At 64.8% G+C, this 55,644-nt stretch carries 56 protein-coding genes (2 of these 56 cut by a window edge); 29 read left to right on the top strand and 27 right to left on the bottom strand.

The annotated features are described in order from the left end of the window. Positions 1–187, bottom strand: the 5' portion of a protein-coding gene (locus NK214_RS04535; protein WP_107798232.1) for a biopolymer transporter ExbD. Its footprint begins 227 nt before the window's first position; only the first 187 of its 414 coding nucleotides appear in the window; it begins with the start codon at positions 185–187; the stop codon falls past the left edge of the window. Positions 188–189: 2 nt separating this feature from the next. After that, positions 190–804, bottom strand: coding sequence for a MotA/TolQ/ExbB proton channel family protein (locus tag NK214_RS04530; RefSeq protein WP_107798231.1), 615 nt, complete (start codon positions 802–804; stop codon positions 190–192). Between the two features lie 22 nt (positions 805–826). Between NK214_RS04530 and NK214_RS04525 the strand changes: the two genes are divergently transcribed. Beyond that, the gene (locus tag NK214_RS04525) at positions 827–1,102 is read left to right on the top strand and encodes a hypothetical protein (RefSeq protein ID WP_227107052.1); all 276 of its coding nucleotides are present in this window, start codon (positions 827–829) and stop codon (positions 1,100–1,102) included. An 89-nt stretch (positions 1,103–1,191) separates the two neighbouring features. Here NK214_RS04525 and NK214_RS04520 read toward each other — a convergent pair whose 3' ends face one another. From NK214_RS04520 to NK214_RS04510, 3 genes are read right to left on the bottom strand one after another with little or no spacing between them, the layout of a single operon-like run. Then, positions 1,192–1,881, bottom strand: coding sequence for an HAD family phosphatase (locus tag NK214_RS04520; RefSeq protein WP_253313846.1), 690 nt, complete (start codon positions 1,879–1,881; stop codon positions 1,192–1,194). Then, positions 1,878–2,552 (bottom strand): DnaA regulatory inactivator Hda, encoded by a 675-nt coding sequence (hda, locus tag NK214_RS04515; RefSeq protein ID WP_043591991.1) that lies wholly within the window; start codon positions 2,550–2,552, stop codon positions 1,878–1,880. The genes NK214_RS04520 and hda overlap by 4 nt, the downstream gene beginning before the upstream one ends. Before the next feature lie 10 nt (positions 2,553–2,562). Further along, a complete protein-coding gene (locus NK214_RS04510; protein ID WP_253313845.1) occupies positions 2,563–3,657 on the bottom strand; it encodes an AI-2E family transporter in 1,095 nt (364 codons plus the stop codon). Between the two features lie 86 nt (positions 3,658–3,743). Here NK214_RS04510 and purM point away from each other — a divergent pair, with 86 nt between their 5' ends. From purM to NK214_RS04455, 11 genes are all read left to right on the top strand, one after another. After that, positions 3,744–4,781, top strand: coding sequence for a phosphoribosylformylglycinamidine cyclo-ligase (gene purM / locus NK214_RS04505; RefSeq protein ID WP_253313844.1), 1,038 nt, complete (start codon positions 3,744–3,746; stop codon positions 4,779–4,781). Next, the gene (locus NK214_RS04500) at positions 4,750–4,977 is read left to right on the top strand and encodes a hypothetical protein (RefSeq protein ID WP_146176566.1); all 228 of its coding nucleotides are present in this window, start codon (positions 4,750–4,752) and stop codon (positions 4,975–4,977) included. The genes purM and NK214_RS04500 overlap by 32 nt, the downstream gene beginning before the upstream one ends. Further along, positions 4,974–5,603 (top strand): phosphoribosylglycinamide formyltransferase, encoded by a 630-nt coding sequence (gene purN, locus NK214_RS04495; protein ID WP_253313843.1) that lies wholly within the window; start codon positions 4,974–4,976, stop codon positions 5,601–5,603. Before NK214_RS04500 ends, purN begins: the two co-directional genes overlap by 4 nt. 4 nt (positions 5,604–5,607) lie before the next feature. Next, entirely contained in the window at positions 5,608–6,780 is a 1,173-nt protein-coding gene (locus NK214_RS04490) for a DUF3108 domain-containing protein (RefSeq protein WP_253313842.1), read from the top strand. Beyond that, positions 6,776–8,026, top strand: coding sequence for an RsmB/NOP family class I SAM-dependent RNA methyltransferase (locus NK214_RS04485; protein WP_371926186.1), 1,251 nt, complete (start codon positions 6,776–6,778; stop codon positions 8,024–8,026). The genes NK214_RS04490 and NK214_RS04485 overlap by 5 nt, the downstream gene beginning before the upstream one ends. Positions 8,027–8,137: 111 nt before the next feature. Then, a complete protein-coding gene (locus NK214_RS04480; RefSeq protein WP_253313840.1) occupies positions 8,138–9,520 on the top strand; it encodes a chloride channel protein in 1,383 nt (460 codons plus the stop codon). Between the two features lie 79 nt (positions 9,521–9,599). Next, complete coding sequence (gene grxD, locus NK214_RS04475; protein ID WP_107798222.1) at positions 9,600–9,911, top strand: Grx4 family monothiol glutaredoxin; 312 nt, start codon at positions 9,600–9,602, stop codon at positions 9,909–9,911. 124 nt (positions 9,912–10,035) lie between these two features. Next, on the top strand, positions 10,036–10,848 hold the full coding sequence (locus tag NK214_RS04470; RefSeq protein WP_253313839.1) for an EAL domain-containing protein: 813 nt from the start codon (positions 10,036–10,038) through the stop codon (positions 10,846–10,848). Positions 10,849–10,985: 137 nt separating this feature from the next. Continuing rightward, positions 10,986–11,618: a uracil phosphoribosyltransferase gene (upp, locus tag NK214_RS04465; protein ID WP_227107045.1), complete on the top strand. Its 633-nt coding sequence runs from the start codon at positions 10,986–10,988 to the stop codon at positions 11,616–11,618. 74 nt (positions 11,619–11,692) lie between these two features. Beyond that, the gene (locus NK214_RS04460; RefSeq protein ID WP_158274227.1) at positions 11,693–12,205 is read left to right on the top strand and encodes a GNAT family N-acetyltransferase; all 513 of its coding nucleotides are present in this window, start codon (positions 11,693–11,695) and stop codon (positions 12,203–12,205) included. Between the two features lie 4 nt (positions 12,206–12,209). Then, a complete protein-coding gene (locus NK214_RS04455) occupies positions 12,210–13,454 on the top strand; it encodes a uracil-xanthine permease family protein (RefSeq protein WP_253313838.1) in 1,245 nt (414 codons plus the stop codon). 201 nt (positions 13,455–13,655) lie between these two features. On the opposite strand, the gene NK214_RS04450 is transcribed toward NK214_RS04455, so the two are convergent. Then, positions 13,656–14,555, bottom strand: a complete 900-nt coding sequence (locus NK214_RS04450; protein WP_227107041.1) for a LysR family transcriptional regulator — start codon at positions 14,553–14,555, stop codon at positions 13,656–13,658. Positions 14,556–14,749: 194 nt separating this feature from the next. Between NK214_RS04450 and NK214_RS04445 the strand changes: the two genes are divergently transcribed. The 4 genes from NK214_RS04445 to NK214_RS04430 all read left to right on the top strand — a co-directional run bounded on the left by NK214_RS04445 (position 14,750) and on the right by NK214_RS04430 (position 15,866). Continuing rightward, positions 14,750–14,917, top strand: coding sequence for a hypothetical protein (locus NK214_RS04445; protein ID WP_253313837.1), 168 nt, complete (start codon positions 14,750–14,752; stop codon positions 14,915–14,917). A 32-nt stretch (positions 14,918–14,949) separates the two neighbouring features. After that, a complete protein-coding gene (locus NK214_RS04440; RefSeq protein ID WP_199225798.1) occupies positions 14,950–15,120 on the top strand; it encodes a hypothetical protein in 171 nt (56 codons plus the stop codon). Positions 15,121–15,272: 152 nt separating this feature from the next. Then, positions 15,273–15,458, top strand: coding sequence for a hypothetical protein (locus NK214_RS04435; protein WP_253313836.1), 186 nt, complete (start codon positions 15,273–15,275; stop codon positions 15,456–15,458). Between the two features lie 243 nt (positions 15,459–15,701). Continuing rightward, positions 15,702–15,866 carry a hypothetical protein gene (locus NK214_RS04430; RefSeq protein WP_227107035.1) on the top strand — a complete coding sequence of 55 codons (165 nt, stop codon included), beginning with the start codon at positions 15,702–15,704 and terminating at the stop codon, positions 15,864–15,866. A 40-nt stretch (positions 15,867–15,906) separates the two neighbouring features. On the opposite strand, the gene NK214_RS04425 is transcribed toward NK214_RS04430, so the two are convergent. Continuing rightward, entirely contained in the window at positions 15,907–16,410 is a 504-nt protein-coding gene (locus NK214_RS04425) for a GNAT family N-acetyltransferase (RefSeq protein ID WP_253313835.1), read from the bottom strand. Positions 16,411–16,580: 170 nt separating this feature from the next. On the opposite strand from NK214_RS04425, the gene NK214_RS04420 reads away from it, so the two are divergent. Continuing rightward, positions 16,581–17,132: a hydrolase gene (locus NK214_RS04420; RefSeq protein ID WP_253313834.1), complete on the top strand. Its 552-nt coding sequence runs from the start codon at positions 16,581–16,583 to the stop codon at positions 17,130–17,132. A 465-nt stretch (positions 17,133–17,597) separates the two neighbouring features. After that, entirely contained in the window at positions 17,598–17,933 is a 336-nt protein-coding gene (locus NK214_RS04415) for a DUF2322 family protein (protein WP_227107032.1), read from the top strand. A gap of 78 nt (positions 17,934–18,011) precedes the next feature. Here the strand turns inward: NK214_RS04415 and rplI are convergent, their stop codons facing one another. The 9 genes from rplI to NK214_RS04370 form a co-directional block, all read right to left on the bottom strand. Next, positions 18,012–18,461 carry a 50S ribosomal protein L9 gene (gene rplI, locus NK214_RS04410; RefSeq protein WP_048410928.1) on the bottom strand — a complete coding sequence of 150 codons (450 nt, stop codon included), beginning with the start codon at positions 18,459–18,461 and terminating at the stop codon, positions 18,012–18,014. Between the two features lie 22 nt (positions 18,462–18,483). Further along, on the bottom strand, positions 18,484–18,711 hold the full coding sequence (gene rpsR, locus NK214_RS04405) for a 30S ribosomal protein S18 (RefSeq protein WP_011137185.1): 228 nt from the start codon (positions 18,709–18,711) through the stop codon (positions 18,484–18,486). 5 nt (positions 18,712–18,716) lie between these two features. Further along, a complete protein-coding gene (priB, locus tag NK214_RS04400) occupies positions 18,717–19,016 on the bottom strand; it encodes a primosomal replication protein N (protein WP_048415985.1) in 300 nt (99 codons plus the stop codon). Positions 19,017–19,033: 17 nt separating this feature from the next. Then, complete coding sequence (rpsF, locus tag NK214_RS04395) at positions 19,034–19,411, bottom strand: 30S ribosomal protein S6 (RefSeq protein WP_048410930.1); 378 nt, start codon at positions 19,409–19,411, stop codon at positions 19,034–19,036. Positions 19,412–19,724: 313 nt separating this feature from the next. After that, the gene (locus NK214_RS04390) at positions 19,725–20,027 is read right to left on the bottom strand and encodes a hypothetical protein (RefSeq protein WP_048415984.1); all 303 of its coding nucleotides are present in this window, start codon (positions 20,025–20,027) and stop codon (positions 19,725–19,727) included. A gap of 25 nt (positions 20,028–20,052) precedes the next feature. Beyond that, positions 20,053–20,379 (bottom strand): metal-sensitive transcriptional regulator, encoded by a 327-nt coding sequence (locus tag NK214_RS24995; protein ID WP_043632821.1) that lies wholly within the window; start codon positions 20,377–20,379, stop codon positions 20,053–20,055. Positions 20,380–20,470: 91 nt separating this feature from the next. Next, the gene (locus NK214_RS04380) at positions 20,471–21,973 is read right to left on the bottom strand and encodes a multicopper oxidase family protein (RefSeq protein ID WP_253313833.1); all 1,503 of its coding nucleotides are present in this window, start codon (positions 21,971–21,973) and stop codon (positions 20,471–20,473) included. Between the two features lie 178 nt (positions 21,974–22,151). Continuing rightward, the gene (gene rlmB / locus NK214_RS04375) at positions 22,152–22,907 is read right to left on the bottom strand and encodes a 23S rRNA (guanosine(2251)-2'-O)-methyltransferase RlmB (RefSeq protein WP_107798213.1); all 756 of its coding nucleotides are present in this window, start codon (positions 22,905–22,907) and stop codon (positions 22,152–22,154) included. Positions 22,908–22,975: 68 nt separating this feature from the next. Beyond that, complete coding sequence (locus NK214_RS04370; protein WP_227107029.1) at positions 22,976–26,188, bottom strand: EAL domain-containing protein; 3,213 nt, start codon at positions 26,186–26,188, stop codon at positions 22,976–22,978. Between the two features lie 363 nt (positions 26,189–26,551). On the opposite strand from NK214_RS04370, the gene mfd reads away from it, so the two are divergent. The 4 genes from mfd to NK214_RS04350 all read left to right on the top strand — a co-directional run bounded on the left by mfd (position 26,552) and on the right by NK214_RS04350 (position 33,357). Next, complete coding sequence (gene mfd, locus NK214_RS04365) at positions 26,552–29,956, top strand: transcription-repair coupling factor (RefSeq protein WP_253313832.1); 3,405 nt, start codon at positions 26,552–26,554, stop codon at positions 29,954–29,956. 550 nt (positions 29,957–30,506) lie between these two features. Next, a complete protein-coding gene (gene xseA, locus NK214_RS04360; protein ID WP_253313831.1) occupies positions 30,507–31,859 on the top strand; it encodes an exodeoxyribonuclease VII large subunit in 1,353 nt (450 codons plus the stop codon). 346 nt (positions 31,860–32,205) lie between these two features. Beyond that, positions 32,206–32,973 carry a hypothetical protein gene (locus NK214_RS04355; RefSeq protein WP_227107023.1) on the top strand — a complete coding sequence of 256 codons (768 nt, stop codon included), beginning with the start codon at positions 32,206–32,208 and terminating at the stop codon, positions 32,971–32,973. A 99-nt stretch (positions 32,974–33,072) separates the two neighbouring features. Further along, complete coding sequence (locus tag NK214_RS04350) at positions 33,073–33,357, top strand: hypothetical protein (protein ID WP_253313830.1); 285 nt, start codon at positions 33,073–33,075, stop codon at positions 33,355–33,357. A gap of 88 nt (positions 33,358–33,445) precedes the next feature. Here the strand turns inward: NK214_RS04350 and NK214_RS04345 are convergent, their stop codons facing one another. Then, positions 33,446–33,787, bottom strand: coding sequence for a DUF6616 family protein (locus tag NK214_RS04345; RefSeq protein ID WP_227107020.1), 342 nt, complete (start codon positions 33,785–33,787; stop codon positions 33,446–33,448). A gap of 420 nt (positions 33,788–34,207) precedes the next feature. Between NK214_RS04345 and NK214_RS04340 the strand changes: the two genes are divergently transcribed. Beyond that, a complete protein-coding gene (locus tag NK214_RS04340) occupies positions 34,208–34,651 on the top strand; it encodes a hypothetical protein (RefSeq protein WP_227107018.1) in 444 nt (147 codons plus the stop codon). A 53-nt stretch (positions 34,652–34,704) separates the two neighbouring features. Here NK214_RS04340 and NK214_RS04335 read toward each other — a convergent pair whose 3' ends face one another. Further along, positions 34,705–36,102 (bottom strand): amino acid permease, encoded by a 1,398-nt coding sequence (locus tag NK214_RS04335; RefSeq protein WP_227107016.1) that lies wholly within the window; start codon positions 36,100–36,102, stop codon positions 34,705–34,707. Between the two features lie 484 nt (positions 36,103–36,586). Here NK214_RS04335 and NK214_RS04330 point away from each other — a divergent pair, with 484 nt between their 5' ends. Continuing rightward, the gene (locus NK214_RS04330) at positions 36,587–37,984 is read left to right on the top strand and encodes a methyl-accepting chemotaxis protein (protein ID WP_235084316.1); all 1,398 of its coding nucleotides are present in this window, start codon (positions 36,587–36,589) and stop codon (positions 37,982–37,984) included. Positions 37,985–38,044: 60 nt separating this feature from the next. Here NK214_RS04330 and adhE read toward each other — a convergent pair whose 3' ends face one another. The 3 genes from adhE to NK214_RS04315 form a co-directional block, all read right to left on the bottom strand. Next, on the bottom strand, positions 38,045–40,714 hold the full coding sequence (adhE, locus tag NK214_RS04325) for a bifunctional acetaldehyde-CoA/alcohol dehydrogenase (protein WP_253313829.1): 2,670 nt from the start codon (positions 40,712–40,714) through the stop codon (positions 38,045–38,047). Between the two features lie 428 nt (positions 40,715–41,142). Continuing rightward, complete coding sequence (locus tag NK214_RS04320) at positions 41,143–42,270, bottom strand: carbonic anhydrase (protein ID WP_233246641.1); 1,128 nt, start codon at positions 42,268–42,270, stop codon at positions 41,143–41,145. 158 nt (positions 42,271–42,428) lie between these two features. Further along, a complete protein-coding gene (locus tag NK214_RS04315) occupies positions 42,429–42,812 on the bottom strand; it encodes an ester cyclase (RefSeq protein WP_107798202.1) in 384 nt (127 codons plus the stop codon). 328 nt (positions 42,813–43,140) lie between these two features. Between NK214_RS04315 and NK214_RS04310 the strand changes: the two genes are divergently transcribed. The 3 genes from NK214_RS04310 (at position 43,141) to NK214_RS04300 (ending at position 45,866) form a co-directional block, all read left to right on the top strand. Next, positions 43,141–44,073 (top strand): LysR family transcriptional regulator, encoded by a 933-nt coding sequence (locus tag NK214_RS04310; RefSeq protein ID WP_253313828.1) that lies wholly within the window; start codon positions 43,141–43,143, stop codon positions 44,071–44,073. A 94-nt stretch (positions 44,074–44,167) separates the two neighbouring features. Then, on the top strand, positions 44,168–45,352 hold the full coding sequence (locus NK214_RS04305; protein ID WP_253313827.1) for an FAD-dependent monooxygenase: 1,185 nt from the start codon (positions 44,168–44,170) through the stop codon (positions 45,350–45,352). 121 nt (positions 45,353–45,473) lie between these two features. Further along, positions 45,474–45,866 carry a hypothetical protein gene (locus NK214_RS04300; protein ID WP_253313826.1) on the top strand — a complete coding sequence of 131 codons (393 nt, stop codon included), beginning with the start codon at positions 45,474–45,476 and terminating at the stop codon, positions 45,864–45,866. An 87-nt stretch (positions 45,867–45,953) separates the two neighbouring features. Here the strand turns inward: NK214_RS04300 and NK214_RS04295 are convergent, their stop codons facing one another. From NK214_RS04295 to NK214_RS04275, 5 genes are all read right to left on the bottom strand, one after another. Beyond that, positions 45,954–47,390 carry an EAL and HDOD domain-containing protein gene (locus tag NK214_RS04295; protein WP_107798199.1) on the bottom strand — a complete coding sequence of 479 codons (1,437 nt, stop codon included), beginning with the start codon at positions 47,388–47,390 and terminating at the stop codon, positions 45,954–45,956. A gap of 50 nt (positions 47,391–47,440) precedes the next feature. After that, a complete protein-coding gene (gene aroC, locus NK214_RS04290) occupies positions 47,441–48,541 on the bottom strand; it encodes a chorismate synthase (RefSeq protein ID WP_253313825.1) in 1,101 nt (366 codons plus the stop codon). Between the two features lie 57 nt (positions 48,542–48,598). Next, positions 48,599–49,243: a 2OG-Fe(II) oxygenase gene (locus NK214_RS04285; protein ID WP_253313824.1), complete on the bottom strand. Its 645-nt coding sequence runs from the start codon at positions 49,241–49,243 to the stop codon at positions 48,599–48,601. Between the two features lie 59 nt (positions 49,244–49,302). Continuing rightward, positions 49,303–50,220, bottom strand: coding sequence for an alpha/beta fold hydrolase (locus tag NK214_RS04280; RefSeq protein WP_253313823.1), 918 nt, complete (start codon positions 50,218–50,220; stop codon positions 49,303–49,305). Between the two features lie 388 nt (positions 50,221–50,608). Beyond that, positions 50,609–51,820 carry an MFS transporter gene (locus NK214_RS04275; protein WP_107798195.1) on the bottom strand — a complete coding sequence of 404 codons (1,212 nt, stop codon included), beginning with the start codon at positions 51,818–51,820 and terminating at the stop codon, positions 50,609–50,611. A gap of 119 nt (positions 51,821–51,939) precedes the next feature. Here NK214_RS04275 and NK214_RS04270 point away from each other — a divergent pair, with 119 nt between their 5' ends. Then, complete coding sequence (locus NK214_RS04270) at positions 51,940–53,610, top strand: SgrR family transcriptional regulator (RefSeq protein WP_253313822.1); 1,671 nt, start codon at positions 51,940–51,942, stop codon at positions 53,608–53,610. Positions 53,611–53,727: 117 nt separating this feature from the next. After that, a complete protein-coding gene (locus NK214_RS04265) occupies positions 53,728–54,159 on the top strand; it encodes an Hsp20/alpha crystallin family protein (RefSeq protein ID WP_235084336.1) in 432 nt (143 codons plus the stop codon). An 80-nt stretch (positions 54,160–54,239) separates the two neighbouring features. Here NK214_RS04265 and pepN read toward each other — a convergent pair whose 3' ends face one another. Next, positions 54,240–55,644, bottom strand: partial view of an aminopeptidase N gene (pepN, locus tag NK214_RS04260; protein WP_253313821.1) — the 3' portion only. The gene runs 1,220 nt beyond the window's last position; only the last 1,405 of its 2,625 coding nucleotides appear in the window; its start codon lies beyond the right edge, outside the window — the gene reads right to left on this strand; its stop codon occupies positions 54,240–54,242.

Raw genomic sequence — 55,644 nt, 5'->3', positions numbered from 1 at the left:
CGGTGATTTCCGACGACTTGGTCTTGGCCTGCTCGCCCTGGGCGGCCGGCAGATTGATCTTGAGTTCGGCGAACTTGGAATAAGTGGTGGTGACCATCAGGAAGATCAGGATCACCAGCAGCACGTCGATCAGGGGAATGAAGTTGATCTCGGGCTCTTCGCGGCTGCGGCCTCGGCGGAAATTCATGCTCAACCCCCGTTTTTACGCTCGCCGTGCAGCACTTCCACCAGCTTGACCGCTTGGGACTCCATCTCCACCAGCAGACCGTCCACCTTGGAGCGGAAATGGCGATAGAACATCATGCTGGGAATGGCGACGATCAGGCCGAAGGCGGTGTTGTACAGCGCGATGGAAATGCCGTGCGCCAATGCTTGCGGGTTGTTGCCCGCCGGCGACTGCGAACCGAAGATCTCGATCATGCCGATCACCGTGCCCAGCAGGCCCAGCAAGGGCGCCATCGCGGCGATGGTGCCCAGCGTGGTCAGCAAGCGCTCCAGTTGATGCGCCACCACGCGGCCCTCGTCCTCGATCGCTTCCTTCATCACTTCGCGATTGCCGCCGACATTGCGCAGGCCGGCGCAGAACAGGCGGCCCAGCGGCGAATGCTCCTGCAGCTTGCGCAACAGCTCCTCGCTGGCGCCGGCGCGGCGGTACTCCTGCAAAGCCTGCCCCAGCAGGCCCTCCGGCGCCACGCTGCTCTTCCTCAGGCTGAACAGGCGTTCAAAGATAATCGCCAGCGACACGACCGAGGCGGCGATGATGGTCCAGATCGGCCAGCCGGCCGCTTCAATGATTGACCACACGAGGAGGTTCTCCGAAAAACGATTGCAAACGCTGAACTTTAGCGGCATCCATGCCGGTTCAGCAACCGGCTCCGCTGCGCGCCGCCGCCGCCGCGCCCTCAAACAGGCGCTTAGCGGCGAAAACTACGCAGAGTTGTCAACAAAGCCGTCTAAACCCATCTTTTATAAAGGCTTTCGAATGCCGGCTCCATTTCATCGGCGCCGCTCGAAACTCAAGCCGGCGAAAGCCGCGCCAGGCAAGGCTTTCAACCCAGACTATCAAGATCCGCGCCATGATTGGAGGCTGCCGCTTTTTTAACCTTTGCCAGCAAAAGCCAAGCCCCGGCAAGCGATCCACACAGTTATCCACAAGGTTATTCAGCCGCCGCTGTGGATAATTGCCGCGCCTCAATCGCGCAGCGAAATCACCCGCCAGCCCTCTTGCTCGGCGTGGGCGCGCAGGGTGTCGTCCGGGTCCACCGCCACCGGATGGTCCACCAGCTTCAGCAAGGGCAGGTCATTGTGCGAATCGCTGTAGAAAAAGCTCTGGCCGTAGCTGTCCATGCTCAGGCCGCGCTCGTCCAGCCACTGCTGCAAACGGGTGATCTTGCCCTGCTGAAAGCTGGGCACGCCGCTGACGCGGCCGGTGAAGCGGCCCTGCTCGTCTTCCTCCAGCTCGATGGCGATCAGATGCTCCACGCCCAGCTCGCGGGCGATAGGCCCGGTAATGAAGCGGTTGGTGGCGGTGATGATGATGATCTCGTCGCCCTGGGCCGCGTGCGCGGCCAGCAAATCGCGCGCCTTGCGGGTGATGATGGGCTTGATGTGCTGTTCCAGGTAGTCGGCGTGCAAGGCGTCCAGTTCGGCGCGGCAGAAACGCTTCAAGGGCTCCAGCGCGAACACCAGGTATTCGTGGATGTCCAGCGTGCCCTGCTGATACTGCCGGTAGAAATAATTGTTGCGCTCGTCGTAATGCGCCTGCTCCAGAATGCCGCGCTGGATTAGGAAGCGCGGCCATTCGAAATCGGAATCGCCGGCGATCAGGGTGTGGTCTAGGTCGAACAGCGCCAGATTGCGCAATGCAGAAGTGTCGGTCATGGTTCCGGGCTTGCGGTTTGCAAAACGTTTTTCACCAGCGGCACGGTGATCGGCCGCCTCATGGCCAGAGAATAGCGGTCCAATATGTCAATCATGCCGATCAGGCTGGACAAGTCGCGCCGCCAATGGGTCAGCAGGTAGCGGTAGACATCGTCCGGAATCGACAGCTGGCGGCTGGCGGCGTGGCTGCGCAAGGCGGCCAGCTTGTCCTCGTCCGACAGCGCCTTGACTTCGAACACCAGGCCCCAGCCCAGGCGGGTGCGCAGATCGTCGCGCACCGCCAAGGCCATCGGCGGCTGGCGGCCGGCCATCAACAGCCGCGACTCCCCGCTCTCTTTCAGCGAGTTGTAGAAGGAAAACAGAGTGATCTGGTCGTCCGGCGCCAGGTCGTCGACATGGTCGACGGCGATGAAGCTGGCTTCGCGCGCGAAGTCCGGCAGATGCTCGGTCTTGCCGTCCAGATAGATGGAGGCGCGCCCCAGCCGCTCGGCGTGGGCGATCCAGGCCTGCAACAGATGCGTCTTGCCGCAGCCGGGCTCGCCCCACAGATAGATGAAGCGCTCGCCGGCCTCGGCCGTCAGCGCGGTAATCACCTCGCGGTTGCGTTCGGCCAGGAAATTGTCGAAGGCCGGCAAGGGGGTGGGCGTCAAATCAAGTATTAACTGGTCCAAGTGAAGGCGATCAAACTAGGTTTTGATGTCTATTCCTGATTTTACGCTGATAAAAGCGTGTGTTGAAATAAGCGCGCGCCAGAAAGCGGCAGATCACCAAGGTGGCGGCCGCCATCGGCAAGGCCAGCAGCAGGCCGGCGAAGCCCAATAACTGCCCGAAGGCGAGCAGGGAAAAGATCACCGCCACCGGCGACAGGCCGATGCGCTCACCCACCAGCCAAGGCGTGATCAGCAGGCTTTCCAGCAATTGTCCGGCGCCGAACACGCCCAGCACCAGCAGCACCTCGCCGGCGGAATCGAACTGCAGCGCGGCGGCCAGGCCCGCCAGCGCGAAACCGAGAAAAGTGCCCAGATAGGGAATGAACACCAGCAGGCCGGCCACCACACCGATGGCGATGCCGGACTCCAGGCCCAGCAAGGCCAGGCTGGACGCGAAGATCAAGGCCATGATCAGCATCACCGACAGCTGGCCGCGCAGGAATTCGCCCAGCACCCTATCCAGCTCCCGCGCCAGGGCCGCCACCTCGTCCGCCCAGCGCCGCGGCACCAGCGTGGCCAGCGTCGCCGCCATCCGCGGCCCGTCCTGCAGGAAATAAAACAGCAGCACCGGCAGCAACAAGAGATTGAACAACAGGCCGGCCAGCATGACGCCGCTCTGGGTGGCGCGCAGGGCCACCGCCGACAGCGCGCTCTTCAAAGCGCCGGCGTTGGCGGCCAGCACCCGCTTCCAGCCGGCGGCGTCCAGCTCCAGCTGGATGGCGAACTCGGCGCGCAGCCAGGGCAGCACCCGGCCCTGGGCGAAGTCCACCAAGACCGGCAGGCGGTCTATCAGGCCCTGGGTCTGTTTGAACAGCATGGGCGCCACCACCAGCAGCAAGGCGAAGGTGGCGGCCATGCCGGCCAGCGTCACCAAGCCGGCGGCCAGCGGCCGCGGCAGGCCTTTGCCGGCCAGATAGCGCATCGCGGGATTAAGCACATAGGCCAGCACCGCGGCCACCGCGAACGGCGTCAGCGCGGCCGCCAACTGCTGCAACAGCCAGCCGGCGAACAGCAAGGCTGTTGCGCCGATGACCCAGGGAATCAGACGGTTTTGGGAGCGTTTCATCGCGACTTCAGTTAAAATGTGCTGCTTTCGCGTCGGCGAAAGCTTGATGTAAAAATACTTCAAGATTTGCAGAAAGCGAGTTTACCTTGAACACCACTTCCCTCAGTTACCGTGATGCCGGCGTCGACATTGATGCCGGCGACGCGCTGGTCGAGAACATCAAGCCTTATGCCAAGCGCACCATGCGCCCGGAGGTGATCGGCGGCATCGGCGGTTTCGGCGCACTGGTGGAGATTTCCAAGAAATACAAGGAGCCGGTGCTGGTTTCCGGCACCGACGGCGTCGGCACCAAGCTGAAACTGGCCTTCGACTGGAATCGTCACGATACCGTGGGCATCGACCTGGTGGCAATGAGCGTCAACGACATCCTGGTGCAAGGAGCGGAACCGCTGTTCTTCCTCGACTATTTCGCCTGCGGCAAACTGGACGTGCCCCAAGCCACCGACGTGATCAAGGGCATCGCCGCCGGTTGCGAACAGGCCGGCTGCGCGCTGATCGGCGGCGAGACCGCGGAAATGCCCGGCATGTACCCGACCGGCGAATACGATCTGGCGGGCTTCGCCGTCGGCGTGGTGGAGAAGAGCGCCGTGATCAGCGGCCGCGACATCGCCCCGGGCGACGTGGTGCTGGGCCTGAAATCCAACGGCGTGCACTCCAACGGCTACTCGCTGGTGCGCAAGATCATCGACCGCGCCCAGCCGGACCTGGACGCGCCGTTCGAGGACGGCCGCAGCCTGCGCGACGCCATCATCGCCCCCACCCGCATCTATGTGAAGCCTCTGCTCAAGCTGATGCAGGCGCTGCCGGTCAAAGGCATGGCCCACATCACCGGCGGCGGCATCACCGAGAACACGCCGCGCGTGCTGCCGGAACATGTCGTCGCCCAGATCGACGCCGCGGCCTGGCCGCAGCCCAAGCTGTTCCAGTGGCTGCAACAGGAAGGCAAGGTCGATAGCCAGGAAATGTACCGGACCTTCAACTGCGGCATCGGCATGGTGGTGATCGTGGCGGCGGAACAGGCGGAACAGGCCGTCGCCCTGCTGCAGGCCGAAGGCGAGACCGCATACCGGATCGGCACGGTGCGCGCCCGCAATGGAGACGAACATCAAACTCAGATCGCCTAAAGCGCTGCGTTGGATGCTACTGGCGCCGCTGGCCCTGCTGGCGGCGTTTGTCATTTATCGCGAGGCCGCCATCCTGGCCGACCTCGATCGCTGCCTGGACCTGGGCGGCGGCTGGCACGAACAAGAGTTGCGCTGCATCACCGATGCCGCCGACTGGGAACACTATCTGGCAAAGTCTCCGTCGATTCCATCATGAAGAATATCGTCATCCTGATTTCAGGCCGCGGCTCCAATATGCAGGCCATCGTCGACGCCAAGATCGCCGGCGCGCGCATCGCCACGGTGATCTCCAACCGACCCGACGCCGCCGGCCTCGCCTGGGCGGCCGAGCGCGGCATCGCCACCGCGGCGCTGGACCATAAAGCCTTCGCCAGCCGCGAAGACTTCGACGCCGCGCTGGCGCAGCTGATAGACGGCCACCAGCCGGACCTGGTGGTGCTGGCCGGCTTCATGCGCATCCTCAGCGCCGGCTTCACCCGCCGCTACGAAGGCCGCATGCTGAACGTGCACCCCTCGCTGCTGCCGGCCTTCACCGGCCTCAACACTCACCAGCGCGCGCTGGAAATGGGCTGCAAGGTGGCCGGCTGCACCGTGCACTTCGTCACCGCCGAGCTGGACCACGGCCCCATCGTCGCCCAGGGCGTGGTGGAAGTGCTGGACGGCGACAGCGCCGACACGCTGGCCGAACGCGTGCTGCAACTGGAACACCAGCTCTACCCGGCCGCGGTGCGCCGCTTCGTCGCCGGCGAGCTGAACATCGTCGCCGGCAAGATCGCCAGCCGCGCCGCGCTTGCCGGCAGCCTGATGGCGCCCGCGCCCTGAACCCATGAAAAGCCGTCGCCTGATCCTGCTGGCCCTGGCCCTGTCGCTCGCCCTGCATCTGGGCGTGCTGGGCTCCGGCCTGCTGCCGGAAGCGGCTTTGGAACTGCCCCCGGATCAGGACTTGCGCAGCATCAGCGTCAAGATGCAGGCGCTGGACGCCGATGAGCCGGCGGCCAAGCCGGCGCCGCAAGGCGCGGTCGCCCAATTGCGGCCGGCCGCGCCCAAACCGGCGCCGGCCAAGCCCAAGCCCTCCGCCAAGAAGACGGAGGCGTCGGCGCCGCAGGCGGCGTCGGAGCCGATGGCCGCCCAGGCGCAGCCAAACAAGAACGCCGGCAGCGCGCCGCTGGCGGAGGCCAAGCCCGACGCCTCCATGCCCGACGCGGAGAACAAACTCGCTTCGTCGGCGCCGGTCGCGGACAATATGGCGGCGAACGACAAGGACGAAGCCAGCGCGCCGGCGGCCGAAACCGCCGCAGCCGACGACGGCTACCTCCACCCCAAGAGCAAGTTGCGCGGCTTTCCGCGCCAGGCCACACTGGGCTACCAAGTGTTCTGGGGTTCGGTCATGGCCGGCACCGGCACGCTGGAATGGAGCCGCGGCAACGGCGGCTATCGCCTAGACATCAGCGCCAATCCCTTTATCGGCCCGAAGCTGCGCTATCTTTCCGAGGGCGGCTTCCAGCTAAAAAACGGGTTGCGGCCGGACAGCCTGCAGGCCTGGCGCGGCGAGCAAGCCAAAGAGTCCGCGCATTTCGACTACAATGCGGGTCAGCTGCGCTACGGCGACCAGGGCGACAAGCTGCTGGACCTGAAGCCCGGCGCGCAGGACGTATTCAGCCTGGCTTTCCAGCTGGGGCTGAAAGGCGGCGAACTGGGACCGGAAGCGATCCAGATCACCACCGGCAAAAAAGTGTACGAGTACCCGATGCGCCCCAGCGGCGAAGCCGTTTACGACACCGGCGCCGGCAAGATCCGGGTCATCGTGTTCCGCGCCCAGGGCGACGGCGATATTAATGAATTCTGGCTGGCGCCGGAATTCTCCAATCTGCCGGTGCGCATCAAGCGCATCGACAAGGACAAGCGGATCGACCTCAGAGCCGTCCGCATCGACGTGAACGGCGCGCCGCAATGGAAGCTGCCGCCGCAACCCACGAGAAAACACAAGAATGACTATTAATCACCATCAACTGAAACATATCGAAACCGTCATCGGCCAGATGATACGCTTCGACCGCCCGGCCGACGCGGTGCTGTCGGCCTATTTCCGCGAACACAGCAAACTGGGCGCCAACGACCGCCACATCATCGCCGAAACCGCCTTCGGCGCGCTGCGTCGCCTCTTGCAACTGCGCGCGCTGATCACGCCGGACAAGGCCACCCCGCGCCGGCTGGCCCTGGTGGCCCTGCTGAAAATCCACAGACTCAACGTCAAGGAGCTGGGCGACGCCGCCAGCGCCGGCGAAAAGGAATGGCTGGGCCAGATCAAGGGCAAGGCGCTGCCGGCCAGCCTGGAAGTGGACGCCGAGCTGCCGCAATGGGTGATCGAGCGCCTGGGCGAACAGACGCCGGAACAGGTGATCGCGCTGGGCAAGGGCCTGGCCGAAGGCGCGCCGCTGGATCTGCGCGTCAACACCATGAAGATGAAGCGCGACGAATTGCTGGGCCGGCTGCAGGCCGACGGCCTCGAGTGCGAAGCCACGCCCTACTCTCCGCTGGGCATCCGTCTCAAAACCAAGCCCTCGCTGGCCAAGCACGAGCTGTTCAAGGCCGGCGTGTTCGAAGTGCAGGACGAAGGCAGCCAGCTGCTGGGCCTGATCACCGGCGCGCGCCGCGGCGAAATGGTCGTCGACTTCTGCGCCGGCGCCGGCGGCAAGACTTTGCTGCTGGGCGCGCAGATGGCTTCCAGCGGCCGCTTGTACGCCTTCGACGTTTCGGAAAAGCGCTTGGCCAAGCTGAAACCGCGCCAGGCGCGTTCCGGCCTGTCCAACGTCCACCCGCAGCTGCTGGCCTCGGAAAACGACACCAAGGTCAAGCGCCTGGCCGGCAAGGCCGACCGCGTGCTGGTGGACGCGCCCTGCTCCGGCCTGGGCACGCTGCGCCGCAATCCGGACCTGAAATTCCGCCAGAGCCCGGAGAGCGTGGCCGAGCTGAACGCCAAACAGGCGTCCATCCTGGCCTCCGCCGCCCGCCTGGTGCGCGCCGGCGGCCGCCTGGTCTACGCCACCTGCAGCCTGTTGCCGCAGGAGAATCAGGACATCGTCGCCGCCTTCCTGGCCGATCACCCCGAGTTCAAGCTGGTGAAAATGGACGAGGTGCTGGCGGAGCAGAAGATCTCGCTGCAAATGGGCGATTATCTGGAACTGAAACCGCAGTTGCACAATACCGACGGCTTCTTCGCCGCGGTGCTGGAAAAAAACGCCTGAGCATGCTCAAACCCCGGCCCTTGATGCGGCCGGGGTTTGTCATTCCGGGCAATACGCCTTACCATTGAATATTAGAAAAATCTCACATATTCATTCGCAAAGGCCGGCTCCATGCCAGACACCCCCACTGCCAGACAAGTCCGCAGCCGCGTCCAGCGCCGCCTGCGTTACCTCTACTTGTCCGCAGTCCTGTGGCGCCGCCACATCCCGATCTGGACCGCCGCCATTCTGATTGGCCTGATGGCCAGCGTCTTCGCCAACGGCAGCCATCTGTCGCACGCCATCTTCACCCGTATCTACGACAACTCGCCGTACTGGAGCCTGCTGATCACTCCGGCCGGCCTCGCCCTGGCCATCTGGCTGATGCGCCATTACTTTCCCGGCTCCGCCGGCGGCGGCATCCCGCAGTCCATCGCCGCGCTGGAAGGCGGCATGCAGGCGCTGCGCGAGCGCATCCTGACCATACGCGCCGCCATCGGCAAAATGCTGCTGACCCTGATCGGCATCAGCTCCGGCGCCACCTTCGGCTACGAAGGCCCCATCGTGCAGGTGGGCGCGGCCATCAAATACTCGCTGAACCGCCACGCGGCGCTGCGCCACGAGGGTGCGGCGCGCAGCTTCATCCTGGCCGGCGGCGCCGCCGGCGTGGCCGCCGCCTTCAACGCGCCGCTGGCCGGCATCGTGTTCGCCATCGAGGAAATGGGCCGCACCTTCGATTTGCGCGCCAGCTCCACCATCCTGCTGTCCGTGATCGTCTCCGGCCTGACCGCCACCGCCATCCTCGGCAATTACAGCTATTTCGGCATGGTGTCGGTGAATATGGAACTGGAGCAGTCCTGGCTGGCCATCCCGGTCTGCGGCATCATCGGCGGCCTGCTCGGCGGCGTCTGCTGCCGCATCATGCTGGCGCTGACCCAGCGCCTGCCCGGCCCGCTGCACGGCTGGCGGCTGCAAAAACCGGTGCTGTTCGCCGCCGGCTGCGGCCTGGCGCTGGCGGTGATCGGCATCGCCAGCGACGGCGTCACCTTCGGCACCGGCTATTTCCGCGCCCGCGAAATCATCGAGGGCAGCGGCGCCGGCATGCAGGGCTACGGCCTGCTCAAACTGCTCAGCATGTTCATCAGCTTCATCAGCGCGGTGCCCGGCGGCATGTTCGCGCCGTCGCTGGCGGTGGGCGCCGGCTTCGGCCTGAACATGGCCAATCTGCTGCCCTTTCTGCCGCAGACCCTGATCGTGCTCTTGGGCATGGTGGGCTTCTTCGCCGGCATGACCCGCGCGCCGATGACCGGCTTCATCATCGTGATGGAGATGACCGACTCCTCGGCGATGATCATCCCCTTGATGGCCACCGCGCTGCTGGCGTCCAATGTGTCGCGGCTGATTACCCGCCGCGCGCTCTACGACGGCCAGGTGCACATCTTCCTGCGGCAATGGCACGCCGTGCAGGCGGCGCCCGCTGCGAAGCAAATTGACCCGCGGGCGGCCGAAAAGTAAAATAACCCATTGAAACGCTCGGGTATTTCGCCGCAGGCGGCCCCGCAGCCACATTGACGATCCAAGCAAGGACCACTGAATGAGCGCGCAACAAACCATCCAGCAAACCGTGACCGACAACCCGGTAGTGCTGTTCATGAAGGGCTCGGCCCAATTCCCGCAATGCGGCTTCTCCTCCCGCGCGGTGCAAATCCTCAAGGCCTGTGGCCTTGAACAGTTCGCGACCGTGGACGTGCTGCAAGACGCCGACATCCGCCAGGGCATCAAGGACTTCTCCAACTGGCCGACCATTCCGCAGCTCTACGTCAAAGGCGAGTTCGTCGGCGGCTCCGACATCATGTATGAAATGTTCCAAAACGGTGAATTGCAAGAGCTGCTGAAAGACCTGTAAGCGCCTCTCCCAGGTCCCGGCCAAGGCCGGGACCTTTGTTTTTGAAGCGGAATTTAGCGTTTCGAAAACACCCGCCATGTCATACAATCAGGGTGACATCCGCTTGCCCGACCCAAATCGCCCCATGCCGACACATCAGGAAACCAAAGCCGCCCTCAGCCCCGCCAGCGCCATGCCCATCGAAGAGATCTGGCGCGCCTTGGTCAACGATCAGCTCATTCCCTGGTTTCAGCCGATAGTCGAAATCTCCAGCCGCAAGGTGATCGCCGCCGAGGCGCTGGCGCGCTGGCAGCACCCGGCGCTTGGCGTGCTGTCCCCGGTCAGCTTCGTGCCGGCGATGGAAGAGCGCGGCATGATTCGCGAACTCACCGAACTGATCCTGGAAAAATCGCTGTACGCCTGCAGCGACTGGCAGGAGCGCGGCCACGACATTCCGGTCACCATCAACCTGACCTCGATGTCGCTGGACGATGAAAGCCTGTGCGAGCAATTGCTGCAGAAAGTACGCATCCTGGGCCTGGAGCCGGCCAAGCTGACGCTGGAATTCTCCGAATCCACGCTGCGCCAGCACTGGCAGAAGGCCGACGCGCAGCTGCCCCAGTTGCGCGCCGCCGGCTTCGGCATCGGCATAGACGAGTTCGGCATCGGCGTCACCCTGACCGACAAGCTGTTGATCAGCCATTTCAGCCTGCTTAAAGTGGACCGCGCCTTCGTGCAGGGCGTCAGCTCCAATCAGCATCTGCAAGCCATCCTGCGCGAAGACATCGGCCTGGCCAAGGCCTCCGGCCTCACCACCGTGGCCATCGGCGTGGAGGACAGCGCCGACTTGGCCACGCTGGCCGAGCTGGGCTGCGACGCGGTGCAAGGCTATATCTGCAGCCCGCCGCGAGCCGCCGCCGAATTCTTGCAGTGGATTTCGGAATGGGAAAAGGGGTAAAATACCGCCCCATACCAAATACCCCGCACCGGCAGCCCGGGATCATCGAAGGCTGCCGGCTTCATAATTAATACCAAGAGCTGCTTTTGGCGCGCCCGCGCCGAAAGCAGCTCTTTGCCAAGGTATGGGAACGTCTCATGAACATCACCGTCGTCCAGCATCCGCTGGTGCAACACAAACTCGGCCTGCTGCGCGAAGCCGATACCAGCACCATGAAATTCCGTCAGCTGACTCAAGAGCTGGCGCGCCTGCTCGCCTATGAAGCCACCCGCGACTTCGAACTGGAAAGCGTCACCATAGACGGCTGGTGCGGCAAGATCGACGTCCAGCAAATCAAGGGCAAGAAGGTCACCGTGGTGCCCATCCTGCGCGCCGGCATCGGCATGCTGGACGGCGTGCTGGACCTGGTGCCCTCGGCCAAGATCAGCGTGGTCGGCCTGGCCCGCAACGAAGAAACGCTGGAACCGGTGTCCTATTTCGAGAAGTTCGTCGGCAATCTGGACGAGCGCATCGCCATCATCATCGACCCGATGCTGGCCACCGGCGGCTCCCTGGTCGCCACCATAGACCTGCTCAAGCGCAACGGCTGCAGGCAGATCAAAGCCGTGGTGATGGTGGCCGCGCCCGAAGGCGTGAAGATCGTCAACGACGCCCACCCGGACGTGCAGATCTACGCCGCCTCGCTCGACAGCCACCTGAACGAGCACGGCTACATCATCCCCGGCCTGGGCGACGCCGGCGACAAGATCTTCGGCACCAAGCAAGCCTGATCATGAGCCCGTCCAGCGCCGCTGCTCCCACTCCGGAAGCGGCGCTTTTTTGCGCGCCCAGCCCGGCCCCAAGCATGAAAATACGTCCCGCTGCCGCAAGCGACCTCGCGGCGATCTGCCGCCTGGCCGACGAGATCAACCTACAGCACCATCGCGCGCTGCCGCACATCTTCGCCGCCAACGGCGCCGCCGACCGCGACCGCGCGTTCTGGGCCGGCCTGCTGGACGCGCCCGGCGGCGCGCTGCTGCTGGCGGAATCCGGCGGAGAGGTCAGCGCTTTCATCGCCCTGTCCCTGCTGGAACTCACCCTGCCCTTCCTGCGGCCGCGCCGCATCTGCCGCGTCACCACCCTGGTGGTGACGGCGGCTGAGCGCGGGCAAGGCCAAGGCAGCGCGCTGCTGGCGGCGGCCGAAGACTGGGCGCGGCGGCATTCAGCCGACGAGATCCGCCTGGAGGTGAAGGACTTCAACCAGGCCGCGCTGAATTTCTACCTGCGTCGCGGCCTGGAACCGCAGTCGCGCATTCTGGGCAAGCGGCTGGACCAGGCCCCCGCCCCCCATTCAGACCAAGACGAGCCAAAAGGTTAAAACCATGTTCCAACAACTCAAGCTGGCCGTGTCCGGCGCCCAGATCCTGTTCGTCGCCTTCGGCGCGCTGGTGCTGGTGCCGCTGCTGACCGGCCTCAATCCGGCGATGGCGCTGCTGGGCGCCGGCGTCGGCACCCTGCTGTTCCAGCTGTACACCGGGCGCCAGGTGCCGATCTTCCTCGGCTCCTCCTTCGCCTTCATCGGCCCCATCATTTATTCCATGCACACCTGGGGCCAGGGCGCGACGCAGTTCGGCCTGTTCTGCGCCGGCTTCATGTACTTCCTGTTTTCCGCCGTGGTCCGCTGGCGCGGCATGGCCTTCGTCAACCGGCTGCTGCCCCCGGTGGTGATCGGCCCGGTGATCATGATCATCGGCCTGTCGGTGGCCTCCGCGGCCTCCGGCATGGCGATGGGCATCGCCGGCGGCAAGCAGGTAACGCCTTACGCGGTGTCCATGCTGCTGGCGGCGATCTCGCTGGCCACCACCGTCATCGTGTCCATCTACGCGCGCGGCCTGTTCAAGCTGGTGCCCATTCTGGCCGGCGTCATCGTCGGCTACATCGCCGCCGCCCTGCTCGGCGTGGTGGATTTCGCCAAGCTGGCCGCCGCGCCGTGGTTCGCGATGCCCGCCTTCCACAGCCCGGAAGTCAATTGGGCCGCCGCGCTGTTCATGCTGCCGGTGGCGATTGCGCCGGCCATCGAGCACATCGGCGGCGTGATGGCGATAGGCGGCGTCACCGGCAAGGACTACACCAAGTCGCCCGGTCTGCACCGCACCCTGTCCGGCGACGGCCTGGGCGTCTGCGTGGCCGGCCTGATCGGCGGTCCGCCGGTCACCACCTACGCCGAAGTCACCGGCGCGGTGATGATCACCCGCAACTTCAACCCGGTCACCATGACCTGGGCCGCGCTGTTCGCCATCGCCATGGCCTTCTTCGGCAAGTTCAACGCGCTGCTGCAGTCCATCCCGCTGCCGGTGATGGGCGGCATCATGGTGCTCTTGTTCGGCACCATCGCCTCCATCGGCCTGAAGACCCTGATCGAGGCCAAGGTGGACCTGATGGAACCGCGCAATCTGGTGATCATCTCGGTGGTGCTGACCTCCGGCATCGGCGGCCTCAGTCTGAAGCTGGGGGATTTCGAGCTGGCCGGCGTCGGCCTGTGTTCGCTGCTGGCCATCGTGCTGAACCTCTTGCTGCCCAAGCGCGCCGCCAGCCATGACGGCATCGTCGAGGGCCAGGACGTGTAAGAAGCTGTTTACGATCTGCTGCGCTTCGTGAGACGTGGCACGGCGAGTACGCCTTCGAAATGCTCATATACCACGTGTACATTCCGCTTTCTCAGCCGTTTTCGCCTTGTCTCGCCTTAGCTCGCGAGATCGTAAACACGCTCTAAGCACCCCCACGCAATTGAGCCTATCCGGCCGGCCTCCTCGCGGACGCCGGCTTTTTCACGGCCGCAGCTCGCCCGCCTCCACCGCCTGCTCCAGCCGCTGGATGAACCACTGCAAAGCCTTGCCCGGCTGCGCCTGCTTCCAGGCGAAACACATCTGGTGGTCCGGGCTGTCTTCGGCCACCTCCTTGGCCACCAAGTCCCCGCTGGCCAGATAAGGCCCCACCATGGAGCGCGGCAGATAACCGCTGCCCAGGCCGGCCAGGATCACGTCCAGCTTGGCGCGGCTGCTGTGCACGGTCAGCACGTCCTGGCCGTCCAGCAAACCGCCGGTGCGCGGCTGCAAGCGCCGCGAGGTGTCGCCTATCGCCACCGCGCGGTGCTGGCGCAACACATGCGGCGGCAGCGGCTTGTCCTCCGCCGCCAGCGGATGGCCGGCGGCCACCACCAAGACGAAATCGTAACTGCCTATGGTGCGGGTGAAATAATCCCCGGGCGGCGGCATATTGGGCGCGCCTATCACCAGATCGGCGCGGTCGTCGTACAGCGCGTCCCAGGTGCCGCCGAAAATCTCGCTGCGGAAAATCAGCCGCGTGGCCGAGGCCAGTTGATCGAATTCCGCGATCAAGGGAATCACCTGGGCGAAATCCACCAGGTCTCCGATCACGATGCGCAACTGGTGTTCCCAGCCCTGAGCCTGCTTGCTGACGCGCAGCTCCAGCTGACGCGCCGCGTCCAGCAGATGCCGGCCGTCCTTGAGCAGGCGCTCGCCGGCCGGCGTCAGCCGGGCGCGGTGGCCGCTGCGATCGTAGATCTGCACGCCCAGACTCTGCTCCAGTTTCTGCACGGTATAGGTGACCGCGGACGGCACCCGGAACAGGGCGTCCGCGGCGGCGGCGAAGCTGCCGTGATTATCGATGGCGTCCAGCACCAGCAAAGCGTCGAGAGATAGTTTCATATTCAAATTTACTGATGGTTCAGTGCAAATCATTCCGCTATCTGCGGCGAAAAAACATCCTTAATATTCAGTCACTAAGTCGCACAGCCCGCCAGAGCAGGCCAAGCGACTCCTTAGCGGGGCGCCGGATCGATTCTAGCATTTTGAACATCCTCGCCGCCGCCAAGCCACTCAATCACACAAGGATTTTGACCATGTTGAAGCAAACTCTTATCGCCGCCCTGTCTCTGATCGTTCTGTCCGGCGCCGCCGCCGCCGGCGGCGAAGGCGCCGGCAACGCTCGTGAAATGCGCGAACGCATGCAAACCCAGATCGACGCCAAGCAGGCCCAAACCCCGGCCCAGGCTCCGCAAGCCAAATAAGCGCCCGTCCCACACTTTACAAGGAATTCACCATGTTGAAACACAGCCTTATCGCAGCCCTGTCCCTGATCGTTCTGTCCGGCGCCGCCACGGCCGGCGGCGAAGGCGCCGGCAACGCCCGTGAAATGCGCGAACGCATGAACGCCCAGATCGCCGCCAAGCAAGCGCCGACAGCGCCTCAAACCAGCCAGGCCGGCCGGTAATCCGGCTTTGTAAACGCCGTCAAAACTCATTAGCACACGCTCACAATCGTTTACCGCACTGCGTCAAAGCCCGCCATAGAATGTCGACTCAAGCCCTGCCGCCGGACGCAGCAAGTCCGGCCCCGGCAAGATCGCAATGAAAGGAAACCATCATGAAAAAGACCGTACTCACCGCGCTGTCCCTGATCATTCTGTCCGGCGCCGCCATGGCCGGCGGCGAAGGCGCCAGCAACGCCCGTGAAATGCGCGAGCGCATGGACGCCCAGATCGCCACCAAGCAAACCGTCGCGCAGCCAAGCGCGGCAGCCGGCGCTCAGACCAGCCAATCCGCCAGCTAAGATGGCGAACCGCCCCCTCCCGCCCGCGCTCCGCGGCGGGAGGCCAGGCCCCGCGAAACGCGATTCACACTCGTTTGCAAATTGATCACCGCCATGGCCGGACAAAGTCCCTGCCTTCACTAGAATTCAATGGCGATGCAGGCCGCCCAAACAGCGACAGGCTTCGCCAGGCCCGCAGCCGACCTCCGTCGACGCCCTGCGCCGAGCCGGTCGACCGGTCGATTTGCCATGAAAGGAAACATCATGCTGAAGAAAACCGTACTGACCACCCTGTCCCTGATCCTGCTGTCCGGCGCCGCGATGGCCGGCGAAGGATTGTCCAATATGTGGGAAATGCGCGCGCGCATGGACGCTCAGCTGCAAACGCAGCAACCGGCGCCGCAGGCGCAGGACGCCGCAGGCAAATAAGCGCGCAGCCGCGCCAGCGCCCGCCCACGCGGGCGCTTCGTCATTCCGGCCGGCGCAAACGCGCCATGATCAAGGTGTCTTCATAACGGCCGGCGCGCAGTTGCTCCATCCGCCGCCTCCCTTCCAGTTCGAAACCGAATTTGCGATACAGGGCGATCGCCGGCTCGTTGTCGTGCACCACCGCCAGCTCCACCCGCAACAATCCCAACCAGTTGTCGGCCAGCTCCAGCAACGCCCGCAACAAGGCGGAGCCCACGCCGCGGCCGTGCCAATCCGGATGCACGACAATGAACAGGCTGGCCGCGTGCCGGATGCGCGGACGCTCGTCGCCTATCAGGCCGGCATTGCCTACCACCCGCCCTTCGGCGTTGCAGGCCACCAGGGAATGCACGTGCGGCGGCGTTTGCGCCAGCTTCCGCCGCCAGTCCTCAACCGATTGGTAGGGCAGTTGCAAAGTATTGGCCACCACCTCCTCCAACACCATCATCGCCGCCAAGACGGGCGCGTCTTCCGGCTCCACCTTGCGGATATGCAGTCCATCCACGATTCACCTCCTGTCGATTATTGCGATTCGGCCTTTGAGTCATCATCAACGGAACGGGATGAGGCCGGCAAGCGAAAATGACAAAAGGATTTCAGCGCGGCGCAAGCCCACGTCAAAACAGGTATCCTGAATGCTGCGACAAACCCCTCACACGCCCCAAGGAGCGCATTATGCTGATGCACAAGGAGTTGGCCAGCCTGCTGGTGGTGGACGTCCAGGAAAAACTCGCGCCGGCGGTCGTCGACGCGGCCGGCATGGCGGCGCGCTGCCGCTGGCTGATCAGCGTGGCCGGCGACCACGGCCTGCCGGTGGTGTTCTCGGAGCAATATCCGCGCGGCCTGGGCCACACCCTGCCCGAGCTGCTCGCCCAGGCGCCGGAACCCAAGGTGGTCGAGAAGACCCATTTTTCCTGCGTCGCCGCCCACTGTCTGCCGGACGCCGTGCTGGCCCGGCCGCAAGTCATCGTCTGCGGCATGGAAACGCATGTTTGCGTGCTGCAAACCGTGCTGGAACTGCTGGAGCTGGATAAGCGGGTCTTCGTGGTGGCGGACGCGGTGTCCAGCCGCAAGGCGTCCGACATTGAACTGGGCTTGCAAAGGATGCGCGACGCCGGGGCCGCCATCGTCAGCAAGGAGATGGTACTGTTCGAATGCTTGCGCCAGGCCGGCAGCGAGCACTTCAAGCGGATGAGCCAGCGCTATCTGGTGGGCGAGCAGCCCTGATGCGCTGAAAATGAAACGGGGTCGCCGGCTTCGCCGATCGACCCCGATCCAAGGCGGCTTTGCCGCTCTCTTATCCCCTTTGGAGACTGGCGCGAGACGCCGGGCCATACCCTGGCGTCACCAGATCGCTTTATAGTTAGCAATTGCCGTGCCAAGTTAACAATCACAGGCCAAGCCTTTGATTCATTAACAAATCCGCAACACAAAATCATCCAAAGCATGGTGTAATGAAGAGCTGTCGGCATACATTGCACCAAATCAAGGCAAGACGGCCGAGCGGCTGCACCAAAAATGTGCAATGCGCGGCAGCCGGCTGAACTTTCTCAGCCGGTCCGCCGCCTAATACCCGGCTACACTGGAACGGTCTTGCATCCGGCCCGGCCCGACGCCGCGGCCCATGCGCAACGCCCCCCTCAACGGGCCGCCCCGGCGGCCCGCCACGATAACGACAATAGGAAACACATCATGCAAGCAAGCGCTTTCAAGGACATCCTCAACACCCTGCCCGCCGTCGACGACATTCGCGCCATCGTGCTGCTGGACGCCAGCGGCGAGCCGGTCGGCCGGCTGGACAATCAGCCCGGCACCGCCGGCTCGGTGCGCGTCTACCACGCCCTGATCAAGACCCACGGCCATATCGACCGCAAGGCCGCGCGCGAGGGACTGGCGCTTTACGCCGAACACACGCCGGACGCGCGCGCCAATCCGGGCAAACACCCCAATATCGACCGCCTGCTGTCCATCGCCGAGGCCGACGCGCCCGGCTTGCGCGCGCGCCTGGTGCTGAGCCAGGACGATTGATCCGCGCCCCGGCGCGCCCAAACAAAAAGCCCGCTCGAATGAGCGGGCTTTTTGATAAAGCGTTCCTGAAAACAGGAATTAAGCTTCGGCAACCACCACGATCTTGATCGGGGTCACGACGTCGTGATGCAGAGCGATCTCGATGTCGTACTCGCCGATGGCCTTGAACGGGCCGTTCGGCAGGCGAACTTCGGTGCGCTTAACCGCAACGCCGAAGGCGGTCACGGCTTCAGCCACGTCGGCGTTGGTCACGGAACCGAACAGACGGCCGTCAACGCCGGCTTTCTGAGCGATGGTGACAACGGCTTCGTTCAGCTTCTCGGCGCGGACCTTGGCGTCGGCCAGGATCTCGGCTTGCTTGGCTTCCAGTTCGGCGCGACGAGCTTCGAACTGTTTCAGGTTGGCTTCGGTAGCGCGCTTGGCTTTGCCTTGCGGGATCAGGAAGTTACGACCGTAACCATCCTTGACTTTAACCACATCACCCAGTTGACCCAGGTTGGCAACTTTTTCGAGCAGAATGATTTGCATCTTTTAAGTTCCTTTTCCCGGCTTAGTGCTGGTCGGTGTACGGCAGGAAGGCCAGGAAGCGAGCACGCTTGATAGCGGTGGTCAGCTGACGCTGGTAGCGGGCCTTGGTGCCGGTGATGCGAGCCGGAATGATTTTGCCGTTTTCGGCGATGAAGTCTTTCAGGAGATCAACGGATTTGTAGTCGATTTCCTTGATGCCTTCTGCCGTGAAGCGGCAGAACTTCTTGCGCTTGAAGAGTTGACGAGCCATTTTGACTAACCTTTTACAAATTCAACATATTCGATATTGAGCACTAACCGCGGATTCCTGAGGCTGCGCTGGGACAGAAAGCCGGTGAGATTCACCGTGTTTCCCGCCAGTTTCCCGGAAAACTTCCGGGCGTCTTCGCCTATCAGCACGGCCTGTATTTCGCAGGCCACATCCCGATCAAAACCGTGAGCTGTCTGTCTGGACTGATGCTTGAGCCACATTTCCAACACCGGCAAGCCGGCGGGCGTGTATCTCAGCGCATCCTCTCGGTCGACCGTGGCGGTCAGCGCCAGACGGTTCTGCAAGACTTTGCTCCGGCCAATTAGGCGGAAGCTTCAGCCTCGGCTGCCGGCTGCTGGGCGTCCAGCAGGTTCTTGGCCTTTTCGTCCTTCATCATCGGGGACGCTTCGGTAACCGCGCGCTCCAGCTTGATGGTCAGGTGACGCAGAACAGCGTCGTTGAACTTGAAGGCGTGTTCGATTTCGGCCAGGGTCTCGGACTGGCACTCTACGTTCATCAGAACGTAGTGAGCCTTGTGCAGCTTCTGGATCGGGTAAGCCAGTTGACGGCGGCCCCAGTCTTCCAGACGGTGGATCTTGCCCTCAGCGGCCAGAACCATGCCCTTGTAGCGCTCGATCATGGCCGGAACCTGTTCGCTCTGGTCCGGGTGGACGATGAACACGATTTCGTAATGACGCATGTTAACTCCTTGTGGCTATTGAAGCCTTTTGCCATGCAGTTGCAAAAGGCAAGGGGTTGAAACCGCAGCATTCTACGCGCTAAGCCGGCGGCAGGCAAATAAATCAGGGGCTTCCGCGCGGAACGGCGGCAAGGCTGTGGCGAAGACGGGATTCGGAATCCGCCCCAAGTCGCGGTTCAAAGCCTCGCAAGCGAGGGCGAGACAAGACGAAAACGAGCGAAAAAGCGGAATGCACGAGGGAGGTACATGAGCATTCTGAGCTCGTACTCGCCGTACAACGCTTCACGACGCGCAGCAGACTTTGAACAGGTTCTCAGAGCTTTTTGTCGCGGGAGATATCCACCACCACCCCATTGCTCAGCGTCACCGTGGTGGTATAGGGCACGGCGTCGTTGGCGAGCCAGGACAGCGAGCGGGTGCTGGTTTCCACCACCGCGTTGGCGTCCTTGGTTTTGACCGTGGGGCCGTTGCTGCTGTAATCGGGCGCGCCGGCCTGGGACACCAGTTCGGCCTCGGACATGCCCTTGTGCAGCTTGATGTAGACCTCGAACGGAATCGGCCCCGCCGCGGCCAGCGCGGAAGCGAGGGACAACAGGACGGCGAGCGGGGTTTTCATGTGCATTCCTTTGCGGCGACGCGGCTCAGCGCACTTTTTTGACCACGTCTATCAGTTCGGTGACCATGCCGGTGGCGTCGCCCTGATGCAGCGCGCGCGCCACGCAGCCTTTCATGTGATTTTCCAGCAATTGCATCGACACCGCGTCCAGCGCCGACTTGACCGCGGCCACCTGGGTCAGGATGTCCACGCAATAACGGTCCGCCTCCACCATGCCGCTGATGCCGCGCACCTGACCCTCGATGCGCGCCAAACGCTTGATCAGCGCGCTCTTGCCCGGCTGCACCACGGTTTTGTCGGAAAGCGGGGCCGCTGCGTCGCAACAGCCGTCCTGCGGTTTTTCTTGCGTCATGTCCATCCTAATCCAAGCGGGTTCAAAGCGAGCCCGGCCGCCGTCCGGCGGGCCGGGCTGCGGCCATTGTGACGCAGTTGCGCGCGGCCGCCTAGGCCTCCACCCGCAGCATGCCCATCATCCCCGCGTCTTCGTGCTCGAGGATGTGGCAATGGAACATGCGCAGGCCCGGCATGTCCTGGCGGAAACGCAGCCGCAGCGTCTCGCCGGCAGAGACGTTGGCCACGTCGCGCCAGGCCAGGAACGGTTCTTCGCGCCAGACGCCGTCCTTGCGGCGCGCCAGCGCCTGGAACTGGGTGCCGTGAATGTGGAAGGGGTGGTCCATATCGGCCTCGTTCACGATCTCCCACTCCTCCACCGCCCCCACCTTGCCCAGGAAGTCCGCCCGCTCCATGTCGAAGGTCTTGCCGTTGATCAGGAACATCGCGGCGGGATTGGCCATGTCTTCGGACAGCACCACCCTGCGCCGCACCGCCGGCGCGCCCAGGGGCTGGATTTCGCGCAGCCGCGCCGGCAGCGGCGCCGTGGCTTTGGCGACGGCGCCCCGGCGCAGCTCCAGCAGCGTCAGGCTCGCGTCCTGTTCGGCCGACATCATCTTGCCGCGCCGATACGGCAGGGCCAGCAGGCCGGCGCCGTGGCCGGGCTCGAAGCGTCCGGTCACCACCAGCTCGGCGCGGGCGCCGGGCGGCAGCGTCAGGCTGTCGATACGTCGCGGCCGTTGCAGCAGGCCGCCGTCGCTGCCCACCAGTTCCAGTTCGTGGCCGGGCAGGGCCAGCTTGAGCACGCGCGCGCTGCTGGCGTTCCAGACCCGCCAGCGCTGGCGCTCGCCGACGCCCAGCGTCAGATGCGGCCGCCAGGCGCCGTTGACCAGCAGGAACTGGCCTTCGCGGCCGTCCATGCGATCGGCTTCGCTATTGGCCGCGATCTTGCCGTCGGCGTCCAGCTTCAGGTCCGACAACACCAGTCTTTGCTCCGGCAGATGCGCCAGCGGATCGCTGCGGCTCTTGACCACGAACACGCCGGCCAGCCCCCTATACACCTGCTCGGCGGTATGTCCGTGCGGGTGCGGGTGATACCAGTAACTGCCGGCGCAGCCCTGCGGCAAGGTAAAGCGGTATTCGCGGCTCCCTCCCGGCGGCACCGGGTCTTGCGGATTGCCATCCTGGTCAGCCGGAATCGGCAGGCCGTGCCAATGAATGGTGGTGGGCTGGGACAGGCGGTTTTCGAAATGCAGCCGCAATTCGTCGCCTTCGAACACTTCTATCGTCGGCCCCGGCACCTGGCCGTTATAGCTCCAGAACACGGTGGCGGGCTTGCCGGGCAACAGCGGCAGCGCCTGCGCGCCGGCGCTGAGCGCCGCGCTGAACACGCCGGGCAAGGCGCTCTGGTTTCGCAACAGCGGCAGGGCCGGCAAAGCCAGGCCCGCCGGCAGGCCCAAAGCGGCCGCGGCCGGCATTGTCTCCGCCGCCGCGCCCATGCCGCCATGTCCCATCGCCGCGTGATCGACGGCGGGCGGCTGCGCCGCCCAGGCCTGCCGCAACAACGGAACCAGAGCCAACGCCGCGCCGGCGCAGATGAATCCACGTCTATCCATCACTGCACTCCCCTCTCGCAAATAGGATACCCAGGTAAGGTATCAACAAGACTGCGGCGGCGCCAGATCGGTTCCTTATTCTGTCTACTTTTTTAGGCTCGCATCTGATCACAGTCAAACCCCGCACCCAAGAAAAAGCCCCCGAGGACGGGGGCTTTGCGGTGCGGGTGGCCAGGGCTCAATCGGCCTTGGCCTGCGCCAGCGTGCGCTGGCGGCGGCTTTCCGACAGCACCATGCCGGCGGACACCGACACGTTCAGGCTTTCCACCGTGCCGAACATCGGGATGGACACCAGCACGTCGCAGTGCTCGCGGGTCAAGCGGCGCATGCCCTCGCCTTCCGAGCCCATCACCCAGGCCAGCGGGCCGGCGGCGTCGCAGTGGTAGAGGTCGGTATCCGCCTCCATGGTGGTGCCGGCGATCCAGATCCCGGCGTCTTTCAAGTCGCGCAGCGTGCGCGCCAGATTGGTGACCGTGAGATAGGGAATCACCTCGGCGGCGCCGCACGCCACCTTGGACACGGTGGCGTTGAGGCCGGCGGAACGGTCCTTGGGCGCGATCACCGCGTGCGCGCCCATCGCGTCCGCCACCCGCAGGCAGGCGCCCAGATTGTGCGGATCGGTGACGCCGTCCAGGATCAGCAACAAGGGCGGTTCGCTCAGATTGTCCAGCACGTCGTCCAGGTGCACGAAGTTGCGGCTGGCGTCTATCATCGCCGCCACGCCCTGGTGGCGGGCGTTGCCGCTCATGCTGTCCAGGCGTTCCTTGTCGACGATGTGCAGCTTGATGCCCTCCTCGGCGGCCTTGTCCAGCACCGCCTTGGCGCGGGCGTCGTGGCGGCCGCCGGCCAGCCAGACTTCCAGCAGGCTCTTGGGGTTCTGCCACAGACGGGCATTGATGGCGTGAAAGCCGTGGATCAGGCGTTTGTTGCTCATGGCGATTCTCTAATGACAATCCCGCCATTTTAGAGCGCGCGGCGGTTCAGGGCAAAACCGGCTTGCGTTCAGCTGCCCAGCACCTCCACGCCGGACATCAGCCCGAGCTGCCGCTGCTCGCCCACGGCGACGATGCCGGCCAGCAAGGCGGGCAACTCCGCCGCCGGCACCGGGCGGCCGAAGTGATAGCCCTGCAGCAAGGCGCAGCCCTTGCTGGTGAGGAATTGCGCCTGGCGCTCGCTCTCCACGCCCTCCGCCACCACCTGGAACTGCAGCTTGCGCGCCATCGCCAGAATGGCTTCGGCGATGGCGGCGTTGTCGCCGTCGTCCGGCAGGCCTTCGACGAAGGATTGATCGATCTTCAAGGTATCCAGCGGAAAACGCTTCAGATGGGACAGCGAGGAGTAACCGGTGCCGAAATCGTCGATGGACAGGCCCACGCCCAGCGCCTTCAATTCGCCCAGCTGGCGCACCGCCTCGCCGGGGTTGAGCATGATCATGCTTTCGGTGATTTCCAGCTCCAGCCGCGCCGCGGACAGGCCCGCCGCCCGCAACGCCTCCGCCACCTTGAGCGGCAGCAGCTGCTGTTCGAACTGGCGCGCGGACAAATTCACCGCCAGCCGCGGCACCGCCACGCCCTGACGGTCCCAGACCGCCAATTGGCGGCAGGCTTCCTGCAGCACCCAGTCGCCTATGGGCTTGATCAGGCCGGTTTCCTCCGCCAGCGGGATGAAGCGGCCCGGCGGCACCAGGCCCAGTTGCGGATGGCGCCAGCGGATCAGCGCTTCCGCGCCCAGCACCCGGCGGCTGACCGCGTCCACCTGCGGCTGGTAATGCAGTTCCAGCTCGCCGCGCTCCAGCGCCAGCCTCAGGCCGTTCTCCAGCAATAGGCGTTCGAAGGTCTGGGTGTTCATTTCCGCGGCGAAGAACTGGTAAGTGTTCTTGCCTGCTTCTTTGGCGCGGTACATCGCCACGTCGGCATTCTTGAGCAGGGTCTGGGCGTCGGTGCCGTCATTGGGGTAGACGCTGATGCCTATGCTGCCGGTGACATAGACTTCGTGGTTTTCCAGCCGCAGCGGCTGGCCCAGCGCCGCCAGCGTGTCCTCGGCGGCGGTCACCAGCGCGGCGGCGTCCTTGAAGCCGGTCATCACCAGGGTGAACTCGTCGCCGCCCAGCCGCGCCAGCAGGCCGCGCGCCCCCACCGCCCGTTGCAGGCGCAACGCCGTCTCGCGCAACAACTCGTCGCCGGCCTGATGGCCGAAGGAGTCGTTGATCAGTTTGAAACGGTCCAGGTCGATGAACATCACCGCCAGCGAGCCGCTGGCGCAATCCAGGCTGATGATGGCCTCGTCCAGACGCGTGGTCAGGCTGCTGCGGTTGGGCAGCTGCGTCAGCGGATCGTGATTGGCAAGAAACTGCAGACGTTCCTCGGACTGCTTGCGCAGGGTGATGTCGGAGAACACCGCCACGTAATTGCTGAGCGCGCCGCCGGCGTCGCGCACCGCCGAGATCGCCAGCTCGGCCGGATACCACTCGCCGCTCTTGCGGCGGTCCAGCATCTCGCCCTGCCAATGGCCGCCGCCCGCCAGCGCCTCCAGCATCGCCTGCCGGCTCAGCTGTTTCTGATCGCCAAAAATGCGCGACACCTTGCCCAGCGCCTCGGCCTCGGCGTAACCGGTAATGCCGCTGAAGGCGTGGTTGACCGCGATGATGCGCGCCTCGGCGTCCATCAGCAGAATGCCTTCCGCCGAGTTTTCGAACACCTTGGCCGCCAGCCGCAGATTGGCGTCCGCCGCCAGCCGTTCGGAAACATCCATCACCACGCCGATGATGGCCTTCTTGCCCTCGTAGTCGAACAGCCGGCTGTGGATTTCCACGTCCACCACCACGCCGTCCTGGCGCACCGCGCGGGTGCCGTATTGCAGCACCGCGATGTTCTCGCGGTAACGCTTGACGATTTGTTGGCGGATGCGCGCGGCCTCGCCCGGCACCAGCAGTTGCTCCAGCCCCATGCCCTCCATTTCCTTGGGCTGATAACCGATGATGGCGGCCAGCTTGGGGTTGGCGTAGATCAGCTTCTCGTCCTGCAGGATGTAGATGCCCACCAGCGATTGCTCCACCAGCGCGCGGTAACGCTCCTCCGTTTCGCGCTTGGCTTTCTGCTCCTGACGGGTTTGGGTGATGTCGGTGTCCACGCTGCCCACCCCGGCCGGGCGGCCATGGGCGTCGAACAAGGGAAACTTGGTGACCAGCAAATGGCTGAGCACGCCGTTGAACAGAAAGCTCTCCTCGAACTGGCGCGGCTCCAGGCAGGACAGCACCACCGCGTCCTGCTCGCGGATCTGGGCGGCGTCCTGCTCGTCGAACAGCTCCTCCACCGTTAGACCCTGCATGCCCTGAGGGGCGCGCCCCACCCGGCGCGCATAGGCGGCGTTGGCCAGCAGAAACCGGCCGTCCAGCCCCTTAAGCGACATCATATTGGGACTGTTGTTGACCAGGGACTCCACCCGCGCGCGAAACTCGCGCAGCGCGCTCTCGTTCTGACGATGGCCGTCGGCCAAGACCGATACCAGCAGGGTGGCGCAACTCAAGGCCAGGGTCAGCGCCACCTCGCTGGCGCCGTTGAGCACGCTGGCGTGCATGGTCAGCTCCGGCGCCAGCACGTATAGCGACAGCAAGCCGAGCACCCAGGCCCCCACCAACGCCGCGCCGCGGAAACCGACGCGGAAGGCCGCCCACAGCATCAGCGGGAAAAACAGCAATTGGCAGGGCAGCGAATAGGCGACGCTGCTGCCCAGCAGGCTGAACCACATCACGCTGGCCAGGGCCAGGATCAGGGCGGTTTCCAAGACCTGGCGCCGCGTCGGCGGCGCGCCGGACGCGTACAAGGCCGGCGGCGCGCACAAGGACAGGGCAAGGCCGGACACGCCCCAGGCCTGCGCCGCCCACGACCACAAGCCCTCCATGCCGAACCAGCGCCAGCCGGCGCCGGCGGCCAGGCCGGCCAAAAGCACCGAGGGATAGCAGGCGAGCCGCAGCAGCAGCCGCAGCAAGTCCGCCGGCTGACGCACCGCCAGCCCCCCACGCAGGCCGGCCGCGTACAGGCCGGGCGCCAGCGCGTACAGGCTGATCAGCAGCAGGGCCGCCCATTGCGGCGGCGACCATTGCGCCGCCAGCGCGGCGGCGGCCAGCGGCCACCACCAGGACTGGCGCCAGCCGCGACGCAAAAAACGATAGCTCCATACACCGTGGGCGAGGAAGGCCGCCAGCGAAAATCCCAATACCGGCTCGCGCGGCCAAAAAGCCGTGCACGCCAAAAACCCCAGAAACACCGCCGCGTCCCGGCAAGCCGATCCGACTGTCACGCCACCCCGCCCCCATTCGCGCCGGCGCCCCGCCGCGCGCCGAAATTAATTTTGCATTAACAAATCAAGCGCATATATGCCAAACGAAAAACAAAATCACCCGGCTGACATACAATATATGCAATTGCCGGATGCAGCCAGACAATGACGATGAAAATATTCACCCCGCTGGACACAAGCGACGCCCGCCCAGCGCAAGCCGGGTAAACGGCGCGCGCCGGACGGCTGCTATAATCCCGAAACCGCCAAGCCCGAAACCGCCAAAACTAGTGAAGCAGCATGCTGGATAACCTCCCGCGGATCCCTCCCGCCAGTCAGAAAACTCGTCACGGACGCCTGCCCGCCGGGCTGGACGCCAACATCGTCGCCCGCCTCGCCGCAGAGCGGCGTCCGCTGCTCATCCTCGCCGCCGACGCGCAATCGGCACAGCGCCTGCAAGCCGAAGCTCCGTTCTTCGCGCCCTCGCTGCGCGTGGCGCTGCTGCCGGACTGGGAGACCCTGCCCTACGACCATTTCTCCCCTCACGGCGAACTGGTCAGCGAGCGGCTGGCCACCTTGTGGCAGATCCATCAGCGCGAATGCGATGTGATCATCGCCCCGGTCAGCACCGCGATGACGCGGCTGGCGCCGATCGGCTATCTGCTGGGACGCACCTTCTTCCTGCAGGCCAAACAGCGGCTGGATGTGGAGCAGCTGCGCGCCAATATGGTCACCGCCGGCTACCACCACGTCACCCAGGTAATGGCCCCGGGCGAATTCTCCATCCGCGGCGGTCTGATCGACCTCTTCCCGATGGGATCGGCGCTGCCCTACCGCATCGATCTGTTCGACGACGAAATCGACAGCCTGCGCACCTTCGACCCGGACAATCAGCGCACCCTTTACCCGGTGCCGGAAATCCGCCTGCTGCCGGCGCGGGAGTATCCGGCGGATGAAAGCGGCGTCACCGCCTTCCGCCAGCGCTACCGCGAACGCATCGAAGGCGACCCCAGCAAGAGCCGCATTTACAAAGACGTCTCCCAGGGCCTGTGGCCGGCCGGCATCGAATACTTCCTGCCGCTGTTCTTCGACGACACCGCGACTCTGTTCGACTACCTGGGCGAAGACGCGCTGATCGTGTTGCACCACGATGTGCAACAGGCCGCCCAGGTCTTCTGGCAAGACGCGGAAAGCCGCTACGACATGGCGCGCGGCGACACCGAGCGCCCGGTGCTGCCGCCGGCCGACATCTTCCTGCGCCCGGACGAACTGATGGCGCGGCTCAAGCCTTACGCCCGCGTGGAACTGGCCGGCGACGGCGAACTGGCGGAAGGCTGCGCCCCGCTGCCGGAACTGGCGGTGGAGCGCCGCGCCGAACAACCGCTGCACAAGCTGGACGCCTTCATCCGCAGCGGCGGGCAACGCATCCTGATCACCGTGGAAAGCCTGGGCCGCCGCGAAACCGTCCACCAGTTCCTGCAAGAGCACGGCATCAAGCCGCGCCCGGTGGACGGCTGGGCCGAGTTCATCGCCGGCGACATGCCGCTGGCGCTGAGCGTGGCCCCGCTCTACACCGGCTTCGCCCTGCCCGGCGCCGGCATCGCCGTGGTCACCGAATCCGAGCTCTACCAGCATGTGGCCCGCAGCCACACCCGCCGCAAGAGCGCGCGCGCCGGCTCCGACTCCATGCTGCGCGACCTGGCCGAGGTCAAGGCCGGCGACCCGGTGGTGCACGAACAGCACGGCATCGGCCGCTACGTCGGCCTGGTGTCCATGGACCTGGGCGAAGGCGAAACCGAGCTGATGCAGCTGGAGTACGCCGACAGCGCCACCCTCTACGTGCCGGTCAGCCAGCTGCATCTGATTTCCCGTTACGCCGGCGGCGCGGCGGACCAGATCCACCTGCACAAGCTGGGCAATCCGGCCTGGGAGAAAGCCAAGAAGCGCGCCGCGGAAAAAGCCCGCGACACCGCCGCCGAGCTGCTCAACCTCTACGCCCAACGCGCCGCGCGCGAAGGCCACAGCTTCAGCCTGTCCCACCACGACTACGAAGCCTTCGCCGCCGGCTTCGGCTTCGAGGAAACCCCGGACCAGGCCAGCGCCATCGAAGCCGTGGTGCAGGACATGTGCTCCGGCAAGCCGATGGACCGCCTGGTCTGCGGCGACGTCGGCTTCGGCAAGACCGAAGTCGCGCTGCGCGCCGCCTTCGTCGCCGTCCTCGGCGGCAAACAGGTGGCGGTGCTGGTGCCCACCACCTTGCTGGCGGAACAGCACTTCCAGAACTTCTCCGACCGCTTCGCCGACTGGCCGGTGAAAATCGCCGAACTGTCCCGCTTCCGCAGCGCCAAGGAAAGCAAGGCCGCGCTGGCCGGCCTGGCCGACGGCGGCGTGGACATCGTCATCGGCACCCACAAGCTGGTGCAGCCGGACATCCAGTTCAAGAACCTGGGCCTGGTCATCATCGACGAGGAACACCGTTTCGGCGTGCGCCAGAAAGAGCAACTGAAACGGCTGCGCGCCAATGTGGACGTGCTGACGCTGACCGCGACGCCGATTCCGCGCACGCTGTCGATGGCGCTGGAAGGCCTGCGCGACTTCTCCGTCATCGCCACCGCCCCCAGCCGCCGGCTGGCGGTGAAAACCTTCGTCAGCCCGATGGCCAACGGCGTGATCCGCGAAGCGGTGCTGCGCGAACTCAAACGCGGCGGCCAGGTGTTCTTTCTGCACAACGAGGTGGACACCATAGAAAACATGCGGGAAAAGCTGGCGGAGCTGGTGCCGGAAGCCCGCATCGGCGTGGCCCACGGCCAGCTGCGCGAACGCGAGCTGGAACAAGTGATGCGCGACTTCCTGCAGCAGCGCTTCAATGTGCTGCTGTGCTCCACCATTATTGAAACCGGCATCGACATCCCCAACGCCAACACCATCCTGATCAACCGCGCCGATAAGTTCGGCCTGGCCCAGCTGCACCAGCTGCGCGGCCGCGTAGGCCGCAGCCACCATCAGGCCTACGCCTATCTGCTGACGCCGGACGGCATCACCAAGGACGCGATGAAACGGCTGGAAGCCATCCAGATGTCCGAGGAACTGGGCGCAGGCTTCTACCTGGCGATGCACGATCTGGAAATCCGCGGCGCCGGCGAAGTGCTGGGCGAAGGCCAGTCCGGCGAGATGCAGGAAGTGGGCTTCTCCCTGTTCACCGAAATGCTCAAGCAGGCGGTGCGCGATCTCAAGAAAGGCCGCACCCCGGACCTGGACGCGCCGCTGGGCGTCACCACCGAAATCAATATGCACAGCCCGGCCCTGCTGCCGGACGGCTATTGCCCCGACGTGCACGAGCGGCTGGTGCTCTACAAGCGGCTGGCCACTTGCGAGAGCGAACAGGAAATCGACGATATCCACGAAGAGCTGATAGACCGCTTCGGCCTGCCGCCGCAAACCGTCAAGACCCTGATAGACAGCCACCGCCTGCGTCTGCTGGCCAAGCCCTTGGGCGTGCAAAAGCTGGACGCCAGCGAAGTGGCCATCCAGGTCCACTTCGCCAAGAACCCGCCGATAGATCCGATGAAAATCATCCAGCTGCTGCAAACCAAGCGCAACTACAGGCTGGCGGGACAGGACAAGCTGCGCGTGGAGGCCGATATTCAGGATGTGGCGCTGCGCGTGGTCAGGGTCAAGGAACTGTTGAAGGAGTTGAGCTCCTAAAGTCTGTCGCGCGGCCTCGCGCAACGGCGAGGGCCGGGCAATGCCCATGCGCCAAACACGCATGCCGCTTTCCCGGTCCCGGCGCCTTTATCGCTCAGGCTCGCAAGAGACTACACCCGCTTTGGGATGGCAAACGCCCGGCTCAGCCAGGCGGCCGGCAAGCCAATCCAAAGGCATAATGAAGCGACAACGCCAAGCCTTCGGCATGGCCTGCGGACGAAAGAAGAAAGCGCTTACTTGAGCAACATCAAGATAAACGAGGACAGCGACTCTGAGGCAAAAAGCCTTGCCCCTTGTTTTTACAGGAAAAAATAGCGTCACAGGATTGAAACCGAAAACCCTGTGGATAACTTTGTTGATAAAACTGTGCAAATATGCTCTCAAGCCAAGCGCCAAGCCGTTTTGAGCTGAAAGCCGCCCTGGATAAGAAAACAATCAAGTTGTTGATTTTATTGATTTTTTTAGAGATATCAAACGCTACGCAAGCCAAGTTGCAACTCGCTTTAGCTGAAAATATTTTCCACCCCCCGCTGTGGATCACTTGACAATCATGTTTTTTACCGCACCTCAGAACGACGTCATCAGCGTCTCCTCCCTCAACCGCATGGCGCGCGATCTGCTGGAAAGCGGACTGCCGCCGATGTGGATAGGCGGCGAAATTTCCAACCTCACCCTGGCCGCGTCCGGGCACGCCTATTTCTCCCTGAAAGACGGCGGCGCCCAAGTGCGCTGCGTGATGTTCCGCGGCAAAGTGTCGCAACTGCCCTTCCGTCCGGCGGAAGGCATGCAGGTGGAGCTCAAGGGCACCGTCACCCTGTACGAGGCCCGCGGCGACTTCCAGATCAACGTCGATCAGATGCGCTCCGCCGGACTGGGCCGTTTGTACGAGGCCTTTGAAAAACTCAAGGCCAAGCTGCAGGCGGAAGGCTTGTTCAACCCGGCAAGCAAACGTCCGCTGCCGGCCCACCCCGCCGCCATCGGCATCGTCACCTCGCCCGCCGCCGCCGCGCTGCGCGACGTGGTCAGCACGCTGCGCCGGCGCATGCCCTCCATCCCGCTGATTCTCTACCCGGCTCAGGTGCAGGGCGAAGGCTCGGCCCAGCAAGTGGCCGACGCCATCCGCCGCGCCGGCGAACGGCGCGAGGTGGACGTGCTCATCGTCTGCCGCGGCGGCGGCAGCATCGAGGACTTGTGGTCGTTCAACGAGGAAATCGTCGCCCGCGCGGTGGCCGCCAGCCCCATTCCCACCGTCAGCGGCGTCGGCCACGAAACCGACTTCACCATCTGCGACTTCGTCGCCGACAAACGCGCGCCCACGCCCACCGCCGCCGCGGAACTGGTGTCCCCCAGCCGCGAGCACCTGAACGCTCAGCTCGAAACCGCCAAGCGCGGCCTGGAGCGCGCGCTCGGCCGCCTGCTGACCGACAAATCCCAGCAGCTGGACTATCTGGCGCGCCGGCTGGCCCACCCCGGCGAAAAGCTGCAACGCCAGCGCGAAGCGCTGCAGCGCCAGCAAGAGCGGCTGCAACGCCGGCTGGGCAGCCTGTTCGAACAACGGCGCTGGGCGCTGCAACTGGCGGACAGCAAGCTGCAGCGCCGTCGGCCGGACCTGGCCCAAACCGCGCAAACGCTGGACCGGCTGCAAACCCGGCTGCAGCGCGCGCGTCGGGATCTGCTCAACCGGCAGGCCCAGAAACTGGACACCCTGGCCGCCACCCTGCTGGCGCTCAATCCGGAAGCGGTGCTGGCCCGCGGCTACGCCATCGTGCAAAAACAGGACGGCACCGCGGTCAAATCCCCGGCGGAACTGCGCGACCGCGAACGCGTCAGCCTACGCCTGGCCGAAGGCAGCACCGAGGCCGTGATCGACCATCCGCAAGGCGCGCAACCCAGCTTGTTCTGACGCCGCCGGCGCCCGCGCAGGCCGGCGCCGGCGGAAAACCGCACGCCCCCATTGCCGCTTCCGATCAGAAATATCCAAGAGGACGCTCAGCCAGCGCCAGCATGGCGTCCTCCCACTGCCCGGTGTGCGCATAGCAGACCATTGCCATGCCGGGCCGGCAACGCCGGCGCCGGGCTTAAAGCTTCAAGCGCCATCCTCTCCCCCAATCAATGCTGCGCCGGACATGACCAAAGTCTCGCAGGCCCAAGCAATTTATGCGCTTGGACTCAAGCTATGCTAGCATCCGGCCCCTAGCGCGGCCCGCGCCCGCAACCATCCCCCCTCCAGCCACCGCCAGGGAGGCCCCATGTCGCCAGTACACAAATGGGAAATCACCGTCGCCGCCGGCGGCTACTATCCCGATCTCGCTCATCATTTCTTCGGCAACGACATCGATCTGGGCTACGAGAACGACCACATCGGCATGCAGTTCTACGCCTATTCGCGCCACATCGACGAACTGGACGACCCCGATCACGTATCCGAACGCCTCTACAGCCTGCAACTGCTGCTCAACGGCGCCTTGCGCGCCGCCGCCGGCTGCGTGAGCAGCATGCCCATCCAGTTTCTGGGCTTCAGCGCTTATGAGAACGGCTGCAGCTATCCCGTCAGCGCGCACCGGATCGAAGAAGACCCGTTCAGCCGCAACCCCAGGATCGACCAGATCCACACCCGTTACGAAGATCCGCGCCAGCGCTACCCGTCCTACCTGCTCTACCTGGCCAAGCGCGACCCCTGTCTGCGCGATCTGCTCTTCCTGCTGGGCCTGATTTCCACCAACACCACGCTGGAAAAAGTGCTGGCCTGGAGCACGCTGTACAAGATACTGGACAGCGTCAAACACTACGCCAAGGAGATCGACGCCGGCATCGACGCCTTCGCGGATCCGGAACAGCTCAGCCTGTTCACCGCCGCCTGCAACAACACCAGCATCCTGGGCATCTACGCCCGCCACGGCGCGTCGGAAAACCCGCCGCCCAAGCGCGCGCTCACCAATATCGACGACGCCAGCGCGCTGATCGCGGGCATGACCGCCCGCTTCTGCCGCTGCTATATCGCCGCCAAATATCCCTGAGCCGCGCAAGCCGCGCGCCATGCCCACCGCCCGCGGCCGCAGCTGCGCGACGCCGCCGATCTCCATGAGGATATCGCTTACCAGATCCACCTGAACAACGTGTCGGTCAGCGCTGACATCCCGCCCAATGAACCACGGTCTATTCCGCGGATTGAAAACGGCAAGGGCATCGCCACCTTCGCCGGCCTGCTGCCCGGCGGCACATGGTCGGTGGCCGTAGCTGGCGGCGAGCGGCCTAAACCGCTGCAAGAAGGCATGACCGTCACCATCGCCGGCACCAATGTCGCCACCGGCAAGCCCTTCCACATTCCGGCGGTCTTCGAGACCAAGGAAACCGGCGATCCCGCCGAGTTCGTGGAGTGGCGCGTGCTGCGGGAACGGTAAGCGGAACGGCCGGCTGTCCGCCGGCCGCCCTTGACGTCTCTTTGCGAACGACAGCCCAAGCTGCCGTCCGCAACGGTTTCCAAAGCGCTTACTTGACTTGCAGCAGGTCCGCCAGATGCACGTCCACGCCGCCGGCCGCGCCCACCGCGTTGACGTGATCGAAATAATCGTACCAGCCGCTGGCGCGGATGCCGGCCAGCATCCCCTCACAGGCCTCTTGGTCAGGCAGGCTCCACACGCCCAGGAAGCGATAGGGCGCCGCCTGATCGGCGTCGGCCGCGATCTGGCTCAAGGTCAGCAGTTGAATGCCCAGGCCGGGCAGCGCCTCGATATTGCTTTTGACCTGATCCAGGAAGTCGGTGCGGTGCAAAAAACTCAAGGCCAGCCAAGCCGGCTTCGGGCTGTACAATTCCACCAGATAATGCGCCATAGAAAATCTCCGTGAGTGTGAACGGCCTAAGAACCGGTTTACGATCTGCTGCGCGTCGTGGAGCCTTACACGGCGAGCACACCTTCGAAATGCTCATGTACCACGTGTACATTCCGCTTTCTCAGCCGTTTTCGCCTTGCCTCGCCTTAGCTCGCGAGATCGTAAACAGGTTCTAAGCCGCGGCCTGCTGATTAAGCCGCGCGCCGCTTCGCCTGTCATTGCATCTTATTGCCAGCTGAAAAACTTTAATGTTATAAAAAGCATCCGCCCGCTCCCATTGAAATTTACAGGAGCGGCGTTCAGCCACCGCGGCCACGGCCGCGCCAGCCAATTCCCCCAACAAGAGCATTCCGCGCGCCCCTCCCTGCCTGGCAGCAGCCGGGCGCCAGCGGCATTGCCACCGCAGGACAAAGATCCATCATGCAGTGTAGACACGCCCTATTGCTGTCGCTGGCCGCCTTGAGCGCGAGCCTGGCGGCGGCGCCTCTGCCTTCTTACGACTTCGCCGTCAAAGACCCTTGGGAGACGCGCGCCAAGCCGTCGATGAAGGCGAAGGACAAAACCGATAAAGCGCTCAAGTACAAGGGCGCGGTGCAATTGAAGAACCTGGACGCCGGTCCGGATTTCTCGGTCAAGGCCGAAATACGCAGCCCCAGCCTGCTGGAGCGGCGGCAAAGAGAGCAAATGCAGCATTGCGTCGGCGTCAACCCGCCGCCGGGCTGCCCCGGCTTCAACCCGCTGCCGCGCTGCTTCGGCCAGAGCGACTGCGGGCAGCACGCGCCGCCGCCGGCCCATCCGCTCAGCGGCCCCACGCGGCAGCAAGCCGGCGATTACTCGTTGAGCGGCAGCTGGCTGCCGCGTTAAGACGCAAAAAAGCCCGCTCCAAAAGAGCGGGCTGACAAGACGGCGGCGCGCGCTCAGCGAGCGTTCTGCGCCAGCCGCGCCACTTCCTCGGCGCTGCGCTTGTTGTAGCCCAACAGATAATAGGCCACCACCAGGAAGGCCAGCCAACCCGGGCCGATGATCAAGGCGATGCGGGTATCCGGGAAATAGGCCATCAAGCCCACCACCAGGATCAGGAAGCCCATGGCGATGTAGGAGCCATACGGCCATAACGGCATCTTGTAGGCCAGCGCCGCCAGCTGCTCGCGGCTCAAGGTGCGGCGGAAGCGCAGCTGGGCCAGCAGGATGATCACCCAGGTCCAGATCGCGCCGAAGGTGGAGATCGCGGTCAGCCAGGTGAACACTTCCTTGGGCGCCAGATAGTTGAGCAGCACGCCCACCAACAGCGCGAACACCGACATCAGCAAGGCGAACACCGGCACGCCCTGACGCGACACTTTGGCGAAGATGGGCAGCGCCTGCTGTTGCTGGGCCAGGTTGTACAACATGCGGCCGGTGCTGAAAATGCCGCTATTGCACGAGGACAGCGCGGCGGTGAGCACCACGAAGTTGATGATGCCGGCGGCGGCGGGGATGCCCAGCTGCTCGAAAGTGAGCACGAAGGGGCTGCCGCGGGTGCCCAGCTCGTTCCACGGATAAATCGCCAGGATCACGAACAGCGCGCCGATGTAGAAAATCAGGATGCGCCAGAACACCGAATCCACGGCGCGGGCCAGCGCTTTCTTCGGGTTCTTGGCTTCGCCAGCGGTCAGGCCCAGCATTTCCACGCCCAGGTAGGCGAACATCACCATTTGCAGCGACATCAGCACGCCGCCAAAGCCGTTGGGCATGAAGCCGCCGTGGCTCCACAGATTGGAGATGCCGGTGGCCACGCCGCCGTGTCCCAGGCCGAACACGATCATGCCCAGGCCGCCGATGATCATCAGCACGATGGTGACGATCTTGATCAGCGCGAACCAGAACTCGAATTCGCCATAAGCCTTGACCGCGATGAAGTTGACGCCGCCCATGGCCACCAGCGCGGCCAGCGCCCAGTACCAGGCCGGAATGTCCGGGAACCAGATGCCCATATAGACGCCGACGGCGGTGATTTCCGCCATGCAGGTCACCAGCCACAGAAACCAGTAATTCCAGCCGGTCAGGTAGCCGGCCAAGGGGCCGAGGTAATCCAGCGCGTAGCGGCTGAATGAGCCGGCCACCGGATTGTGGATGGCCATTTCGCCCAGCGCGCGCATGATGAGGAAGATGGCGAAACCGCCCAGGGCGTAAGCCAGCATGATGGCGGGGCCGGCCATCTTGATGGCGGTGGCCGATCCCAGAAACAGGCCGACGCCGATGGTGGCGCCCAAGGCCATGAGGTTGATATGCCGCTCTTCCAAACCCCGGTGCAGGGTATCTTGAGCAGGTTGCATAGTTGCTCCTTTAACTGTCTTTGTATTGCGTAAGGGTTGTGGCCTTGGCGCTTAAGGCCTGTTCAAAGCGTCGCGTGCAAGAGCGAGACAAGGCGAAAACGGCTGAGAAAGCGGACGGCGCACAAGGCACATCGGCGTTTCGCAGCGGTACTCGCCGCGCCGGCTTTCACGAAGCGCAGCAAACTTTGAACAGGTAAACGGCAGCGCCGCCGCCGGTGCTATGGCTTTGGATTGTCGTTATGGCCCATAACACATGGGGGTCGAGATTACCTCAAGACCCTTGTCATGTCATGTTTCAGAATATACATGCGCGCAAAAGGCATAAACGCGACGCTTTGTGATCAAGCGTCCCCGCTTAATGCCATAAGGATTTAACGCAAGCCCCGCCGCCGTTTCCGCCGCCGGCATCCGGCGGCCCGGCCCAAGCCGACAGGTGCTATCAATAAAGCGTTGAATCGGTTTATCGAGCCGGGAGCATGCACCCATGCGGCACCACAGCATCAGCCTGAAGCTCAACCTGGCCTTCATGCTCATCATGTCCGCCCTGCTGGCGGCCTTCGGCGCGCTGGACTATTGGCGCACCCAACAGGAACTGCGTCAGGAACTGGACGGAGAAATCGCCGCGATCAGCGCGCGGCTGGCGGCGAATCTGGCCGGACCCATGTGGAATTTCGACAGCGCCCAAGGCTTGCGGGTGCTGGAGGCTGAGATGGGCAAACACGCGCTCCGCGGCGTGTTCGTCCGCGACGCCAACGGCGTTCCCTTCGCCGGCTACCGCCGCGAGGCCGACGGCTCGCTGCTGCGCGGCGCCGCTCCGGCGCCGGACGCGGACCTGACGCGCGAACGCGCCGTGGTCTTTCACGACGGCGCGACCGCGCGCGTCGTCGGCAAGCTGAGCCTGCAAGTGTCCACGGAAGAAATCCGCGAGAAACTGCGCGCGGTGCTGTGGCGGGTGACGGCGGAAATCCTGCTGCTGGACCTGGTCACCGTCCTGGTGCTGTCCCTGCTGGTGCGCCGCCTGCTGCACCGGCCCATCCGCGAGGTGAGCCAGGCGCTGCACGCCATCGCCGACGGCGATCTGACCGCGCCGCCGCGCTACGCCAGCCAGGACGAACTGGGCGATCTGGCCGAATCCACTCGCCGGCTGGTCGCCAAGCTGGCCGGCATTCTGGCGCATATCGACGCTTTTTCCTCGGACCTGGCCAACGCCGCGCGCCAGATCAGCCAGGCGGTGGACACCCTGAGCCAGCAAGCGTCGGAGCAGGCCAACAACATCGACAAGAACAGCGCCAGCCTGGAACAGATTTCCGCCTTCGTGTGGAAGAACCGGGACGACGCCCGCACCACGGATCAGATGGCCAGCGACAGCAGCAGGCACGCGGCGGCCGGCGGCCAGGCGGTGGACGAGACCATCGCCGCGATGTGGGACATCGCCAACAAGGTGCTGATCATCGACGACATCGCCTACCAGACCAATCTGCTGGCGCTGAACGCGGCGATCGAGGCGGCGCGCGCCGGCGAACACGGCCGCGGCTTCGCAGTGGTGGCCGGCGAAGTGCGCAAGCTGGCGGCGCGCAGCCAGCAGGCGGCCAAGGAAATCAGCCAGCTGACGCAAAGCAGCGTGCGCCGCGCCGAACACGCGGGCGAACTGTTCAATCAGATGTTGCCGACGATACAGAGCACCGCCAGCTTCGTGCAGGAAATCAATCAGTCCTCCAACCAGCAGGCGCAGCGGGTGGAGCAGATCAATCAGGGCGTCAGCGAAATCAGCCGTTCCATGCAGGCCAACGCCGCGGCGTCGGAACAGCTGACCGCCACCGCGCGCGGCATGAGCGAGCAGGCGGTGGAGCTGGCGCAGACCATAGGTTATTTCAAATACTGAGCCGCGCCGTGAAAAAGCCGCCGGGCTGAGGCGCGGCGGCTTGGCGGACGGCGGCGGGACTCACACCGCCTTGAGCTTGCCCTTGGCCGGGCGCGCTTCCGGCTTGGCTTCGGCGCCGGCTTCGCGCTCCCAGCTTTCCTTGTAGGCGCGGCCGTAATAGCTGTCCAACAGCAGCTGCTTCAATTCGCTGATCAGCGGATAGCGCGGGTTGGCGCCGGTGCACTGGTCGTCAAAGGCGGCTTCCGCCAGCAAGTCCACCTTGGCCAGGAAGTCCGCCTCGGCCACGCCGGCGGCCTGGATGGACGCCGGAATGTCCAGTGTGCGCTTGAGCTCGTCCACCCACTCGATCAGCTTCTCCACCCGCTCGTGGTCGCGGCTGGCTTCCAGGCCCAGGTGGCGGGAGATTTCAGCGTAGCGCGCCACGCTCTTGGGCCGGTCGTACTGGCTGAAGGCGGTCTGCTTGGTCGGCACGTCGGCCGCGTTGTAGCGGATCACATTGCTGATCAAGAGCGCGTTGGCCAGACCGTGGGCCAGGCCGAACTCGGCGCCTATCTTGTGCGCCATCGAGTGGCAGACGCCGAGGAAGGCGTTGGCGAAGGCGATGCCGGCGATGGTGGCGGCATTGTGCACCTGCTCGCGCGCCTTGGGGTCTCCGGCGCCGTTGCGGTAGGCGGACGGCAGATAGTCCTTGAGCATCTTCAAGGCCTGCAAGGCCTGAGGGTCGGAATACTCGTTGGCCATCACCGAGGCGTAGGCCTCCAGCGCGTGGGTCACCGCGTCGATGCCGCCGAAGGCGGTCAGCGACTTGGGCATATTCATCACCAGATTGGCGTCGACAATCGCCATGTTCGGCGTCAGCTCGTAGTCGGCGATCGGGTATTTGACCCCGGTGTTCTCGTCGGTGACCACGGCGAACGGCGTCACTTCCGAACCGGTGCCGGAGGTGGTGGGCACGGCCACCAACTCCGCCTTGCGCCCCAGTTTGGGGAACTGGTAAATCCGTTTGCGGATGTCCATGAAGCGCAGCGCCAGGTCTTCGAAATGCACTTCCGGGTGTTCGTACATCACCCAGATGATCTTGGCCGCGTCCATGGGCGAACCGCCGCCCAAGGCCATGATCACGTCCGGCTTGAAGGCGTGGGCCAGGTCCGCGCCCTTGCGCACCACCGCCAGCGTGGGATCGGCCGGCACCTCGAAGAACACTTCCACCTCCAGACCCATTTTCTTCAGCAGGCGGATGGGCTCGTCGACGAAGCCGTTGTCGAACAGATACTGGCCGGTGACGATCAGACAGCGGCGTTTGCCGGACAGATCCTCCAAGGCCACCGGCAGGCAGCCGCGGCGGAAGTAAATCGACTTGGGCAGCTTATGCCACAACATGTTCTCCGCCCTCTTGGCCACGGTTTTCTTGTTGATCAGGTGCTTGGGGCCGACGTTCTCCGAGATCGAGTTGCCGCCCCAGGAGCCGCAGCCCAGCGTCAGCGACGGCGCCAGGCTGAAGTTGTAGAGGTCGCCGATGCCGCCTTGGGACGACGGCGTATTGATCAGGATGCGCGCGGTCTTCATCTTGTCGCCGAAGTAGCGGATGCGCTCGCCTTGCAGATCCTGGTCGGTGTACAGCGCCGAGGTGTGGCCGATGCCGCCCATCGCCACCAGCGCCGCGGCCTTGTCGCAGGCGTCGATGAAATCGCCGGCGCGGTACATCGCCAGCGTCGGCGACAGCTTTTCATGCGCAAAGGCCTCGGCGGCGGACACATCGCTGACTTCGCCGATCAGCACCTTGGTGGCCGGCGGCGCTTCGATGCCGGCCATCGCGGCGATCTTGGCCGCGCTCTGGCCGACGATGGCGGCGTTGAGGCTGCCGTCCTGCAGAATCACCTTGCGCACCGCCTCCGCTTCGCGCTTGGACAGGATGTAGCCGCCGTGCTTGGCGAAGCGCTCGCGCACCGCCTCGTAGATTTCATCGACGATGATGACGGACTGCTCGGACGCGCAGACCACGCCGTTGTCGAAAGTCTTGGACATCAGAATGGAGGCGACGGCGCGCTTGATGTCGGCAGTCTCGTCTATCACCGCCGGGGTGTTGCCGGCGCCCACGCCGATGGCGGGCTTGCCGGAAGAATAGGCGGCGCGCACCATGCCCGGCCCGCCGGTGGCCAGGATCAGATTGAGGTCAGGGTGGTGCATCAGCTGATTGGACAGCGCCACCGAGGGCTCGTCTATCCAGCCTATGATGTCCGGCGGCGCGCCGGCCGCCACCGCCGCCTGCAACACCAGCCGCGCCGCCTCGCAAGTGGAACGCTTGGCGCGCGGATGCGGCGAGAAAATGATGCCGTTGCGCGTTTTCAAGGAGATCAGCGCCTTGAAGATGGCGGTGGAAGTGGGATTGGTGGTGGGCACGATGCCGCAGATCAGACCGATGGGCTCGGCGATGGTGATGGTGCCGAAGGTGTCGTCCTCGGCCAGCACGCCGCAGGTTTTATCGTCCTTGTACTTGTTGTAGATGTATTCGGAGGCGAAGTGGTTTTTGATCACCTTGTCCTCCAGCACGCCCATGCCGGTTTCCGCCACCGCCATCTTGGCCAGCGGTATCCGCGCGTCCGCGGCGGCCAGCGCCGCGGAGCGGAAGATGTGGTCCACCTGCTCCTGGCTGAAGCCGGCAAACGCGGCCTGCGCCTTTTTCACCCGCGCCACCAGCGCGTCCAGTTCCAGTTCATTGCCAACGGTCATTTCAAGTCTCCCAAACAGTTAAACCTGTCGCAGCGAGAGAATGACTAATTAGTGACATTTTACTTTCATTTATGAAAATAAAATCTAGACAATAATATTGTCCATTCACCGCCCATTCTCATCGCTTCAAAACTTTTTTGTAGCAAGCGCATTACAGCGATACGCTTTCAACACCGAAAAACCCTGTCGCCCGCAAACGCGAAACCATAGCGGCGGCATCAATAAGTCCATGCTAAGCGAAAAAACGATATTCGTTTTTGCGCATTGCCAAACAAATACGGATTAAGCGGAGAAAAAATGTCACAACCGGAATCATGAGAGGAAAAGCGCGCGCATCGGCTGTAACGGCGACGCTACCGCGCCGACGCCGCGCAAATAGAATGGCCGCCTGTCGGCGGCCATGGGCGAAGCGGAAATGCGGCGCGCCGCTATTTCATGAAACTGTATTTGAAGAACTGGCCGGCGCGGCTCATTTCGCGGATCTTGGCCGGATCGGTCTCGCCGTTCAGATTGGTGATCACCAGCTTGCCGTAGCCTTGCTTCAGATCGTTGCGGAAGTCGTAGAACGCGCCCAGCACCGCCAGCTTGCCCGCCTCCACCTCGCCGGCGTAGGTCATGATCGCGGTTTCCACCTGATTGTTGACGTTCAGCAGCGCGCCGTTGGTGGGGTCTATGCCCTTGGGAATGTCGATGGTGGACAGCTCTTTGCGGATTGCCGGCTCCAGCCCGCCGTAGTCGCCGGAGGCGGCCTTGATCGCGCCGCAGGCGGCATGGCCGATGATGATCAGCAAGGGGGTATGCAAATGTCTCACCCCGTATTCGACCGAACCCTCGGCGGTGGCCAATTGATTGCCGATGTCCCGCACCATGAACAGATCGTTGACCGCGTCGCCGTGGAAGGCATTGGTTTGCACCCGGGAATCCGAGCAAGTCACCACGGTGGCGCGCGGGCTCTGATGCTCGGCGAAGCGCTCAAAATAGGCTTTGTCGTGCGCCTTCATATAGCGGGCGTTGGCTTCGACTATGGTCTCCACCACGCCGCGCACTTGCTGGGCCTCGGAGGCCAAATGCGCGCCGGCGTGCGCGTCGCCGTGCTCGGCAGCAACCGCCTTGCGCTTGGGCTTGACCACGCGGCGCTTTTTCACCGGCGCGTGCACTTCCGGACTGGGTTCGCTCAAATTTTTGGCCGCCGGCGGCGGCGCCATCTTCACCGCCGGTTCCATTTTCTCCGGCGGTTTGGCCTCGGCGTGTTTGGCTTCAGCGGGCTTGGCCTCCGCCGGTTTGGCTTCCGCGTGCTTCGCCTCCGGCTTGGCCTCCGCTTTGGCCTCCGCCTTGGCGGCGGGCTTGGCCTCGGTCTTGTGTTCCGCCGCCGGCGCGGCCGGCTTGGCCGGCTCCGCCTTGTGGGCTTCCGGCGCCGCCGGCTTCAACTTCAGCGGCAGCTTGATCACCGTCTTGGGCTGAGACCCTTCGGCCGGCGCCGCCTCCTCCGCCCAAGCCTGGGCCGTCAACAACAAGAGACAAAGCGCCAGTCGGCGCTTGCGTCCAAGCATCCCCATTTACCACTCCTTATTGTCATCTTGGCGGTCATTATATTTATGCAATATCGGCTATGTTTGATAAAACTGAAAGACGATATTAATTGACCGGTAATTAGCCCAAAAAAATGACAATAAGTTAAATTAACGCCGTTCAACATGCAAACGGCGCCGGCGGCTCAGCTGCTTTGTATCCAGTACTCGACAATGCGGCCATTCGCCACCCGGTAGCAGGCGCTGCCGATCTGGCGCAGCGGCTCGCCGCTGGGCGGGCGGCCGTCCAGGCCGGCCAGGTCATGTCCCAACTGGGTCCAGCGCGCGTAAGCCTTGTCTCCGTCCACCAGCAATTCGTCCACCCTCAGTTCAAAGGCCCCGTAGTCGCGCAGAAAGTCCCGCACATGGGCGGCGTAGTCGGCCGGGCTGCGCTCCAGCGTATGCGGCGACTCCGCCACCAATTGATGCGCCAATACCTTGGGCGCCAGATAATCGCCGGCCGCGTCCGGATTGCGTCCGGAACGCACCTCCTTCAAAAACCCTGTCACTACCGCTCTGGTATCCTGCATTTTCGTTTCTCCTCGATTCGACATCACGGTCAATGAAACACCCGTCGGTTCCGCGCGCAATCCACCGGATTGGCGCACTGCCGCCCTCCGTTCGACGCCGCGCACCTCGCCCGCTCCAGCGCCTCCGTTTCATCGCGCAACGCCCGCCGCGTGTGGGCTTGCATGCCCTGCCACCACAAACGGCCCAGCCGCCCCCAGAATCGACTCCACGCCCCCCAGGCTCCCAATGCCATGATGCGCTCCAATTGTTCTGCTATTGATCACGCAAGCATGCTAATCTACATGCGCATACAATAAAATCCGTGAAATATCCACACACTGTTCTGAAATGAAAACAAACCACCCTCCCTCTCCGGATGCTCTGCTGGCCTTCGACGCGCTGGCCCGCCACGGCAGTTTCACCGCGGCGGCCGACGCGCTCGGCTGCGCCAAAAGCCGCGTCAGCCAATTGGTCAAGCAACTGGAGCTGGAGCTGGGCGCGGTGCTGGTGCTGCGCAATACTCGGCGCGTGGCGCTGACCGAGGCCGGCCAGCGGCTGGCCGTGCACGCGCGCCAGCTGCGCGAGATGCTGGACCGGGTGCGCGGCGACGTCGGCAATGTGCAGGATTGCGTGGAAGGGCCGCTGGTGATCAGCTCCGCGTCCGCCTTCGCCCAGTTCCTGCTGGTCCCCATCCTGTCCGAGCTGTCCAATCAATACCCGGGGCTGGAGATGCAGCTGCAAGTGGAGAACCGGCTGCAAGACCCGGTGGCGGAAGGGCTGGATTTTTGCGTGCGCACGCGCAATGTCTACGACGACGGACTGGTGGCCAAACCGCTGGGCTTCATGCGCGAAACCGTCTACGCCTCGCCCGGCTACCTGGCCCAGGCGCCCAGGCTGGAACACCCGGAAGACCTGTGCCTGCACCGCGTGCTCTACGATTCCAGCAAGGCGCCCAGCGAGGCGGTGGAATGGGCGCTGGAGAAGGACGGCGTCTATGTGCGCATGCCGGTGCGGCCGGTGCTCAGCTGCAATCAGTATTCGCCGCTGGTGTCCGGCGCGGTGGCCGGCTGCGGACTGGCGCTGCTGCCCCATTACGTGGCCAGCAGCTTTCTCGCCACCGGCCAGTTGGTGCCGGTGCTGCCGGGCTGGAGCCACGATTGCTGGCCGGCCTTCCTGGTCTACCCTTACCGTCACCCGCTGCCGCGCAAGAACGAGATCTTCGTCCAGCACGTGGTGCCGCGGCTGCGCGCGCTGCTGGCGGCGGAACCGCAAACGGCTTGATCCAGGCCAAGACGCGCGGCGCCTCCCCTGGGCTATGCTGGCGCGCGACCCGGCGCTCGGCGAAAGGCGCGGGCAAACGATTGGAAAGGGATTTATGCAATACAGCGATATTCTCATCGTCGGCGGCGGCATGGTGGGCTCGGCGCTGGCCGCCGCGCTGTCCGGCCACGGCCTGAGCATTGCGGTGCTGGAGCAAGCGCCGCCCGCCCCGTTCGACGCGGCCCAGCCGCCGGATCTGCGGGTTTCGGCGATCAGTCCGGCCTCGGCGCGCTTTCTGCAGCGCATCGGCGCCTGGGACGCGGTGCTGGCGATGCGCGCGGCCCCCTATCTGCGCATGCAGGTGTGGGAGGGCGAAGAAGCCGACGGCACGCTGTTCACCGCCGAGGAGGCCGGCGAGGCCGCGCTCGGCCACATCGTGGAAAACCGGGTGGTGCAACTGGCCGCCACCCAGGCCCTGCGCCAATGCGCCGACGTCGACTATCTGGCCCCGGCCGCCATCCGCCGCATCGCCTACCAGCCCTTCGCCTCCCGCGTGGAGCTGGAAGACGGCCGTCAATTGAGCGCCCGCTTGCTGATCGCCGCCGACGGCGCGCGCTCGTCGGTGCGCGACGCCGCCGGCATCGGCGTCACCAGTTGGGACTATCCCATGCACGCGCTGGTGGCTTGCTGCGAGCAAGAGCAAACGCAGCAGGACATCACCTGGCAACGCTTCACCCCCACCGGCCCGCAAGCCTTTTTGCCGCTGACCGGCGAATACGGCTCGCTGGTCTGGTATCACCGTCCGCCGGACGTCCAGCGGCTGCTGGCGCTGGACGAGGCCGAGCTGGCCGCGGCCTTTCACGCCGCCTTCCCCCGCAAGCTGGGCGCGATCCGCCGCATCGTGGCCAAGGGCAGCTTCGCGCTGACCCGCCGCCACGCGCAGCGCTACGTCAAGGACGGCGTGGCCCTGGTGGGCGACGCCGCCCACACCATCCACCCCTTGGCCGGCCAGGGCGTGAACCTGGGCTTCCAGGACGCGGCCAAGCTGGCCGAGGTGATACGGGAAGCCGCGGCCCAAGGCCGGGACTTCGCCGCCGTCGACGCGCTGCAACGCTACCAGCGCGCGCGCAAGCCGGCCAATCTGGCGATGCAGACCGCGATGGACGCCTTCTGCTACGGCTTCGGCAACGATATCGCCCCGCTGCGGCTGGCGCGCAAGCTGGGGATGCGCGTGGCCAACCACGCCGGCCCGCTGAAACGCGAAGCGATACGCTACGCGCTGGGCTTGAAAGGCGGCTGACGCCCGGCGGCGTCTCCTTGAGCGGCCGGCGTCATCGCCCCTTGGCGGCTATGCTGAAGCGTCTGGCCCTCATCAGCGCCGCCGTCGCGGCGGGTCGGCCATCGCTCAAGGAGGCCATTCCATGAAACGTCTGACATTGCTGGCGGCGCTGCTTTACGCGCTCGGCGCCCTTTCCTCCCCCGCCTGGTCCGTCTCGCCTGCCCACGGGCCGCTGCTCAGCCAGGCTGGCGGCGGTGGCGGTGGACACGAGGGCGGCGGCGGAGGTTCCGGCGGCGGCGGACATGAGGGAGGCGGCGCCGGCGGTGGCTCCGGAGGCGGCGGCAACCATGACGGCGGCCCACAGGGCGGCGGTCATGCTCCCGGCAACGCCAACGGCGGCCCGCAACATGGCGCGGCCCCCGGCAATGCGCCTTCCGGCGCGCCCCATGGGGAACCGCCGGGAGACCGCCGCGCGGCGCCGGGCGCCGACGATGCGGCCGCTCAGGGACAGGCTCCGGCCGGCAACGGCCAATAAACAAGCACAGGAAAGCAAACAGGCCGCATCCGAGGATGCGGCCTGTTTGCTGTCAGCGCGCCGTCATGCCTGATTTGGAACAGGCCCTCAAACCGCCTCCACATTGTTGTGGACTTCGCTGTCGCGCAAGACCACCTGCGCCCACACCGCGGCGTCCATATAGTACTGGTTGACCAATTCCACCTCGAAATCCAGCACCTTGGCCAAGGCTTCAATCTGCTCGGTGTCGCCCTGCTCGCAGGCCAGCGCCATCGCCAGGAAGGGCGCGAACATGCCGCGGCGCTCCACCACCGCCTCGCGCACCGGCGAGGCCAGCTCCAGCGGGTCCAGCACATCGGGAAACGGCACCCCGAGCAAAACGTCCAGCATGGAGAACATGCCGGTGAGGAACAGATGTTCGGCCTCCACCCGGTTGCCGCGATAGCTGCCCATGCGCTCCAGCAGGCGGGCGCGGATCAGCGACTTTTCCAGCAGCGACACCGCGGTGCCGTCGTCCTTGCGCGCGGTGAACAACAGCATGGACAGCCACTTGAACAAGGTTTCCCGGCCCAGCAGCAGCAGGGTTTCCTCTATGGTTTGCACCTTGCGCGACAAACCGTGCACCGGCGAATTCATGAAACGCAGCAGTTTGAACAGCAGCACCGAGTCCAGCTTGAACTGGGTCTCGATCTCGGCGGCTTCGGCATTGGCGCGCAACATGCGCATGATTTGCAGCACCCGGGTCTGGCTGGCGTCCACCTTGCCGCCCTCCAGCGCGCGCACGGTGGCGATGAAGGGGCCGTGGAACAAGGCGAAACGATTATGCCCCGGCCCGCGCAGACAGACGTCCAGATCCTCGGCGGTGCCGACGTTGCGCGCCATCCAGCGCACAGTGGGATAACGCTTGGGCAGTTGATCCAGAATGGGCTCCAGCACCTTGCCGGACGGCGCGTCGAAGTCCAGGATCATGAAGTCCATGCGGCTGAACAAATCGTTCTGCAGGTGCGCCGGCAGGCTGCCCGGATCGTAGCCGGCCGGCTCCAGCGCGAAGCGCATCGCTTTTTGCTTGAGCGCGTCCAGCTGCCGGATCATCTCCTCGGACACCGAACCGGTCTGCGACGGCTCCAGCACGAAGATCACGCTGCTGGCCGGCATATTCGACAACATAGGCTCGTCCAGGGTGTCGATGGAGATATGGACAAAGGCGCGGCGGAAAGCCAGCAAGCGGAAGATGTCCATATTCTGCAGCGTGCTGAGCATCAGCCTGTCGAACTCTTGCTGCTTGCCGGCGGCGATATTGCGCTTGCCCTGGCGCACGAAGAAATCGTAAGCCACCACCCTTTGCAGCCTGTCCATCACCGGCTGATGCGAAACAAAGCCCAGGGTGGGCGGCAAATCCAGCGGCGGCGCGTTTTCCAGCTGCCGGCTGGCCGGCGAGTCGTGCGCCAGCTCGGTGAACGGCGCGGGCACGACCTGTTCGTCGCTGGAGGAGTCCGAAGATTTCTTCATACGGCCGGTCAGGCCGCTGATCAGATTTTTCAGCATGTTCCATCCTACCGGATATGCCGGCGTCGTCCCGGCTTACGGTTTACAGTCTAGCCGATTCGGCCGGCAATTCTGGGAGTATCTACCGAAACATCGCCGCATTGCGCGCGATAGCGCAAGGCGTGGTCGATCAACACCAGCGCCAGCATCGCCTCGGCGATCGGCGTGGCGCGGATGCCGACGCAAGGATCGTGGCGGCCGTGGGTTTCCATGGTCAGCGGCTGGCCCTGCTTGTCTATGGAGCGGCGCGGCTGGGCGATGGAGGACGTCGGCTTGATGGCGATGGACACTTCGATGTCCTGGCCGGTGGAAATGCCGCCGAGCACGCCGCCGGCGTGATTGCTGGCGAAGCCCTGCGGCGTCAGTTCGTCGCCGTGCTCGCTGCCGCGCTGGGTCACGCAGCCGAAGCCGGCGCCGATCTCCACGCCCTTGACCGCGTTGATGCTCATCATCGCGTGGGCGATGTCGGCGTCCAGCCGGTCGAACACCGGCTCGCCCCAGCCCACCGGCACGTTTTCAGCCACCACCCGCAGCCGCGCGCCGATGGAGTCCAGGCTCTTGCGCACGCTGTCCATATAGCTTTCCAGCTGCGGCACCACCTCGGGATCGGCGGCGAAGAAGGGGTTGCCGGGCACATGCTCCCAGCCCTTGAACGGGATGGCGATTTCGCCGATCTGGCTCATGTGGCCGCGGATGACGATGCCGTAGCGCTGATGCAGCCATTTCTTGGCGATGGCGCCGGCGGCCACCCGCACCGCGGTTTCGCGAGCGGAGGAACGGCCGCCGCCGCGCGGATCGCGGATGCCGTACTTATGCCAATAGCAGTAATCCGCATGGCCGGGACGGAAGGTGTCGGCGATATTGCCGTAGTCCTTGCTGCGCTGATCGGTGTTGCGGATCAGCAGCGCGATCGGCGTGCCGGTGGTCTTGCCCTCGTACACGCCGGACAGGATTTCCACCGCGTCCGGCTCGCGGCGCTGGGTGACGTGGCGGCTGGTGCCGGGCTTGCGCCGGTCCAGCTCCGCCTGGATGTCGGCTTCGCTGATCTCCAGCCCCGGCGGGCAGCCGTCCACCACGCAGCCAATGGCCGGGCCGTGGCTTTCGCCGAAGGAAGTCACCGTGAACAACAACCCCATGGTATTGCCTGACATCTTCACTGTCCTTTGTATGCGGAATCCTTGGCGAAGATTCTAGCACGAGCCGTCGGCCTACCAGCCGGCCGCCGTCGCCATGCGGCGGCGAAACCAGCCGGTGATGGACAAACGCTGCCGGCCGGCCGGCAACACCTCGTGCCAGAAGCGGTCGGACAAAAACAGCGCCAGGGTGCCGGCCTCCGGCCGGACGTCGACATGGCGCTCGCCGTCCTCGTCCAGATAAAGCCGCATCTCGCCGCCGGCGTCGGCCGGCCAGTCGTCGTTCAGGTAGAGCACCGCGGTCAGCGCGCGCGCGTCGTCGTCGCGGAAGCGGTCCAGGTGTTTTTTATAGAAAGCGCCCTGCGGGTACACGGCGAAGTGGGACTCCAAGTCCTCCAGCCCCATGTAGAAGGCCTGGTTGACCTCCTGGCGGACGGCGTCCAGCTTGGAGAAATACAAGGATGCGGCGGAATCGGCATTGTCCGGCTCCAGCCACAGCACCGAGTCGGAACGGATTTCGCTGCGGCGGTTTTGCTGCGCGGCGCGCCCGACGGCGGCTTCATGGAACTTGCCCTGCTGCCAGTGGACGAGGCATTCCTCGCGCAGCAGGCGGATGTCTTCGGCAGAGAACAGGCTGCGGTCTACGACCCAGCCCTGTTCGGCAAGGTTGTCGATAACGGGCCCTAGCAAATAGGGCGAAACTTCAAAGTCTTGTGTCATGGTTCATTCTCCCAGGCGCGATTTCTACCACAGCCGCGCGCCAAGGAAAATGTCATTTATCAGTAATTTTCGCTGACCTGATCATACTCACCATGCAGCCATGCCAATACCAGCGGGAAATGGTCCCGGATGGCATCAGGATGGGTCAATAATGACAAATGGTTGTAATCGTGCAGATGGCCGACGCGCCGGGACAGCAGGCGCAGCCGCGACAGGTGCGGGCCGGATTCGTCGCGGAAGCGGCGCACGTCCTCCGGATGGCCGCGGCAGGGATCGTGGCCGGCGGCGAAGTACAGGGCCGGCGGCAAACGGGCGCCTTGGGCGGCGGCGCCGTAATCGAAGCCGTCGTCGCTGTCCACCCAGGGCTTGGGCTGCGCCCACAGCTTGCTTTGCAGATGGCTCTTGTCGCTCTCGTCGTCCGCCCCCAGCCGGATGCGCCGCGCCGGCAGATAGCCGAACAGGCGGATCAAGACCCGCGAGGCGATATTCCACATGAAGTCCACCTCCACCAGCTTGTTCAGATTGCGCACCCGCACGCTGCGCTTGCTGCCGAAGTAAACCAGGCTGGCCACTTGCTCAGCCAGCTCGGGAAAGCGGATCAGGCAGCTGGACATGTGCACGCCGCCCCAGGAATGAGCCATCCAATGCAGCGGCGCGCCGTTCTTGAGTTCGCGGATGTGGCGATGCAGCGCCGGCAAATCCTCGCAGATGGTCTCGGTCTGCCCGTGGCGCGAGGCGCGGCTGATCTTGGGCAGGCTGCGGCCGCGGCCCCGCAGATCGGCGACGAACACATCGTAGCCGGCCTCGGCCAGGTAATGAGCCAGCCCTCTGCCGGAATCGCTGTAAAAAGTGCGGCCGTTGGCCATCACCCCGTGCAACAACAGCACCGGCGGGCCGTCCTCGCGGCAATAAATGCGTTTCAGATACAGCTGCTCGCCGCCCACCGCGACAAAGCGGTCCTGCTGGCGCTTTTCCATGCCTTCTCCTCGTATCGGCGTCTGCTTCGTCGTCTGCGCGACAATTCAAACAAGCGCTTGATCATGACAAAAAAGCCGCCAAAGAGAAAGCCCGCCTGCGTCAGAACCTGTTCAAAGTCTATCGAGCCAGAGCGAGACAAGGCGGACACGGCTGAAGAAGCGGAATGTACGGGTGGTAATGAGCATTCTGAAGACGTTTTCAACACCGTATCGCCGACGCGTAGCAGATCGTAAACAAGTTCTCAGAGCCTGTTCAAAGTCTCGCGAGCAAGAGCGAGACAAGGCGAAAACGAGCGAAAAAGCGGAATGTACACGTGGTACATGAGCATTTTGAGCTTGTACTCACCGTGCAACGCTTCACGAAGCGCAGCAGACTTTGAACAGGTTCTCAGGTCTTCAAGGCCGAAGCCTGCCACACGCCGCCGCCCCGGGCCTGCCGCAAGGCCTCGCCGCGCAGCGCCAGCCACCAGGCCAGCGCGCACAAACTCGCCATCGCCGCGAATAAAGTCCCGCCGGACGCGCGGGCCAGCATCCAGCCGGCCAGCATCGGCCCCAGCGCTCCGCCCAGACTGGCCAGATTCTGCGCGCCGTAGTAGACGCCCTTGCAGTCCTCCGGCGCGATCGCGTCTATGTACAGGTATTCGGCCGGCACCAGCACGATCTCACCCACGGTGAACACCAGCATCGCCGCGCACATGCCCAGCAGCCCGCCGGGGACCCAGCCCAAGCCCAAGGTGCCCAGCCCCAGCAGCAGAAAGCCGGCGCCGATGGCCTTCATCAAGCCGGCGTCGCCTATCCGCCGGCCCAGCGGGTATTGCAGCAAGATCACGCCGACCGCATTGCAGCTGATCAGCGCCGACATCCAACGCAGCACCTCGGCCTCCGGCAAGCTCTGCATCAGATACAGGGGCAGATAGCTGGAAAAACGCGCGTACACCAAGTTGGCCAAGGCGCAACTCAGGGTGAACAAGACCAGCACCCGGTCTTGCCGCAAACGGCCCAGCGTCGCCAAAAAGCCCGGCGCAGGCGCGCCGGCCTCCCGGCTGGGCGCGCAAGGGCCGCGCGGCGTCGCCGCTCCGCCGGCCGCGGCCAGCGCGATCGCGCACCAGAACGGCCAGTTCCCGTCCCAAGCCAACAGCAGGCTGCACAGCAAGGGCCCCAGCGCCCAGCCGACATTGGCCAGGGTGTAACGCAGGGAAAAGGCCTTGCCGCGCCGCTCCGGCGGCAGCAAATCGCTGATCATGGCCTTGATCGCGATGCTGTGCACCGCCTGGCCGATCTCGCTGAGCGCCAGCGCCAGCGCGCTCCACCACAGCTGCTGGCTCAGCGGCAGCACCAGATAGTTCAACGCGATCAAGGCCGCGGCGCCCAGCAGCACCGGCCGCCGCGGCCAACGATCCAGCAAATGGCCGCCGTACAAGCCCATCAAGGCGGACAGCAGCAAGACGCCGCCCAGCAGCAGGCCGGTCTGCTCGCCGCTCAAGCTCAGTTGCCGCCCCAGGGTCAGCACCAGCAGCGGCGCGATCACCGCCCGGCTCATCGTCAACAACCAGGAGCCGGCCAGCAGCCAACGCACCTGGATTTCTTTTTCGCCAATCATGCCAAGGCCTATGCAAACAGGAAGTGCCCCCAGTATCCTGCTAAAAGCGGAATGTAAAAATGGATGCGAACCAAACAAATTGCTTCCGCTTTTAGCCTAGTCCTCAACCGGAAACGAGCATGAAGCTGGAACGACAATATCAGGCGCTGCACCAGGCCTACGCCGGCCGGCAGCCCGCCCAGCCGGGGCTGGCCGAGCTGTGCGCGCTGTGGGACTGCAGCGAGCGCAACGCCCGGCTGCAGCTGGCCAAGATGCGCGAGCGCGGCTGGCTGGCCTGGGAGCCGGGCCGGGGGCGCGGCCGCAAATCGCGGCTAAGCCTGCTCTGCCCGCCGGAACAGCTGGAATGGCAGCGTCTGCAGCGCTTGCTGCGCGACGGCAAGCTGGAGCAGGCCTTCGCCCAATTGCCGCCGCAGCGGCGCGAACAATTGCTGAGCGCGCTGCCGCAATACCTGGGCAGCGCCGCGCAAGGCCGCTGCCTGCGCATCCCGATACCGCATGCGCCGCTGAGCCTGGACCCGGTCACCGTCAGCGGCCGGCTGGAATCCCATCTGGTCCGGCAGATATTCGACCGGCTATGCCGTTTCGACCGCGCGCTGCAAAGCCTGCAGGGCGGCCTGGCCCATCACTGGGAAAGCGACGCCGCGGCCAAGCGCTGGCGCTTCTGGCTGCGCCCCGGCCTGCAATTCCACGACGGCTCGCCCTTGCAGGCCGACGCCGCGGCCGCCAGCCTGCTGCGACTGCGCGAATCCGACAATCCTTATCAGCGGCAATACCGCCACCTGAGCGCGGTCGAGGTCCACGATCCGCTGTCCTTCAGCTGCCGCTTGGACGACGGAGATTTTCTATGGCCGCAGCGGCTGGCCACCGCCAACAGCTCCATCGTCCCCTTACGGCGCGGCGCCGACTTCGAACGCCTGCCGGTGGGCAGCGGTCCGTTCCGGGCGCTGCGCCACAGCGAGCAGCGGCTGAGCCTGGCCGCCTTCGCCGCCCATTACCGCGAGCGGGCGCTGCTGGACGAGATCGAGCTCTGGTTCATTCCCTCCGGCGACGACGGCCAGGACTTCCACCTGCGCCTGGATTACGCCAACGACGACGCCAACGGCACGCTGCAATCGGCCTGCACCTATTTGCTGCTGAACCCGGCCTTGCCGGACAGCGAGCGCGCTCCGCTGATGCGCTGGCTGGCCGAGCCCGCGCTGGTTCAGGCCAACGACGTTCTGCAGACGCCGGCGGCCGGCCTGCTGCCGGGCTGGCGACATCCCTTGCCGCGGGCCGAGCGCCGCCCCCGGCTGGACCGCGCCTGCCTGCGCCTGTTCCATTACGACCTGCCCTGCTTTCCGCCGCTGGCCGCCGCCATCCGCCAGCGCCTGGCCGGCCTGTCCATCGACCTGGAGATCCACGCCCTCAGCCGGCGCGCCTTTTTTCACGATCAGGACTGGTGGCGGCAGGCCGATCTGATGTTGTGCAGCGAGGTCTTGCACGACGATCGCGACTACAGCTGCCACGAATGGCTGGGCACCCGGCAACCGTTGCAGCGCGGCCTGGGCGCAGCGGCTCAGGCGCGGCTGAACGCGCAATTGCGGGACATCCAGCGCCAGCCGGACACCCAACAGCGGATGGCCGGTTACGCCGCCATCGGCGACTGGCTGTGCGCCGAGGGCTGGGTGCTGCCGCTATCGCATGAGCGCCAGGGCCATCAGGCCAGCCCCCAGCTGGCCGGCCTGCAAATGAGCGAAAACGGCTGGACCGATTTCGCCGGCCTATGGCTGAGACCTGTCCAATCGGACTGATGCGCGCGCGTCCCGCCACATTCCGCCCGCGCCGGGGCTTGAGAATCCGCGCGGCGTCCCTATATCGACAACAGGGCCCGCTTTACATCTAATCCATTGATCTAAAAGGAGAGTAAGATGAACATCCTGCCTTCCCGCGGCAATGTTAGCCTGTTTGACGAACTGTTCCGCGACTTCAGCCCCGGCTTTTTCATCAAGCCGCTGCACGGCGATCCCCTGCCCAGCCAGATCAAGATCGACGTGAGGGAATCCGAAACCCAGTTCACCGTTCACGCGGAAATCCCCGGCGTCGGCAAGGAAGATATCCATGTGGAAGTGGACGGCCCGCTGGTCACCATCAAGGCGGAAGTGCGCCAGACGGACAGCGAGCGCAAGGACGAACGCCCGCTGCGCACCGAGCGGTTTTACGGCGCGGTGTCGCGCAGCTTCCAGCTGCCGGCCGAGATCGAACGCAACGCGGCCAGCGCCAAGTATGAAAACGGCGTGCTCAGCCTGACGCTGCCGAAGAAACAAGGCGGACAGGGCGGACAGCGGCTGCGCGTAGAATAAGCCGCGCCGGGCAACCCAAGCCGCCATGAAAAAAGCCCCGGTTTGAAACCGGGGCTTTGTTTTGAGCGGCGCGAGACGGCTCAGGCTTCCAAAATCTTGGACACGATCTCGTACACGTCCTTGGACAGCGTTTGCCCGGCCAGGCGCTGCAATTGCTCGCGCATCAGCGCCTGACGCGCCGGCTCCAGCTTCTTCAGCCGGCGGAAGGCGTTGACGATGCGGCTGGCCACCTGCGGATTGATCGCGTCCAGCGCCAGCACCTGATCGGCGAGGAAGCGATAGCCGCTGCCGTCGGCGGCGTGGAACAAGGCCATATTGGCGCCGAAGGTGCCGATCAGCGCGCGCGCCTTATTGGGGTTCTTCAAGGTGAAGGCCGGGTGCTGCATCGCCGCCTGCACATGCTCCAGCGTGCCCGACAGCTGGCTGCTGGCCACCAGCATGAAGAACTTGTCCATCACCAGCGCATCGCCCTGCCAGCGGGCGGCGAAGGCGGTGAAGCAATCGTCGCGCTCGGCGCCGTCGCGATCGCGCAAGGCCAGCATCGCGCCCATCTGGTCGGTCATATTGTCCGCCTCCTGGCACTGCTTGGAGGCGGCCTCCGCCGGCCAGGCGTCGTCCAGGCGGTTCAGCATGGCCAGCGCGCGGTTCTTCAGATCGCGCTTGCCGGCGTCCTGCGGCTTGTAATCGCGGGTCTGGCTCAGCTCGTACGCCTCGCGCCACTCGCCGCGCAGCGCCTGCGCCAGCTCGTCCAGCACGAAATCGCGCACCTGATGGATGCTCGCCGGATCGGCCGCCTCCACCATCTCCAGGATTTCCGCCTCGGAAGGCAGAGCCAGCATCAAGGCCTTGAACGCCGGATCGGCGACATGGTCCTTGAGCACCGCGCGGAAGGCGGCGACGAAGGTTTCCGGCAACTTCAGCTCGCCGCCGGCGGCCAGCGTCGTCAACAGCTGCTTGAACAGGCGCTCGGCCAAGGTCTGGCCGGCTTCCCAGCGGCTGAAGCTGTCGCTGTCGTTGGCCATCAGGAAAGCCAGTTGGTCGTCGCGCCAATCGAAATCCAGCTTCACCGGCGCGGAGAAGCCGCGCAGCAGCGAAGGCACCGGCTCGGCCGGCACGTCGACGAAGGTGAAGCTCTGCTCCGCCGCCTTGACGTCCAGCACCCGGGTGCCGCCCTGCGCCTCGGCCTCGCCCTCCAGCCGCAGCGGCAGGTCGGCGCCGTCCGCGCCCACCAGACCCAGGGCCAGCGGGATGTGGAAGGGCTGCTTCTGCTCCTGGCCCGGGGTGGCCGGGCAGGATTGGCGCACGTTCAGGGTGTAGCTGCGCGCCACGCTGTCGTAACGGCCGCTGACGCTGAGCACCGGGGTGCCGGCCTGGCTGTACCACAGGCCGAACTGACCCAGGTCCACGTCGTTGGCGTCGGCCATCGCCGCGCGGAAGTCGTCGCAGGTCACCGCCTGGCCGTCATGGCGTTTGAAATACAGGTCC

The organism is Chromobacterium sp. S0633 (assembly GCF_024158805.1).
Classification (GTDB): Bacteria; Pseudomonadota; Gammaproteobacteria; order Burkholderiales; family Chromobacteriaceae; genus Chromobacterium.
This window is presented reverse-complemented; position numbering and strand designations above follow the sequence as displayed.

Bases quoted from the DNA above. Each gene is read 5' to 3' on its own strand.
- NK214_RS04520 (WP_253313846.1), bottom strand. From the start codon at position 1,881: ATGACCGACACTTCTGCATTGCGCAATCTGGCGCTGTTCGACCTAGAC.
- NK214_RS04510 (WP_253313845.1), bottom strand. From the start codon at position 3,657: ATGAAACGCTCCCAAAACCGTCTGATTCCCTGGGTCATCGGCGCAACA.
- NK214_RS04500 (WP_146176566.1), top strand. From the start codon at position 4,750: ATGGAGACGAACATCAAACTCAGATCGCCTAAAGCGCTGCGTTGGATG.
- purN (WP_253313843.1), top strand. From the start codon at position 4,974: ATGAAGAATATCGTCATCCTGATTTCAGGCCGCGGCTCCAATATGCAG.
- NK214_RS04490 (WP_253313842.1), top strand. From the start codon at position 5,608: ATGAAAAGCCGTCGCCTGATCCTGCTGGCCCTGGCCCTGTCGCTCGCC.
- NK214_RS04480 (WP_253313840.1), top strand. From the start codon at position 8,138: ATGCCAGACACCCCCACTGCCAGACAAGTCCGCAGCCGCGTCCAGCGC.
- grxD (WP_107798222.1), top strand. From the start codon at position 9,600: ATGAGCGCGCAACAAACCATCCAGCAAACCGTGACCGACAACCCGGTA.
- NK214_RS04470 (WP_253313839.1), top strand. From the start codon at position 10,036: ATGCCGACACATCAGGAAACCAAAGCCGCCCTCAGCCCCGCCAGCGCC.
- upp (WP_227107045.1), top strand. From the start codon at position 10,986: ATGAACATCACCGTCGTCCAGCATCCGCTGGTGCAACACAAACTCGGC.
- NK214_RS04460 (WP_158274227.1), top strand. From the start codon at position 11,693: ATGAAAATACGTCCCGCTGCCGCAAGCGACCTCGCGGCGATCTGCCGC.
- NK214_RS04455 (WP_253313838.1), top strand. From the start codon at position 12,210: ATGTTCCAACAACTCAAGCTGGCCGTGTCCGGCGCCCAGATCCTGTTC.
- NK214_RS04450 (WP_227107041.1), bottom strand. From the start codon at position 14,555: ATGAAACTATCTCTCGACGCTTTGCTGGTGCTGGACGCCATCGATAAT.
- NK214_RS04445 (WP_253313837.1), top strand. From the start codon at position 14,750: ATGTTGAAGCAAACTCTTATCGCCGCCCTGTCTCTGATCGTTCTGTCC.
- NK214_RS04440 (WP_199225798.1), top strand. From the start codon at position 14,950: ATGTTGAAACACAGCCTTATCGCAGCCCTGTCCCTGATCGTTCTGTCC.
- NK214_RS04435 (WP_253313836.1), top strand. From the start codon at position 15,273: ATGAAAAAGACCGTACTCACCGCGCTGTCCCTGATCATTCTGTCCGGC.
- NK214_RS04430 (WP_227107035.1), top strand. From the start codon at position 15,702: ATGCTGAAGAAAACCGTACTGACCACCCTGTCCCTGATCCTGCTGTCC.
- NK214_RS04420 (WP_253313834.1), top strand. From the start codon at position 16,581: ATGCTGATGCACAAGGAGTTGGCCAGCCTGCTGGTGGTGGACGTCCAG.
- NK214_RS04415 (WP_227107032.1), top strand. From the start codon at position 17,598: ATGCAAGCAAGCGCTTTCAAGGACATCCTCAACACCCTGCCCGCCGTC.
- rplI (WP_048410928.1), bottom strand. From the start codon at position 18,461: ATGCAAATCATTCTGCTCGAAAAAGTTGCCAACCTGGGTCAACTGGGT.
- rpsR (WP_011137185.1), bottom strand. From the start codon at position 18,711: ATGGCTCGTCAACTCTTCAAGCGCAAGAAGTTCTGCCGCTTCACGGCA.
- rpsF (WP_048410930.1), bottom strand. From the start codon at position 19,411: ATGCGTCATTACGAAATCGTGTTCATCGTCCACCCGGACCAGAGCGAA.
- NK214_RS04390 (WP_048415984.1), bottom strand. From the start codon at position 20,027: ATGAAAACCCCGCTCGCCGTCCTGTTGTCCCTCGCTTCCGCGCTGGCC.
- NK214_RS24995 (WP_043632821.1), bottom strand. From the start codon at position 20,379: ATGACGCAAGAAAAACCGCAGGACGGCTGTTGCGACGCAGCGGCCCCG.
- NK214_RS04380 (WP_253313833.1), bottom strand. From the start codon at position 21,973: ATGGATAGACGTGGATTCATCTGCGCCGGCGCGGCGTTGGCTCTGGTT.
- rlmB (WP_107798213.1), bottom strand. From the start codon at position 22,907: ATGAGCAACAAACGCCTGATCCACGGCTTTCACGCCATCAATGCCCGT.
- mfd (WP_253313832.1), top strand. From the start codon at position 26,552: ATGCTGGATAACCTCCCGCGGATCCCTCCCGCCAGTCAGAAAACTCGT.
- xseA (WP_253313831.1), top strand. From the start codon at position 30,507: ATGTTTTTTACCGCACCTCAGAACGACGTCATCAGCGTCTCCTCCCTC.
- NK214_RS04355 (WP_227107023.1), top strand. From the start codon at position 32,206: ATGTCGCCAGTACACAAATGGGAAATCACCGTCGCCGCCGGCGGCTAC.
- NK214_RS04345 (WP_227107020.1), bottom strand. From the start codon at position 33,787: ATGGCGCATTATCTGGTGGAATTGTACAGCCCGAAGCCGGCTTGGCTG.
- NK214_RS04340 (WP_227107018.1), top strand. From the start codon at position 34,208: ATGCAGTGTAGACACGCCCTATTGCTGTCGCTGGCCGCCTTGAGCGCG.
- NK214_RS04335 (WP_227107016.1), bottom strand. From the start codon at position 36,102: ATGCAACCTGCTCAAGATACCCTGCACCGGGGTTTGGAAGAGCGGCAT.
- NK214_RS04330 (WP_235084316.1), top strand. From the start codon at position 36,587: ATGCGGCACCACAGCATCAGCCTGAAGCTCAACCTGGCCTTCATGCTC.
- adhE (WP_253313829.1), bottom strand. From the start codon at position 40,714: ATGACCGTTGGCAATGAACTGGAACTGGACGCGCTGGTGGCGCGGGTG.
- NK214_RS04320 (WP_233246641.1), bottom strand. From the start codon at position 42,270: ATGGGGATGCTTGGACGCAAGCGCCGACTGGCGCTTTGTCTCTTGTTG.
- NK214_RS04315 (WP_107798202.1), bottom strand. From the start codon at position 42,812: ATGCAGGATACCAGAGCGGTAGTGACAGGGTTTTTGAAGGAGGTGCGT.
- NK214_RS04310 (WP_253313828.1), top strand. From the start codon at position 43,141: ATGAAAACAAACCACCCTCCCTCTCCGGATGCTCTGCTGGCCTTCGAC.
- NK214_RS04305 (WP_253313827.1), top strand. From the start codon at position 44,168: ATGCAATACAGCGATATTCTCATCGTCGGCGGCGGCATGGTGGGCTCG.
- NK214_RS04300 (WP_253313826.1), top strand. From the start codon at position 45,474: ATGAAACGTCTGACATTGCTGGCGGCGCTGCTTTACGCGCTCGGCGCC.
- NK214_RS04295 (WP_107798199.1), bottom strand. From the start codon at position 47,390: ATGCTGAAAAATCTGATCAGCGGCCTGACCGGCCGTATGAAGAAATCT.
- aroC (WP_253313825.1), bottom strand. From the start codon at position 48,541: ATGTCAGGCAATACCATGGGGTTGTTGTTCACGGTGACTTCCTTCGGC.
- NK214_RS04285 (WP_253313824.1), bottom strand. From the start codon at position 49,243: ATGACACAAGACTTTGAAGTTTCGCCCTATTTGCTAGGGCCCGTTATC.
- NK214_RS04280 (WP_253313823.1), bottom strand. From the start codon at position 50,220: ATGGAAAAGCGCCAGCAGGACCGCTTTGTCGCGGTGGGCGGCGAGCAG.
- NK214_RS04275 (WP_107798195.1), bottom strand. From the start codon at position 51,820: ATGATTGGCGAAAAAGAAATCCAGGTGCGTTGGCTGCTGGCCGGCTCC.
- NK214_RS04270 (WP_253313822.1), top strand. From the start codon at position 51,940: ATGAAGCTGGAACGACAATATCAGGCGCTGCACCAGGCCTACGCCGGC.
- NK214_RS04265 (WP_235084336.1), top strand. From the start codon at position 53,728: ATGAACATCCTGCCTTCCCGCGGCAATGTTAGCCTGTTTGACGAACTG.